Annotated in this window: 52 protein-coding genes, 2 tRNA genes and 1 other RNA gene (2 of these 55 only partly in view); 34 read left to right on the top strand and 21 right to left on the bottom strand. The window is 69.1% G+C overall.

Translation table 11 applies throughout. From position 1 onward, the window contains the following. Window positions 1-270 carry the 3' portion of a universal stress protein gene (locus LT971_RS11215; RefSeq protein ID WP_237007010.1) on the top strand. 174 nt of this gene lie to the left of the window's left edge, so the window shows 270 of its 444 coding nt (coding positions 175-444); its start codon lies off the left edge, out of view; it ends in the stop codon at window positions 268-270. On the opposite strand, the gene LT971_RS11210 is transcribed toward LT971_RS11215, so the two are convergent. After that, window positions 267-812, bottom strand: a complete 546-nt coding sequence (locus tag LT971_RS11210; protein WP_237007009.1) for a GNAT family N-acetyltransferase — start codon at window positions 810-812, stop codon at window positions 267-269. The genes LT971_RS11215 and LT971_RS11210 overlap by 4 nt on opposite strands. After that, window positions 802-1,182, bottom strand: coding sequence for a universal stress protein (locus LT971_RS11205; RefSeq protein WP_237007008.1), 381 nt, complete (start codon window positions 1,180-1,182; stop codon window positions 802-804). Before LT971_RS11205 ends, LT971_RS11210 begins: the two co-directional genes overlap by 11 nt. Before the next feature lie 273 nt (window positions 1,183-1,455). Between LT971_RS11205 and LT971_RS11200 the strand changes: the two genes are divergently transcribed. Further along, on the top strand, window positions 1,456-2,091 hold the full coding sequence (locus tag LT971_RS11200) for a DUF5806 family protein (protein WP_237007007.1): 636 nt from the start codon (window positions 1,456-1,458) through the stop codon (window positions 2,089-2,091). Here LT971_RS11200 and LT971_RS11195 read toward each other — a convergent pair. After that, entirely contained in the window at window positions 2,088-2,612 is a 525-nt protein-coding gene (locus LT971_RS11195; RefSeq protein WP_237007006.1) for a DUF7529 family protein, read from the bottom strand. The two genes, LT971_RS11200 and LT971_RS11195, sit on opposite strands and share 4 nt — an antisense overlap. An 89-nt stretch (window positions 2,613-2,701) precedes the next feature. On the opposite strand from LT971_RS11195, the gene LT971_RS11190 reads away from it, so the two are divergent. From LT971_RS11190 to LT971_RS11170, 5 genes are all read left to right on the top strand, one after another. Then, entirely contained in the window at window positions 2,702-5,578 is a 2,877-nt protein-coding gene (locus LT971_RS11190; RefSeq protein WP_237007005.1) for an ABC transporter ATP-binding protein, read from the top strand. A 167-nt stretch (window positions 5,579-5,745) separates the two neighbouring features. After that, on the top strand, window positions 5,746-7,416 hold the full coding sequence (locus LT971_RS11185) for an ABC transporter substrate-binding protein (protein ID WP_237007004.1): 1,671 nt from the start codon (window positions 5,746-5,748) through the stop codon (window positions 7,414-7,416). Window positions 7,417-7,480: 64 nt separating this feature from the next. After that, window positions 7,481-8,524, top strand: coding sequence for an ABC transporter permease (locus tag LT971_RS11180; RefSeq protein WP_237007003.1), 1,044 nt, complete (start codon window positions 7,481-7,483; stop codon window positions 8,522-8,524). Window positions 8,525-8,530: 6 nt separating this feature from the next. Continuing rightward, window positions 8,531-9,475: an ABC transporter permease gene (locus tag LT971_RS11175; protein ID WP_237007002.1), complete on the top strand. Its 945-nt coding sequence runs from the start codon at window positions 8,531-8,533 to the stop codon at window positions 9,473-9,475. A 1-nt stretch (window position 9,476) separates the two neighbouring features. Then, window positions 9,477-9,836 carry a DUF7268 family protein gene (locus tag LT971_RS11170; protein WP_237007001.1) on the top strand — a complete coding sequence of 120 codons (360 nt, stop codon included), beginning with the start codon at window positions 9,477-9,479 and terminating at the stop codon, window positions 9,834-9,836. A 4-nt stretch (window positions 9,837-9,840) separates the two neighbouring features. On the opposite strand, the gene LT971_RS11165 is transcribed toward LT971_RS11170, so the two are convergent. Both LT971_RS11165 and LT971_RS11160 read right to left on the bottom strand, forming a co-directional pair. Then, on the bottom strand, window positions 9,841-11,106 hold the full coding sequence (locus LT971_RS11165; protein ID WP_237007000.1) for a dihydroorotase: 1,266 nt from the start codon (window positions 11,104-11,106) through the stop codon (window positions 9,841-9,843). Between the two features lie 24 nt (window positions 11,107-11,130). Further along, window positions 11,131-11,814 carry a lipoate--protein ligase family protein gene (locus tag LT971_RS11160; protein ID WP_237006999.1) on the bottom strand — a complete coding sequence of 228 codons (684 nt, stop codon included), beginning with the start codon at window positions 11,812-11,814 and terminating at the stop codon, window positions 11,131-11,133. A gap of 52 nt (window positions 11,815-11,866) precedes the next feature. Between LT971_RS11160 and LT971_RS11155 the strand changes: the two genes are divergently transcribed. Then, window positions 11,867-12,715, top strand: a complete 849-nt coding sequence (locus LT971_RS11155; RefSeq protein ID WP_237006998.1) for a DUF8155 domain-containing protein — start codon at window positions 11,867-11,869, stop codon at window positions 12,713-12,715. A gap of 5 nt (window positions 12,716-12,720) precedes the next feature. On the opposite strand, the gene LT971_RS11150 is transcribed toward LT971_RS11155, so the two are convergent. Then, window positions 12,721-12,957, bottom strand: coding sequence for a hypothetical protein (locus LT971_RS11150; protein ID WP_237006997.1), 237 nt, complete (start codon window positions 12,955-12,957; stop codon window positions 12,721-12,723). A 105-nt stretch (window positions 12,958-13,062) separates the two neighbouring features. Between LT971_RS11150 and LT971_RS11145 the strand changes: the two genes are divergently transcribed. Continuing rightward, the gene (locus LT971_RS11145) at window positions 13,063-13,500 is read left to right on the top strand and encodes a phosphate-starvation-inducible PsiE family protein (protein WP_237006996.1); all 438 of its coding nucleotides are present in this window, start codon (window positions 13,063-13,065) and stop codon (window positions 13,498-13,500) included. Between the two features lie 9 nt (window positions 13,501-13,509). Here LT971_RS11145 and LT971_RS11140 read toward each other — a convergent pair whose 3' ends face one another. Further along, on the bottom strand, window positions 13,510-14,082 hold the full coding sequence (locus LT971_RS11140; protein ID WP_237006995.1) for a cysteine hydrolase family protein: 573 nt from the start codon (window positions 14,080-14,082) through the stop codon (window positions 13,510-13,512). Between the two features lie 112 nt (window positions 14,083-14,194). Here LT971_RS11140 and LT971_RS11135 point away from each other — a divergent pair, with 112 nt between their 5' ends. The 3 genes from LT971_RS11135 (at window position 14,195) to LT971_RS11125 (ending at window position 18,484) form a co-directional block, all read left to right on the top strand. Beyond that, window positions 14,195-15,682, top strand: a complete 1,488-nt coding sequence (locus LT971_RS11135; RefSeq protein ID WP_237006994.1) for an Hvo_1808 family surface protein — start codon at window positions 14,195-14,197, stop codon at window positions 15,680-15,682. Between the two features lie 81 nt (window positions 15,683-15,763). Beyond that, on the top strand, window positions 15,764-17,242 hold the full coding sequence (locus LT971_RS11130) for an Hvo_1808 family surface protein (protein ID WP_237006993.1): 1,479 nt from the start codon (window positions 15,764-15,766) through the stop codon (window positions 17,240-17,242). A gap of 87 nt (window positions 17,243-17,329) precedes the next feature. Next, window positions 17,330-18,484 (top strand): nicotinate phosphoribosyltransferase, encoded by a 1,155-nt coding sequence (locus tag LT971_RS11125; protein ID WP_237006992.1) that lies wholly within the window; start codon window positions 17,330-17,332, stop codon window positions 18,482-18,484. A 27-nt stretch (window positions 18,485-18,511) separates the two neighbouring features. Here the strand turns inward: LT971_RS11125 and LT971_RS11120 are convergent, their stop codons facing one another. After that, window positions 18,512-19,144, bottom strand: coding sequence for a TIGR00296 family protein (locus tag LT971_RS11120; protein WP_237006991.1), 633 nt, complete (start codon window positions 19,142-19,144; stop codon window positions 18,512-18,514). 261 nt (window positions 19,145-19,405) lie between these two features. Here LT971_RS11120 and rnpB point away from each other — a divergent pair. Further along, an RNA gene (gene rnpB, locus LT971_RS11115) (RNase P RNA component) lies at window positions 19,406-19,815 on the top strand. A gap of 76 nt (window positions 19,816-19,891) precedes the next feature. Here rnpB and LT971_RS11110 read toward each other — a convergent pair. Further along, complete coding sequence (locus LT971_RS11110) at window positions 19,892-20,125, bottom strand: hypothetical protein (protein ID WP_237006990.1); 234 nt, start codon at window positions 20,123-20,125, stop codon at window positions 19,892-19,894. A 199-nt stretch (window positions 20,126-20,324) separates the two neighbouring features. Between LT971_RS11110 and LT971_RS11105 the strand changes: the two genes are divergently transcribed. Next, a complete protein-coding gene (locus tag LT971_RS11105) occupies window positions 20,325-21,545 on the top strand; it encodes an outer membrane protein assembly factor BamB family protein (RefSeq protein WP_237006989.1) in 1,221 nt (406 codons plus the stop codon). Window positions 21,546-21,709: 164 nt separating this feature from the next. Here LT971_RS11105 and LT971_RS11100 read toward each other — a convergent pair whose 3' ends face one another. Both LT971_RS11100 and LT971_RS11095 read right to left on the bottom strand, forming a co-directional pair. Continuing rightward, window positions 21,710-22,816 carry an aminopeptidase gene (locus LT971_RS11100; protein ID WP_237006988.1) on the bottom strand — a complete coding sequence of 369 codons (1,107 nt, stop codon included), beginning with the start codon at window positions 22,814-22,816 and terminating at the stop codon, window positions 21,710-21,712. A gap of 56 nt (window positions 22,817-22,872) precedes the next feature. Continuing rightward, entirely contained in the window at window positions 22,873-25,608 is a 2,736-nt protein-coding gene (locus LT971_RS11095; RefSeq protein WP_237006987.1) for a valine--tRNA ligase, read from the bottom strand. Between the two features lie 255 nt (window positions 25,609-25,863). Here LT971_RS11095 and LT971_RS11090 point away from each other — a divergent pair, with 255 nt between their 5' ends. Genes LT971_RS11090 through LT971_RS11080 form a run of 3 tightly spaced genes read left to right on the top strand, consistent with a single transcriptional unit; the run spans window position 25,864 to window position 29,042 of the window. After that, window positions 25,864-27,036 (top strand): ABC transporter substrate-binding protein, encoded by a 1,173-nt coding sequence (locus tag LT971_RS11090; RefSeq protein ID WP_237006986.1) that lies wholly within the window; start codon window positions 25,864-25,866, stop codon window positions 27,034-27,036. A gap of 9 nt (window positions 27,037-27,045) precedes the next feature. Next, window positions 27,046-28,167, top strand: coding sequence for a FecCD family ABC transporter permease (locus LT971_RS11085; RefSeq protein ID WP_237006985.1), 1,122 nt, complete (start codon window positions 27,046-27,048; stop codon window positions 28,165-28,167). 2 nt (window positions 28,168-28,169) lie between these two features. Beyond that, window positions 28,170-29,042 carry an ABC transporter ATP-binding protein gene (locus LT971_RS11080; protein WP_237006984.1) on the top strand — a complete coding sequence of 291 codons (873 nt, stop codon included), beginning with the start codon at window positions 28,170-28,172 and terminating at the stop codon, window positions 29,040-29,042. Here LT971_RS11080 and LT971_RS11075 read toward each other — a convergent pair. Further along, complete coding sequence (locus tag LT971_RS11075) at window positions 29,039-29,287, bottom strand: hypothetical protein (protein WP_237006983.1); 249 nt, start codon at window positions 29,285-29,287, stop codon at window positions 29,039-29,041. The two genes, LT971_RS11080 and LT971_RS11075, sit on opposite strands and share 4 nt — an antisense overlap. A gap of 102 nt (window positions 29,288-29,389) precedes the next feature. Between LT971_RS11075 and LT971_RS11070 the strand changes: the two genes are divergently transcribed. Both LT971_RS11070 and LT971_RS11065 read left to right on the top strand, forming a co-directional pair. Next, complete coding sequence (locus tag LT971_RS11070; RefSeq protein WP_237006982.1) at window positions 29,390-31,285, top strand: ABC transporter ATP-binding protein; 1,896 nt, start codon at window positions 29,390-29,392, stop codon at window positions 31,283-31,285. Window positions 31,286-31,330: 45 nt separating this feature from the next. Then, on the top strand, window positions 31,331-32,248 hold the full coding sequence (locus tag LT971_RS11065) for a decarboxylating 6-phosphogluconate dehydrogenase (protein ID WP_237006981.1): 918 nt from the start codon (window positions 31,331-31,333) through the stop codon (window positions 32,246-32,248). A gap of 368 nt (window positions 32,249-32,616) precedes the next feature. Here LT971_RS11065 and LT971_RS11060 read toward each other — a convergent pair whose 3' ends face one another. Further along, on the bottom strand, window positions 32,617-33,204 hold the full coding sequence (locus tag LT971_RS11060) for a DJ-1/PfpI family protein (RefSeq protein ID WP_237006980.1): 588 nt from the start codon (window positions 33,202-33,204) through the stop codon (window positions 32,617-32,619). Between the two features lie 93 nt (window positions 33,205-33,297). Here LT971_RS11060 and LT971_RS11055 point away from each other — a divergent pair, with 93 nt between their 5' ends. The 3 genes from LT971_RS11055 to LT971_RS11045 all read left to right on the top strand — a co-directional run bounded on the left by LT971_RS11055 (window position 33,298) and on the right by LT971_RS11045 (window position 35,589). Then, complete coding sequence (locus LT971_RS11055) at window positions 33,298-33,879, top strand: 2Fe-2S iron-sulfur cluster-binding protein (RefSeq protein ID WP_237006979.1); 582 nt, start codon at window positions 33,298-33,300, stop codon at window positions 33,877-33,879. A gap of 192 nt (window positions 33,880-34,071) precedes the next feature. Continuing rightward, window positions 34,072-35,469 carry an MATE family efflux transporter gene (locus LT971_RS11050; RefSeq protein WP_237007044.1) on the top strand — a complete coding sequence of 466 codons (1,398 nt, stop codon included), beginning with the start codon at window positions 34,072-34,074 and terminating at the stop codon, window positions 35,467-35,469. A gap of 47 nt (window positions 35,470-35,516) precedes the next feature. Further along, a tRNA-Arg gene (locus LT971_RS11045) sits at window positions 35,517-35,589 on the top strand. 208 nt (window positions 35,590-35,797) lie between these two features. On the opposite strand, the gene LT971_RS11040 is transcribed toward LT971_RS11045, so the two are convergent. Then, window positions 35,798-37,123: a hypothetical protein gene (locus LT971_RS11040; RefSeq protein WP_237006978.1), complete on the bottom strand. Its 1,326-nt coding sequence runs from the start codon at window positions 37,121-37,123 to the stop codon at window positions 35,798-35,800. Window positions 37,124-37,476: 353 nt separating this feature from the next. Here LT971_RS11040 and LT971_RS11035 point away from each other — a divergent pair, with 353 nt between their 5' ends. Both LT971_RS11035 and LT971_RS11030 read left to right on the top strand, forming a co-directional pair. Next, a complete protein-coding gene (locus LT971_RS11035; RefSeq protein ID WP_237006977.1) occupies window positions 37,477-37,965 on the top strand; it encodes a type II toxin-antitoxin system death-on-curing family toxin in 489 nt (162 codons plus the stop codon). A gap of 25 nt (window positions 37,966-37,990) precedes the next feature. Beyond that, window positions 37,991-38,131: a hypothetical protein gene (locus LT971_RS11030; RefSeq protein ID WP_237006976.1), complete on the top strand. Its 141-nt coding sequence runs from the start codon at window positions 37,991-37,993 to the stop codon at window positions 38,129-38,131. A gap of 261 nt (window positions 38,132-38,392) precedes the next feature. On the opposite strand, the gene LT971_RS11025 is transcribed toward LT971_RS11030, so the two are convergent. Then, window positions 38,393-38,710: an RPA12/RPB9/RPC11 RNA polymerase family protein gene (locus LT971_RS11025; protein ID WP_237006975.1), complete on the bottom strand. Its 318-nt coding sequence runs from the start codon at window positions 38,708-38,710 to the stop codon at window positions 38,393-38,395. Window positions 38,711-38,835: 125 nt separating this feature from the next. Continuing rightward, complete coding sequence (locus tag LT971_RS11020; protein WP_237006974.1) at window positions 38,836-39,579, bottom strand: Lrp/AsnC family transcriptional regulator; 744 nt, start codon at window positions 39,577-39,579, stop codon at window positions 38,836-38,838. Between the two features lie 289 nt (window positions 39,580-39,868). On the opposite strand from LT971_RS11020, the gene LT971_RS11015 reads away from it, so the two are divergent. The 4 genes from LT971_RS11015 (at window position 39,869) to LT971_RS11000 (ending at window position 45,075) form a co-directional block, all read left to right on the top strand. After that, a complete protein-coding gene (locus LT971_RS11015) occupies window positions 39,869-40,219 on the top strand; it encodes a hypothetical protein (protein ID WP_237006973.1) in 351 nt (116 codons plus the stop codon). 137 nt (window positions 40,220-40,356) lie between these two features. Next, complete coding sequence (locus LT971_RS11010) at window positions 40,357-41,043, top strand: potassium channel family protein (protein ID WP_237006972.1); 687 nt, start codon at window positions 40,357-40,359, stop codon at window positions 41,041-41,043. Between the two features lie 146 nt (window positions 41,044-41,189). Continuing rightward, on the top strand, window positions 41,190-42,743 hold the full coding sequence (locus tag LT971_RS11005; protein WP_237006971.1) for a TrkH family potassium uptake protein: 1,554 nt from the start codon (window positions 41,190-41,192) through the stop codon (window positions 42,741-42,743). 205 nt (window positions 42,744-42,948) lie between these two features. Then, the gene (locus tag LT971_RS11000; RefSeq protein WP_237006970.1) at window positions 42,949-45,075 is read left to right on the top strand and encodes a hypothetical protein; all 2,127 of its coding nucleotides are present in this window, start codon (window positions 42,949-42,951) and stop codon (window positions 45,073-45,075) included. A 178-nt stretch (window positions 45,076-45,253) separates the two neighbouring features. Here LT971_RS11000 and LT971_RS10995 read toward each other — a convergent pair whose 3' ends face one another. Together LT971_RS10995 and LT971_RS10990 are read right to left on the bottom strand one after the other, a co-directional pair. Beyond that, entirely contained in the window at window positions 45,254-45,640 is a 387-nt protein-coding gene (locus LT971_RS10995; RefSeq protein ID WP_237006969.1) for a HalOD1 output domain-containing protein, read from the bottom strand. Window positions 45,641-45,726: 86 nt separating this feature from the next. Beyond that, window positions 45,727-46,368: a helix-turn-helix domain-containing protein gene (locus LT971_RS10990; RefSeq protein WP_237006968.1), complete on the bottom strand. Its 642-nt coding sequence runs from the start codon at window positions 46,366-46,368 to the stop codon at window positions 45,727-45,729. 134 nt (window positions 46,369-46,502) lie between these two features. Here LT971_RS10990 and LT971_RS10985 point away from each other — a divergent pair, with 134 nt between their 5' ends. The 3 genes from LT971_RS10985 (at window position 46,503) to LT971_RS10975 (ending at window position 51,259) form a co-directional block, all read left to right on the top strand. Continuing rightward, window positions 46,503-48,140, top strand: coding sequence for a sensor histidine kinase (locus LT971_RS10985; protein WP_237006967.1), 1,638 nt, complete (start codon window positions 46,503-46,505; stop codon window positions 48,138-48,140). 290 nt (window positions 48,141-48,430) lie between these two features. Continuing rightward, window positions 48,431-49,531 carry a sensor histidine kinase gene (locus LT971_RS10980; RefSeq protein WP_237006966.1) on the top strand — a complete coding sequence of 367 codons (1,101 nt, stop codon included), beginning with the start codon at window positions 48,431-48,433 and terminating at the stop codon, window positions 49,529-49,531. Window positions 49,532-49,624: 93 nt separating this feature from the next. Continuing rightward, window positions 49,625-51,259, top strand: a complete 1,635-nt coding sequence (locus LT971_RS10975) for a bacterio-opsin activator domain-containing protein (RefSeq protein WP_237006965.1) — start codon at window positions 49,625-49,627, stop codon at window positions 51,257-51,259. 21 nt (window positions 51,260-51,280) lie between these two features. Here LT971_RS10975 and LT971_RS10970 read toward each other — a convergent pair whose 3' ends face one another. Next, window positions 51,281-51,859, bottom strand: a complete 579-nt coding sequence (locus LT971_RS10970) for a response regulator (RefSeq protein WP_237007043.1) — start codon at window positions 51,857-51,859, stop codon at window positions 51,281-51,283. A gap of 153 nt (window positions 51,860-52,012) precedes the next feature. On the opposite strand from LT971_RS10970, the gene LT971_RS10965 reads away from it, so the two are divergent. From LT971_RS10965 to LT971_RS10955, 3 genes are all read left to right on the top strand, one after another. Continuing rightward, a complete protein-coding gene (locus LT971_RS10965; protein ID WP_237006964.1) occupies window positions 52,013-52,366 on the top strand; it encodes an ArsR/SmtB family transcription factor in 354 nt (117 codons plus the stop codon). 78 nt (window positions 52,367-52,444) lie between these two features. Then, a tRNA-Ala gene (locus tag LT971_RS10960) sits at window positions 52,445-52,516 on the top strand. 529 nt (window positions 52,517-53,045) lie between these two features. Next, the gene (locus tag LT971_RS10955; protein ID WP_237006963.1) at window positions 53,046-54,095 is read left to right on the top strand and encodes a zinc-dependent metalloprotease; all 1,050 of its coding nucleotides are present in this window, start codon (window positions 53,046-53,048) and stop codon (window positions 54,093-54,095) included. A gap of 39 nt (window positions 54,096-54,134) precedes the next feature. Here LT971_RS10955 and LT971_RS10950 read toward each other — a convergent pair whose 3' ends face one another. Together LT971_RS10950 and LT971_RS10945 are read right to left on the bottom strand one after the other, a co-directional pair. Further along, window positions 54,135-55,427: an RNB domain-containing ribonuclease gene (locus LT971_RS10950; RefSeq protein WP_237006962.1), complete on the bottom strand. Its 1,293-nt coding sequence runs from the start codon at window positions 55,425-55,427 to the stop codon at window positions 54,135-54,137. Window positions 55,428-55,469: 42 nt separating this feature from the next. Further along, on the bottom strand, window positions 55,470-55,566 hold the 3' end of the coding sequence (locus tag LT971_RS10945) for a DUF7562 family protein (RefSeq protein ID WP_237006961.1). It continues 182 nt past the right edge of the window; the window shows 97 of its 279 coding nt (coding positions 183-279); the start codon falls outside the window, past its right edge — the gene reads right to left on this strand; it ends in the stop codon at window positions 55,470-55,472.

The following is a 55,566-nucleotide window of genomic DNA, read 5'->3' as shown; positions in this document are numbered from 1 at the left end:
GAGGTCGTCGAAGAGACCAACACCTTCCTCGGCGAGGTCGCCGACCTCGCGCCCGACGGCGTCACCGTCGAATCCTCGATCGCGTACGGCTTCTCGACGTCCCGAAAACTCCAGCACCCCGGCAGCGTCATCCTCGACGCCGCCGAGGACGTCGACGCCGACTTCCTCGTCGTCCCCCGCGAGGGGATGCGCGGCGACACCGGCGACGTCCTCGAGAAGGCCGCCGAGTACGTGCTCCTGTACGCCAGCCAGCCCGTCCTATCCGTCTAGTTCAGCCGGATCGCCATCTCCATCTCGAAGCTCTCGGCGGACGCCGTCTCGAAGCCGACCTTCTCGTAGAGCGCGACCGCCGGCCGGTTCCAGCGCTCCACGCTCAACCACACGAACTCCGCGCCCTCGGTCTGCGCGTGCCCGAGCAACGCCTCGATGACCTTCGTCCCGATGCCCGCGCCCTGGTAGGACTGGTGGACGAAGATGGCGAGCTCGTACGTCGACTCGTCGTCCGGCACGAGCGTCGCGTGGCCCGCCACCTCGTCGCCGTGCCACGCCACCACGTCGAAGCCGTCCTGTTCGAGGAGCGTGTCCAGCCAGTCCCGCACGCGGTCCTCGCCGACCGGCGGCACGCCCTGCGCGCGGTCCGCCGGGTCGAAGTCGTCGTACATCTCGACCAGCGCGTCGAACTCCGCACCACCGGCGCTCTCGCCGTCGAAGTCCCTGACCTCGATGTCGCGGCCCTCGCCGTCCGTGAACGACACCGGCGGCGCCGGGAACGCCGCCGCGACCTCGTCGGGGTAGACGCGCTCACCCGGCATCGTCACGCACCAGCTTCACCGACGTTCGCGCGTTCAACAGCACGAACTCGGCGATGTGACCGAGCTTGATCTTCCCCATCGGGCTGCGGTGGCCGCCGCCGAGCACGATCTGGTCGAAGCCCTCGGACTCCGCCAGCTCCACCAGCGCGCTGCCCGGGTCGCCCGACAGCTCCCGGACGTTCGCCGGCAGCCCCGCGTCCGTCAGCGCCGCCTCCGCCTCCGCGACCAGTCCGCCGGGGTCGCGGTCGCTCTCCGGGTTCTCCACCACCGCCACGGTCAACTCGTCCCCTGTCTCGACGGCCCGCTGGACGCTCTCCTCCAGGGCGTCCAGCGAGTCGTCTGCACCGCCGATACCCACCAGCACCTTCATGCCCGGACTGTCACCGTCGCCGGGCAAAAGCGTTCGCCCCGCGCCCGACCACCGGGCGGCCCCGACGTCGCCGGTCGCTGATTCCGTGACTCCTCCCGCTGGTGGAGTCTCCCTGCTCGCGGGTCGTTTCGCTCGCGGCTTCGCCGCTCGCTCAGGCCGTGCTCTCCCTGCGGTCGAGCACGCGGTCCCCGCTCGCTGATTCCGTGACTCCTCACTTCGTTCGGAGTCACGCCCGACACGCTTTTGCGCCAACCACAGCAAACGACGAGCAACATGCCAGACCAGCGGTCGTCCCCAGCCGACTGGGACGCCGAGCCAGCCGTCGAGCCGGTCGCTGAACGCGACGACACCAGCGGCGAAGCCGGGGGCGACGACGACGACGTGCCCGCGGACGTCCGCAAGTACGAGCGGTTCTCGAAGATGAACGGCGCGCAGTACGAGCGCGTCAACGAGTTCCTCCGCGAGCGCACGTACATCACCGCCCGCGAGTGGGCAATCGCGCGGCTGTGTGCGGACTTCCGCACGGAGACCGGCGTCGAGATGACGAAGATCGGCGAGAACCTCCCGGAGCTCGTGCCGTTCATGACGGACACGTACAGCCCGCAGGCGGTCAATCAGGCGCGAGCGTCCTTCGAGGAGAAGGTGGAGCTGGCGGGCGCGACCTTCCTCTACGGCGCGATGTGTGACTTCTTCACCGCCGACGAGCTCGACGACCTGATGTACGAGGTGACGGAGGTCGCGAAGTTCCTGCTGGAAGTCGAGGGCGTCGACCTCGCCGTCGAGGACGAACTCGAGGCCGAGGAACGAATCTCGTCGGTGATGCGGGACGTCCGGGCGGCCAGCGACGAACTCCGCCACGACGGCACGGAGTGCCCGAACTGCGGGCACACCATCGAGGGCGACGACTAGGCGCCGTCCCCGCGCTCGCTGTGGTCGGGGAGGAACAGGGACGGGTCCTCGTGGGTGAACGTCAGGACGCGGCGTTCGTTCAGCGGGCGGACGTGGATGCGCACCTCGTCCTCCTCGTAGATCATGTCCATGAACTCCTCGTTCTCGGGCGGACTGTAGTGCGCGGGCAGCAGCACCGCCGTCTCCGTCGCCGCGGACTCGAGGGCGACGACGAAGTAGACGGAGCCGTTGGTGTCGGCGCGGAACACCTGCGCGTCCTCGAAGCCGCCGGCGGCGTCGAACGCCTCCGCGACGGGGTCGAACTCGTTGTCGGGCGCGAGCAGGTCGATGCCGGTCCGGCCCTCGGCGTCCCGGTCAGCGAACAGGCCGACGTCCCCGGGGTGGACCTCGTGGGCGTCCCAGCCGCGCTCGCGGTACTCCTCGGCCGTCGCGGCCATGTCGGTCATCACTTGCTCCCAGTGGGAGGGGACCTCGTCGGCGCGCTCCTCCGGGTCGCCGACGGAATCGCCGTCGTTGGACATGGGTGTGCGAGGACAGCGCACGCGCAAAAGGCTTCCCTCTCGCTGGTTGGCGGAAGCTATTTGTCTCCGCTTCCCACAGTTGACGGCGAATGAGTGACCTCCTCTCCCTCTCGAATCTCCGCACGCAGTTCGACACCGACCGCGGTGCCGTGAAGGCCGTCGACGGCGTCGACCTCGACATCGAGGAGGGCGAGACCGTCGGACTGGTCGGCGAGAGCGGGTCCGGGAAGAGCGTCACCGCGCTGTCCGCGATGCAGCTCGTCGACGACCCCGGCGACGTGGTGGGCGGCGGCGTCACCGTCAACGACGCCGGGCTCGCCGCGAAACTCCTCGCGAACTACGACGGTGCGGCCGCCTCCTACCCCTTCGACCTCGTGGCCGCGTGCCGAGAGCTCGCGGGCGACCTCCGGGGGGACGCCGGCGTCGGGTCGACGCCGAGCGAACTCCGCGGCATCGCCGACGACCTCGACGCGACGGCCGACCCCGGCGGCCTCGCGGGCGACCTCCGCGAGTTCGCCGACCGCGTCGACGCCATCGCCGACGACACCACTGCGGAAGCGGACGGGGACGACGACGTGCTCCGGGCCGTCGGCCAGGACCTCGACGACGCCGTCCTCGACGCGCTGGACGGGTTCGTCTTCTTCTCCGGCATCTCGCTCGACCCCGAACCGGGCGCCGACGTCGACCCGTCGGCCGACCCCCTCGACGTGCTCCGGAGTCGCGAGGACGGCGCCGACCATGTCCGCGTCGCGGACGCACGCGTCGACCTCACCGCCGCCCCCGAGAACGCGATGCGGGACGTCCGCGGCGGCGAGATGAGCATGATCTTCCAGGACCCGATGACGTCGCTGAACCCCGCACTCACCATCGGCGAGCAGGTCGCCGAGAGCCTCCGCCTCCACCGCTACGGGAAGAAGCGTTCGGACTCCTGGCTGAACGGCGTCCGGGAGGCGCTCTCCCGGGGGGACACCGACGAGCGCGTCGTCGAGGACACCGTCGAGATTCTGGACGCGGTCGGCATCCCGGAGCCGGAGGCCCGCCTCGACGAGTACCCCCACGAGTTCTCCGGCGGGATGCGCCAGCGCGTGCTCATCGCCATCGCGCTGGCCTGCCGGCCCCAGTTGCTCATCGCCGACGAGCCGACGACGGCACTCGACGTCACCATCCAGGCCCAGATTCTGGACCTCATCAACGACCTCCAGGACGAGTTCGGGATGTCGGTGCTGTTCATCACCCACGACCTCGGCGTGGTCGCGGAGACCTGCGACCGCGTCGCCGTGATGTACGCCGGCGAGATCGTCGAGGAGGGGCCGGTCGACGACATCTTCCACAACCCCAGCCACCCGTACACGTACGCGCTGCTGGAGTCCATCCCGCGGGAGGACACCGAGCGCCTCCACCCCATCGGGGGGAACGTCCCGGACCTCATCGACCTGCCCGACGGCTGCCACTTCGCCGACCGGTGTCCGTGGGCGGTCGACGAGTGCGTCGAGGGCGAGATCCCCTACCTCGACCACGGCCCAGAGGACGTCGACCACCGCTCGAAGTGCATCATGGAGGACTTCGACACCACGGAGTACGCCGCCGAGGCCGAGGGAGTCAGGGCGGAGTCCGAGACGTTCACGGGCGACCCCATCGTGGAGGTCGACGGCCTCCGGAAGTACTTCTCGCGGGCCGACGGCTGGCTGGACAAGTGGCTCGCCGACGAGCCCCAGACCGTGAAGGCCGTCGACGGCGTCGACCTCGAGATCTACGAGGGTGAGACGCTCGGGCTGGTCGGGGAGTCCGGCTGCGGGAAGTCGACGACGGGGCGGTCGATTCTCCGGCTGCTGGAGCCGACCGACGGCAAGGTGGTGTTCGCCGGTGACGACATCTCGGCACTCGGTGACGACGCGCTGCGCGCGAAGCGCACGGACATGCAGATGATCTTCCAGGACCCGCTGTCGTCGCTGGACCCCCGCCAGACCGTCGGGAAGACGATTCTGGAGCCGCTCCAGATCCACGACCTCCCGGAGGACACCGGCGAGAAGTCCACCCGGCAGGCGCGCCGGGACCGGGTCGTCGAGCTGATGGAGGCCGTCGGCCTCGAACCCGGCCAGTTCGACCGCTATCCCCACGAGCTCTCCGGTGGGCAGCGCCAGCGCGTCGGCATCGCCCGCGCGCTCGCCGTCGACCCGGACTTCATCGTCGCCGACGAGCCCGTGAGCGCGCTGGACGTGTCGGTGCAGGCCCAGATTCTGAACCTCCTCGAGGACCTCCAGGACGAGTTCGACCTCACCTACCTGTTCATCGCCCACGACCTCTCGGTCGTCCGCCACATCTGCGACCGGGTGGCCGTGATGTACCTCGGGAAGGTCGTCGAGACCGCGCCGACGAACCAGCTGTTCGCCGACCCGAAACACCCCTACACGGAGGCGTTGCTGTCCTCGATTCCGGAGCCCGACCCGCGGGTCGGCGACGAGGGCCGCATCATCCTCGAGGGCGACGTCCCCAGCCCCATCGACCCGCCGTCGGGCTGCCGGTTCCGCACGCGGTGCCCGTCGGTCATCCCGCCCGAGGACGTGGACATCGACCAGGAGGCATTCCGGGCGGTCATGGACTTCCGGGAGGCCGTGGAGAACCGCGAGATTCCCCTCGACGCCGTCTGGACGGACGCCGCCGAGGCGACGGCGGCATCCGGCGAGCCCGCGGACGTGCCGGCTGACGGCGGCCGGGACGCCGACCGGGCGGCGTTCGTCGACGCGCTCTGGGAGCGCGAGTTCGACACCGAGCCGACCGGCGACGCCCGGTCCGTCGTGGAGCAGTCGTTCGACGCGCTGGCCACCGAGGACTGGGACGAGGCCGCGGCGGTGCTCCGCGACACCTTCGACAGCCCCTGCGAGCGCGAGGAGCCGCCGCTGGCGGGCGACGAGCAGCCGGTGGCCTGTCACCTCTACGACGCGGACGGCGACGACCGCGCAGCCTGACTGCGGGCCGCTCGCTTCCGGCGATTCTTGCCGGCCCGGTGTGGTTGTTCGGCCCCCCGTCTCGCCGGCCTGTCAGGAACCCGCCCCGGCTCCGTCCAGCGGTAGTTCCGCTGTACTCCGGTTCTCCTACCGGTACGTTTAAGTTAACATTCGTGCCATACGGTGGTATGGCAGACGATAGCGTGAGCCGCCGCAGCTTCCTGAAAGCTGCTGGTGCCGCGACAGTCGCAGCGACATCGACAGCCGGTTGTACCGGACTCACCGGCGGCGGTGGCGGCGGGGGGACGCTCGTGTACTCCCGCGGCGACCACCCGCAGAACTACGACCCACAGCAGACCACCAGCGGGGAGGTCGCGAAGGTCACCAACCAGGTCTTCGACACCCTCATCGACTTCAAGCCCGGGAGCGGGGGCGAACTCACGGACGGCCTCGCCGACAACTGGGACCTCAACGGGACCACAGCGACCCTCACGCTCAAGGAGGGCATCGAGTTCCACAACGGCGAGGAAGTCACTGCACCCGACGTCAAGGCGACCGTCAACCGCTTCATCGACGACGGCTACGAGTACTTCCTCGGCAAGAACCGCTCGGGGTACTCCTCGGTCACGTTCGGTGACTGGGTCGACAGCATCGACGCCAGCAGCGACTACGAGGTCACCTTCGAACTCACCCAGCAGTACGCGCCGTTCCTCCGGAACCTCGCGATGTTCGCGGCCGCCATCCTCTCGAAGGCCCAGATCGAGGACAGCGGCTCGAACCCGGACGACCAGGCCGACCTCGGCACGGACCCGGTCGGCACCGGCCCGTTCCAGTTCGAGGAACTCGACAACGAGAACCAGCGCGTCCGGCTCTCCGCCTACGACGGCTTCTGGGGTGACGGCCCGAACGTCGACGAAGTCATCTTCAAGACCATCGGGTCGAACCAGACCCGCGCCCAGGACCTCATCAACGGCGACTCCAACATCACGGACAACCTCGACGCGCAGTCCATCCAGCAGGTCGACGACTCCGACACCGCGTCCGTCGTCCAGAAGAACGGCATCAACGTCGGGTACATGGCGTTCAACCACGCCCGCAAAGAGGAGTTCCGCGACCCACGGGTGAAGCGCGCCGTCACCCTCGCGGTCAACCGGTCGGCCATCGTCGACGACATCTATCAGGGCTTCGCTACGGAGGCCGACCAGCCGCTCCCGCCGGACGTGCTCGGGCACAACGAAGACCTCGAACCGTACCCCCACGACCCCGAGCAGGCCGAGTCGCTGCTCGAGGAGGCCGGCGCGACCGACCTCAGCTTCGAACTCGCGACGTTCTCCAACCCCCGCGGGTACAACCCGAGCCCCATCCAGACGGCGAACCAGATCGCGTCCGACCTCGACGCAATCGGCGTCGACGTCGAGATCAACCAGTTCTCGACGTTCGGCTCCTACATCGACTACACGTACGGCGGCCGCCACGACGCCTGCCTCCTCGGCTGGTACACCGACAACGCGGACCCGGACAACTTCATGTACGTGCTCCTCCACCCCGGCGTGGAGGCCTCGGAGCTCTCCGACGACCAGCGCCACATCTCCTTCGACGAGAAGGGCAACGCGTCGAACGTCTCGGCGTGGGTGAACAAGGACTACGTCGAGCTCGTCGACGAGGGCCAGACCACGTACGACGACGAGTCTCGGCGCGAAATCTACCTCGAGGCGTCCCAGATCGCCCACGACAACGCTCCGTGGATGTTCATCGACTACGCCGAGCTCATCCGTGGCGTCCACGAGTCGGTCAGCGAGGACTCCTACACGGTCAGCTCGGTCGGCGGTCCGTACCTCGAACTCGTCGAGATGAACTGACGGCGCAACGAAGAAAAGTTGAAACGCTCGGACCGTTCAGGTCCGAACACGACGCTCCACATTCATGGCCTCCAAGCGGTTCATCCTGAAACGGCTGTTGTTGCTCGTGCCGGTCCTGCTCGGCGTGGCGACGTTCGTCTTCGTCATTCTGCACCTCGCGTCCGGTGACCCGGCGCGCGTCATCCTCGGGCAGCGTGCGCCCCAGGAGCAGGTGATTCAGCTCCGGCAGGAGCTCGGCTTGAACGACCCGCTGTACATCCAGTACGGGCGGTTCCTCGTCGACGCCGCGCAGTTCGACTTCGGGGAGTCGTACGTCATCGCGCAGGGCAACAGCGTCCGCAGCGTGCTCGCCGACAAGATTCCGGTCACGCTCGAACTCGCGCTGTACGGCCAGGTCGTCGGCATCCTCCTGGGCATCCCGCTGGGCGTCATATCGGCGGTGAAACAGGACACGCTCACCGACCACCTCGGTCGGGTCGGCGCACTCTCGGGCATCTCCGTCCCCATCTACTGGTCGGGGCCGATGCTCATCCTCGCGTTCTCGACGTACCTCTCCATCTTCCCCGCGTCGGGCCGAATCGGGTCGACCATCTTCCTCGACAACCACTGGACGCTGCTCGGGATGCAGCTGCCGCTGACCGGCATGGTCACCGTCGACACCCTGCTGCTGGGCGAGTTCGGCGCGTGGACGTCCGCAGTCACGCACCTGTTCCTGCCGGCGATGACCATCGGCATCTACTCGATGGCGCTCATCTCCCGGATGATGCGGTCGTCGATGCTCGAAGTCGTGCGCCAGGACTACATGCGGACGGCGCGCGCGAAGGGCCAGGGCTCGAAGATCACCATCATGAAACACGGCTTCCGGAACGCCCTCATCCCGGTCATCACGGTCATCGGCATCCAGTTCGGGAGCCTGCTCGGCGGCGCCGTCCTCACGGAGACCGTCTTCGGCATCGGCGGCATCGGGACGATGCTGGTCAGCGCCATCCAGTCCAACGACTTCCCGCTCGTCCAGGGGACGGTGCTGACGTTCGCGTTGCTGTTCACGCTCGTGAACCTCCTGGTAGACATCACGTACAGCTACCTCGACCCCCGCATCCAGCAATAACACACAATGAGCACGGACACCGCAACCACCGACGCGACCGCACTGGAGGACCGCACGTTCCTCGACCGGCTGCGGTCCTCGCAGTTCCTCTCGGACCTGCTGTCGAACCGCCTCGCGCTCGTCGGACTGACCATCATCATCGGGATGGTGCTGATCGCGATCTTCGCCCGGTTCTCCTACGACCTCGGCGCGCTCCGCTCCTCGCAGCTCGGGACCGTCTCGGACCGTCTGGCACCCGGGTGGACGGGAACCGGCGCCGTCGACCAGCACATCTTCGGCACGGACGCGTCGGGTCGCGACATCTACAAGCGCACGCTGTACGGCGCGTGGATCGCCATCAAGTACGGCACCGTCACCGTCGCGGCGTCGACGTTCCTCGGCGTGGCGCTAGGCATCATCGCGGCGTACTACAGCGACCTGACGGACAACGTCATCATGCGGACGATGGACGTCCTGCTGGCGTTCCCGTCGCTGCTGCTGGCGCTGGCGCTGGTCGCCATCTTCGGCGCCGGCCTCTGGAAGGTCGTCATCGCACTGACGCTCGTGTACACGCCGCGGTTCGCGCGCGTCGTCAGGGGGGCGGCGCTGAAAGTGCTGGAGGACGAGTACATCGAGGCGACGGAAGCCCTGGGTGCGAAAGACCCCCGAGTGCTCGCGAGGCACGTCTTCCCGAACACGCTGGCGCCCGTGACCGTCCAGTCGACGCTGAACTACGGGCTGGCCATCATCGACTTCGCGGCGCTGTCGTTCCTCGGGTTCGGTGCGGCGCCCGGGATGCCGTCGTGGGGCCTGATGCTGTCCAACGGCGTGGCGAACGGCCTCCTGACGGGGAAGTGGTGGATGTCCCTGTTCCCGGGGCTGTTCCTCGCCGTGCTCGTGCTCGGGTTCAACCTCCTCGGGGACGGCATGCGTGACGCGCTCGACCCGCGGATGCGGGAGACGGTCGACTGAGATGTCGCAGGCGGGCGTCGAGGCGGCTGGCCGCGACTGGGGGCTCTTGGCGCGGACCGCCGGTTTCGGCGCCGCAGCGGCGTTCGCGCTGTTCTACGTGCTCCTTCTGGGGTTCGGCGCGCCGCCCAGGGCGGCCAGCGAGGTGGCGTTCCCGCTGGCCGCGCTCCCGTTCTCGGTGGGGCTGCTCGGGTGGTCGGGCGTGCTCCTCTCCGGCGACGCCGTCGAGGACTTCTCCGGGGAGATCGGCCTCTCGAAGGGGTGGACTGCGGAGAGCGGCCGGCAGGCGATGGCGCTGCTGATCGCGTTCGGGCTCGGCGGCATGGTCGGTGCCGCAGTCGCCGGCGCGCCCTACGGCGTCTGAACCGTTACTGGCGGACGTTCTGGCCGTCGAACTCGGTGATTGCGTCGCCGTCCCAGACGACCGTCCCCCGGACCATCGTCCACTCGGGGAACACCCCCTGTCTCCCCTCGAACGGCGTCCACTCGCAGTTCGAGTGCAGGTCGGCACCCCGAATCTCGCGAGCGTTCTCGGTGTCGACGAGCACGAGGTCGGCGTCCCGGCCGGCCTCGACGCGCCCCTTCTGCGGCAGCCCGAAGATGTCGGCGGGGTTCGCGGCCGTGACGTCCCGCACGCGTTCGTAGCTCAGGTCGCCCCGGCGCGCCGCGTCGAGCAACAGCGGGAGCGCGGTCTCGACGCCCGGGACACCCGAGGGCGCGTCCCAGATGCTGGCGTCTTTCTCCTCGCGGGTGTGGGGCGCGTGGTCGGTCGCGACCACGTCGATGTGGCCGTCGGCCAGCCGCTCGAACAGCGCTTCGCGGCGGTCCTCGCTGCGCAGCGGCGGATTCATGCGACCGAACGTCCCGAGGTCGTCGAGGTCCTCGCGCGAGAGGAAGAGGTGGTGGGGGGTCGCCTCGAAGGTGGCGTTACCAGCCCGCGCCGCGTCCACGCCTTCCGGCGTGGAGGTGTGGGCGACGTGGATGCTCGCGCCCGCCTCGCCCCCCACGTCGACGGCGCGTTCGACGGCCGCCTCCTCGGCCTCGGCCGTCCGGTACGCGCTCCACGCGTCGGCGTCGTCGCGGTCCTTCGCCGCGGAATCGAACAGGTCGGCGTCCTCGGCGTGGACGGTGACGACGACGTTCTCGTCGGCCGCCCGCCGGCAGGCGTCCCGGAACAGGTCGGCGTCGATGCCCATGTCGCCCGTGGAGTCCGCGAGGAACACCTCGCCGAGCGCGAACAGCGGCCGGTCGAACAGCGACGCGGGGTCCCAGTCGGCGGTCACGCCGCCGTTGACGCCCCAGTCCACGACGCTGTCGGCGGCGGCGTACGCTGCTTTCTCGTCGGCGGCGTCGCCGGTCACCGTCGGCGGGTCGGTGTTGGGCTGGTCGACGACGGTCGTCACGCCGCCGGCCGCCGCGCTCCGCGACCCGCTGGCCCACGTTTCCTTGTGCTCGAAGCCCGGCTGCCGGAAGTGCACGTGTGCGTCGACCATCCCCGGTAACAGTAGGCGCTCGTCGGCGTCCACGAACGTCTCGCCGTCGAGGGAGTCGCCGACTGCGTCGATGCGTTCGCCGTCCAGCCGGACGTCCCTGACGCGGCCGTCGGCCAGTGTCGCGTCCCGGATGACTCGCATACTACCGAGTCGCTGTGGGTCGGCCTAAGTGCTGTGGACCTGCTCCACGTCGGCGTCCGCGGCGCCGACCAGTGCGGCCTCCAGTTCGTCACGGACGGCGCTGGGGTCGCCGCCCGCCGCTGCAACGCTCCCCACCGACTCGGGGTCGAACGGCGCACCGAGCTCGGGGTAGACGTCGTCGAGGACGCCGGCTATCGCGTCGCGGTCGTCGACGACGAGCACGCCAGAGGTGAGCGCTGCGCCCTTCGTGACGCGCTGGGCGACACCCGCGAGCTTCCCGCAGTCCGCCCGCACCGAGTGGTCGCCCGGACAGAACGAATCGGGGGGCTCGCCCTCGCGGGCGTCCGCCACGCCGACGGCCCGGAGGGCGTCGACGACGTCCGCGACCATCGCGTCGTAGCGCGCCTCGAGGCCCGTCCGGATGTCCTCGGTGGGCGTGAGTCGCGCGAACGCCAGCGTCGTGTCCGTGTACGCGACCGCGCGGCCGCCGACGCGGCGCTCGACGGTCGGGAACCCGTGGTGGCGGGCCGCCCGGACGGCGTCGTCGTAGCCGTCCTCGTTCGTGTCCCGGCGGCCGAACGCGACCACGCGGCCCGGCGCCCAGACGCGGACGGCCGGCTCTTCGTGGTCGCTGACCCAGTCCAGCAGGTCGCGGATGACGGCGCGGTCGGCGTCCCGGTCGTCGGCTCGGCCCCGTACGACTCGCATACTACGCCCCTGGAACCGAACCGAGTAATTCCTCCCGGTTCCAAGCCCGGGTATGGTCACGCTCGACGGCGACGTCGTCGCCCGCCACTACCCCCGGGTGTCGCGGTACAACTCCCCGTACCCGGCGCACGACGCCGGCTGTGCCGTCGACCTCTACCCGGACGGCGACGACGGCCCGAACGGCTGGGCGGTCGCCGCCCCGAGTCCGGTCGCCGGCGAAGTCGTCCAGACCCGGACCGTGCAGTGCCCGGACCGCCCGTACGCCGCCGACCACGACCACCTCGTCGTGGTCGACACCGGCACACACCTCGCGCGCATCCTCCACGTCGACCCCGGCGTCGACGCCGGCGACGTCGTCGAGGTCGGCGACCCGCTCGGTCGGCTGGTCCGGTCGGGGTTCTTCGCGCCGTGGGTCGACAACCACATCCACCTCGGCTTCCGCGAGCACGGCCAGAACGCCGTGCGCGCGTCCGGGTCGCTGCCCCTGGACCTCGACGTCCCCGTCGAACCGGTGGCGTGGGACGGCACCGCGACGGTCGTCGAGACCGGCGAGACGTGGCTGCGCCTCGACGAACCGACCCACCCCGCGCCGAGCGGCGACGCCTACGCCGGCCTCGCCAGCGACGACGCCACGACCGTGGACGGCGGCCTCCCCCACTACGAAGCCGGGTACGCCGACGGGACCGGCGACACCGTCTCCGTGCTCGGCACCGTCGTCGGCGACCGCACCGGCGACCGCACCGTCACGTGGCGCGACGACGTCACCGTCGCCGTCGACGGCCGGCCCGCGAAGGGGCTGTCGCTGTGGCTCGGCCGCGACGCCCTCGGCTGCAAGGTCGTCGCGCCCGGCCACGGCTTCGCCGTCGGTGACGAGGTCGCCGTCGCAGTCTGGCACGGGTAGCGCCGCTACCGGGGCCGAGTCACCCACCCGACCAGCGCCCCGATACCGGCCACGGCAGCGCCACCGAGCGCGGTGAACAGTCCAGCGCCGGCCACTGCCTCCCAGACGCTTGCCCCGTCACAGCCGGTTCCCGAACACATCAGCGTCCCGTCGAGAAGGACGCCGAGGCTTCCCACCACGAGCGCGAACACCCCGATGAGCGTCGCTCGGCGTGCGGCCCGCGTGACAGTTGCTGTGTCCACGAGGGGGGTATTCCGATGGCGTGTGTAAATCTCTGCTGCCGGTGCTACCACACCCAAACTCACCGGGTCCGACGCTTATACCGCCTCACCCCGTTGGGAAGGTGTATGGACGCCGTCGACCACGTCGAGATCACGGAGCGACTCATGGGTGGCGTCGAGATCGTCGCCGCGTACGTCCTCGTGTTCCTGTTCGCCGTCGGCGTCTTCGACCTCGGGCTCACCATCGGCGAGCTCATCCTCTCCGGCGCCATCACCGACACGACCGAGGTCGTCGACCTCGTCGACACCGTGCTGTTGCTGTTCATCCTCGTCGAAGTCTACCGGACCGTCGTCGCCTACACCCGCGAGGAGAGCGTGCTCCGCATCGTCATCGTCACCGCCGTCATCGCCGTGGCTCGCCGCGTCATCGTGTTCAAGCCCTCGGACTACGCCTCGCCGGATGCCGCGCTGTTCACGGCCGTCGGACTCGCCGTGCTGGTCGCTGCGCTCGTCGGGTCGCTGTACGTGCTCCGGTCCGGCGAGGGCGACGCCGACCCGTTCTGACCCCGGCCCTCAGACGAACGTCACGGCCTCGCGGTCGAGCACTTCGCCGAACAGCCAGTCGGCGTGCTCGACGGTGTACTCCCTGTGGTCCTCCTCGATGTAGCCGAGTGCGTCCTCGACGAGCACGGGGCGGTAGTCCCGGAGCCCGGCCGACCCGGCGGTGTGCAGCACGCAGACGTTCGCGAGTGTCCCGCACAGCAGGAGGTCGTCGACGCCGTGGCTCTCCAGGTACCCCTCGAGGTCCGTCTGGTAGAACGCGTCGTAGGTGTGTTTCTCGACGACGTGGTCCGCCTCGCGGACGTCGAGGGCGTCGTGCAACTCGGCGTCCCACGACCCCTCGACGACGTGTTCGCCCCAGCGCTCGAACTCGTCGTAGTAGTGGTTCCCGTCGAACTGCTCGGGCGGGTGGACGTCCCGCGTGTAGACGACGCTCGCGCCCGCCTCCCGGGCCCGCGACACCAGACCCGTCACGGGCTCGAGGGCGGCCTCGCTGGCCGGCGCGTGCAGGCTCCCCTCCGGGTGGCAGAACCCGTTCTGCATGTCGACGACGACGACTGCGGTGCTGGCTGGCTCGAACTCCATACCTGAACGTTCTTCCGGGCCGACAAAAGCAGTTGGCCCGCGGGGCCGCCGGGTTCGCGGCGGCTGCGAGCGTGCACAGGACCTTTTGAACTGGCGTCCCGAGTGATGCGTGATGGCACGGCGACTGCTCGCCGTCGCAGTGGTGTGTCTCGTTGTCCTGGCCGGCTGCCAGGGCGGCATCACCGGCGACGCGACGACCGAACCCGAACCCACGACGGCCGAACCCACCGAGACGGACACCTTCGACTACGCGGACCCCGCAGAGGACCGCCTCGGGTGGGAGGGCGGCTACTGGTACAACGAGTCCATCGACGTCGACCGCTCCGATGGCCTGAACGACTCCGAACTCGCCGCCGTGGTGAACCGCTCGATGGCGCGCGTCGAGCACGTCCGCGGCCTCGAGTTCGAGGAATCCGTCCCCGTCGAGGTCATCTCCCGCGAGGAGTTCGCCAACGAGACGGCAGCCTCCTTCGAGAACGTCACCCGGAACGGCAGCCTCCACCAGAACGTCAAGTGGGAGGCGATGTTCATGCTCGGCGAGAACGAGAGCGCCACCGAACAGCTGGAGTCCAACCGCGCCGGCTCCGTGCTCGGCTACTACTCGCCTGCCGAGGACCGCATCGTCATCGTCTCCGAGAACACGGAGTCCCCGGAGATGGACGAGATCACGCTCTCCCAGGAGCTGTTCCACGCGCTCCAGCAGCAGCACTTCAACATCTCCGAGATGAACCAGTCGACGCGCGAACTGCACAACGCCCGCGACGGCATCATCGAGGGCGACGGCAACTACGTCGACCACCTCTACCAGCAGCGCTGTGAGAGCGACTGGGACTGCCTGCTCCCGCAGACGCAGGGTGGCGGCGGTGGCGGCGACCGCCACATCGGCATCGCGCTGACGAAGCTCCAGCCGTACAGCGACGGCCCCGTGTTCGTGCAGGAGCTCCGCGACGAAGGCGGCTGGGCGGCCGTCAACGACGCCTACGAGCACCCGCCGGCGAGCACCGAGCAGACGATTCACACCGAGAAGTACCGCGAGGACGAACCGACCGACGTCTCGGTGCCGGACACCTCCAGCGACGAGTGGACGGTTCCGGACATGGGCAACGGCAGCGTCGACTACGCCTCGTTCGGCGAGGCGGGCATGTACACGATGCTGTGGTACCCGAGCTACGCCGAGAGTCAGGCGACCGGCGCGCCCGCCAGCGTCGTGATTCCGGTCAACCACCTGCTGTCGCCCGCCCAGAACGAGGAGACGCTGGATCTCTACAACTACAGTCACCCGTACACGGCCGGCTGGGACGGCGACCGGCTCGTGCCCTACGTGACCGACGACTCGATGGAGACCAGCGAGACGGCCTACGTCTGGAAGTCGGCGTGGGACTCCACCGAGGACGCCGAGGAGTTCGCCGAGGCCTACCGCCAGCTGCTGGAGTACCACGGCGCCGAGCGCGTCGACGCCCAGACCGCCCGCTACCGCATCCCCGAGGGCGAGAGCGCGTACGCCGACGCGTTCCGCGTGCTGACCGAGGGCGACCGGGTCATCATCGTGAACGCGCCGACCGTCGACCAGCTCGACGACGTCCACGACCCGTCGAACTGACCGCCCCGGCTCGCAGAACAACTCCCGCTGCGTTCGGGAACACCTAGCAAACCCTTTCATCGCCGACTCCGTAGCCGACGTATGCGCGCGCTCACGCCCGCCGCCGCCGTCGCCGTCGCCGCGCTCGTCGTGCTCGCGGGGTGTTCGGCTCTGCCGGCAGCCGAGAGCCAGCCGGGACAGCAGCCGACGGTCGGCGAGCCCGAATCAGCGCCGAGTGACCTCGCCGACCCCGACGAGGACGTGCTCGGCTGGGAGGGCGGCTACTGGTACAACGAGAGCCTGCCCGTCACCACCGGTGACGGCCTGAACGGGACCGAACGAGAGATGGTCGTGAACCGCTCGATGGCCCGGGTGGAGCGCCTCCGCGGCGTCGAGTTCCAGTCGCCGGTCGACGTCGACGTTGTGTCCCGGGAGACGTACCGCGAGGAGTACGCGAACGCCGGGAACACCAGCGAGACGCTGCGGACGTTCGACGACGCGAAGTTCGAGGCGCTGTTGCTCGTCGGCGAGGACAGCGACGCCATCGACGTCCAGCGGTCGAACCGCGGGTCGAACGTCCTCGGGTTCTACTCGTCTGCCGCGGACCGCATCGTCGTCGTCTCTCCGACGGAGACGCCCCAGATCCGGGAGACGACGCTCGGCCACGAGCTCGTGCACGCCCTGCAGTTCCGGCAGCTCGGCGCCGGCTACGACACCCCGACCCGCGACCGGGCGAACGCCAACAGCGGCCTGATCGAGGGTGACGCGCGGTTCGTCGACCAGCAGTACGGCGACCGCTGTGGCGCCGCGTGGGACTGCGTCACCGACGAGGGCGGCGGCGGTGGTGGCGGCGACCTCCACCTCGGCGTCTACGTCATGAAGTACTTCCCGTACAGCGACGGCCCCGGGTTCGTCGAGCACGTCTACGACGGCGACGGCGACGCCGAAGACGGTGGGTGGGAGGCAGTCGGTGACCTCTACGACGCGCCGCCGGCGTCCAGCGAGCAGGTCGCCCAGCCCGAGAAGTACGGCGAGGGCGAACCCAGCGACCCGACGCTCCGGGACCGCTCGACGGCCGACTGGCAGCGCGTGTCCGTCGACGGCCGCGCGCCCTACGGCGAGGTCGGGGTCGGCGGGCTCACGGCGATGTTCGCGTACCCCGCCTACGACGACAGCCGCGACGGCGTCGTGCTGTCCCCCCGGGAGTTCCTGAACTACGAGGACGGCGAGGTGAACGCCGAGGACCCCTTCGAGTACACGACGACGCCCGTCGAGGGCTGGGACGGCGAACGCCTGTGGGTGTACGAGCACGAGGCCGACGGCGACCTCGGGTACGCGTGGCGCATCGCGTGGGACTCCCCCGGCGACGCCGAGGAGTTCGCCGCGAGCTACCGCGACCTCCTCCGGTACTGGGGCGGCGAACGGGTCCGAGACGCGGACGGCAGCGGCGAGGTCTGGCGCATCCCGGAGGGCGAGAGCCAGTTCGCGGACGCCTTCCGCGTGACCGTCGACGACGACCGCGTCACCATCGTGAATGCGCCGACCGTCGACGACCTCGACGCCGTCCACGAGCCTCGCTGACTGCTGGCGCCGCCAGCCCGGGAGCCGAGGGTTTTTCGCTCGGGCGGGAGAACCGGGGAGTATGCTGACTTCGCGGAGGGTCGCGTCGTGACCTTCGACATCGTCGACGCCGACGCCATCGAGAGCGGGCGCGCGACGGACGCCTACTTCGAACGCACGGAGGCCGCCCTCGACCACGCCGGCCGGAACCCCGACGTGGTCGCGGAGGTCACCGCCGACCAGTTCCCGACCAGCGAGTTCGAACTGCTCGCCGGCGTGAAAGACGCCGCCCACCTCCTCGAGGGCCTCCCCGTGGACGTGGACGCGCTCCCCGAGGGGACGCTGTTCGACGGCGGTCCCGTGATGCGCATCGAGGGGGGCTACCGGGACTTCGCGCGCTACGAGACCTCACTGCTGGGCTTCCTCTCGCACGCTTCGGGCATCGCGACCGCCGCACTCGAAGCCCGACGGGCCGCCCCGGACTCGCAGGTGTTGAGCTTCGGCGCGCGCCACGTCCACCCGTCGCTGGCGGCGGTCGTCGAGCGGTCGGCGCTCGTCGGCGGCCTCGACGGCTTCTCGCACGTCGCCGCGGGCGACGTCATCGGCCGCGAGGCCGGCGGCACGATGCCCCACGCGCTGGTCATCTGCTTCGGCCGTGGCGAACAGGAGGCCGCCTGGCGGGCGTCCAACGAGGGCGTCGGCGACGACGTCCCCCGGGTCGCGCTCTGTGACACGTACAGCGACGAGAAAGACGAGGTGCTGCGGGCCGTCGACGAACTCGGCGACGACCTCGACAGCGTCCGACTGGACACCACGTCCTCGCGGCGCGGCGACTTCCGGCACATCGTCCGCGAGATCCAGTGGGAGCTGGACGCCGTCGGCCGCAGCGACGTCGACGTCTTCGTCTCCGGGGGCCTCGGGCCGACCGACCTCCGGGAGCTGCGGGACGTCGCCGACGGCTTCGGCGTCGGCGGCCACGTCTCGAACGCCGACCCCGTCGACTTCGCGCTGGACATCGTCGAAGTCGAGGGCGAACCGGCGGCCAAGCGCGGCAAGCTCTCCGGGAAGAAAGACGTCTACCGGACCCGGGACGGCGGCCACCACGTCGGGCTCGCCACCCGACCCGGCCCGACTGGGGCGTCGTCGCTGCTGGAGCCGCTGCTGCGGGACGGCGACCTCGTCAGGACGTTCGACGTCGACGACGCCGCGGCGCGCGCACTCGACGACGCCGACGCTGTGTCGTTCAGGCGGGACACCGAGTAGGAATCGCGGTCGCGGCCGCCGCTTCGGCTACGCCGTGAGTTCTTCGACTGGCTCCTCTTCGTCGCCCGTCTCCCGGAACACCTGGCCCTCGAACAGCGTCACCATCACGTCGTCGTCCTCCCAGGCGCCGTCCGGCAGGCCGGCCTTCCGGCAGGTACGGTCGAGGTACTCGAAGACGCTCCAGTCGTTCTCGACGGGGAGTGTCGGGTACATCCAGCCGTGCTGGCCGTCGCCGTCGATGGCGACGCCGTGGACGCCGAGCTCGATGTCCTCGACGGGGTCGTCGGTGAGCACCAGATTCGACACCGTGCACACCGACACCTCGATGTTCTCGAGTTCGGCTGGCTCGACTTCCGAGCCACACGACGCGTCGGAGGCGGCCTCGATGGCGGCCTCGACGATGGCGTGCCCGAGTTGCTGGTCGCGGTTCCCGAGTTCGCGGACGGACTCGTGGGCGCCGGCACACCCACGCAGTCGGCCGCGGCCCCGGGTCGACTCGAGGCGCACGAACGCGCTGGTTCGGTTGTAGAACGCATCCCGCATGCTCCCCGGCTGCTCCCGCTGGCCGTTCTGGACGAACGCTTCCACGGACTCCCGAGCGAGCTCTACCGTGCGAGCGCCGTCCTCGAAGGAAAGGTCTACTGTCTGGCCCTGGCCCATACGAAGCGTATTACGCCGGCGACAGACTTCAAGCCTTCCCTTGTGCGCGAAAACCGTGAAGGATTCCTATCTGTGAACGGACCACTCGAAACCACGGCAGGAACTACCGGCTAGCCCGTAAGTACTTGATTAGCTACACGTTAGCGGTTCGTTTCGCAAACGTACGGCCGAATACATTCGTGGTTCGTCGGTCGGTGCTTCGACGCGCCGCGTACTCCGGGAACCGAACCCCTTAACGACGCGCCCCGCCTACGTCGAGTGGGCAGAGGGAGCCCGGCTCCCGTGCCGCGAGGCATGAGGAAAGTCCCCCCACCCGTTCGGGCAGGCGGCCGGACGCAAGTCCGGGGCGGGAGACCGCCGGCACTGGAACAGAGACGACACGTCCCTCTCACACCGATGAGGCGCGCGACCCGACCCGGAAGGGAAGGAAGCTAACCCGCCGAGGGAAGCGTGACCGGGGCACCCGGTCACGGATAGGCGAACGGCGCAAGCTGTTAGCCACCCGGCGACGCCGCGTCTGCGGCGTCGCCCGTGGGAGGGGAGCGATGGAACGGCCAACCCCCGCCGGTGCAAGTCCACGCGTGCGAGGTAGCTCGAACCACCCGAGAGGGGCCGCGTGGACGCTCAGCCGAATGCCGGGCCGAACAGAAGGGGGCTTACTCCCCTCAGCTCTACTCGGCGCCGACGAGCCGACGGCTCGTCGAGCGACACGCTCCTCGAAATCAACCGAGTAGTCGAGAGTCTCTGTTACTGCGCCCCGGCGATGGCGGTCAGCGGCGTCGCGCCGCCGACGATGGCGCCCGCCGTGAGCAACGCCGCAGCGAGGGTCACGAAGTCGTCGCCGGGGTTGAGCCCCGCCAGACTCGCGCCTGCGTCCACGATGAAGATCGTCACGAAGAAGCTCACTACTGCCAGCACGAGCAGTAGCGCCACTGCGATGACGCTCCCGACGAGTTCGCCGACCGAGCTGAGAAGTCCCATGAGTCAGTTACCTCTAAACACTGAGAGGTCCGCCCGACGCATAACGTGCGGGGGTCGTGTCCGCTGTAGTAGGGCCTTCCTACTGTCGTTCCGTTCGCGGTACGCACGACCTACTGGCCAGTATTCCCGCGGTTCGCGGCGGCTCGGCGCGGCTGTCGGCCGCAGTGGCTTTTTCCGTTCGACGCGCGACCACCGGCGCATGCGCTCTCGCCGCTCGGTCCTCGCCGCCCTCGGCTCCGGTCTCGCCGCCCTCGCCGGGTGTAACGCCGCCGACGACACAGCCACCACGGACTCCAGCACGCCGACAGCTACTACGACCTCGACGCCTCCCGCTACCAGCACGACGACCACTTCCACGGAGACGACGGCGACAGACGACGTCGTGGACTGCGAGACCTCGTGGGGCCCGGAGCCGTCGTGGACAGTCGAGGGGCCGGCCGTCGGTGGCCCCCACGTCGCTTCCGGTCGCGTGCACGCGGTCGTCGCCGACGAACTCCGCGCGTTCGCGTCCAGTGACGGCGCCGTCCAGTGGCGGCAGCCGGTCCCCGACGGCTCTGTCTACGCGGTCAGCGGCGGCGTCTTGTTCGCCGGTGACGGCGGTGTGACGGCGTTCGACGCCGCGTCGGGCGAGCGCCTGTGGTCGTTCACACTCCCGGGCGAAACCCGCGCGAAGTGGGCCGCCGTCGCCGTCCACGACGACACCGCGTACGTCGCCGCGGCACAGGCCCCGACTGCGTCCACAGACCCCGATACCGTCTACGGGCGGCTGTACCGGTTCGCGCTCCGGTCCGGCGACCAGCGCGGCGTCGACGACCTCACCCCCGACGGGGACGAGGCGGTGGACTGGCTCAAGCCGCTATCCGTGCTCGCCGACGACACCGGCGTCTACGTGACCAGAGAGACCGGCGGCGTCCTCGGTGCGACACACGACGGCTCAGTCCGGTGGCGCCGGGAGGGCGACGACTGGTACTACGAGGCGGTTCGCGCCGGCGGCGTGCTCGTCCAGCCACAGAGCCGGCAGGTCACCGCGCTCGACGTCGAGACCGGCGAGACCGCCTGGACCGACGACCGCCTCGACATGCAGGTCGCCGCCGCCGACGACGTCGTCTACGGCACGAGCGGCGGCAGCCCGCAGACGTACGCGACGGTCACTGCCGTCGACGCCATCACCGGGGACGCCCGGTGGACGTCGAAACTGGACGGCTGTGGCGGTTCCATCGTCGCCGGCGGCGGCGTCGTCGCCACCGGCGTCGGCTGTCGGAAATCCCGCGTCGACCTCTACGACGCGACCACCGGCTGTCGCTACGACGACGTCGACGGCAGCCCCGACGCACAGCCCGGCCTCGCCGTCGGCGACGGCACGCTGTACGCCACCCGCCACGCCGACACCGACGAACTCGTCGCGCTCCCGCTGCCGTAGTACCGTCTCGGCGCTCGCTCTGGCTCGCGGTTCTCGTTCCGTTCGTCGTTTCCGAGAGTCTCACTCGCTCACTTCGTTCGCTCGCTCCGACTCTCGCGCTGCTCGCGGGTCGCGATGCTCCCCGCTCGCAGCTCCCGCGGTTCTCGCTCTCCTCCCGGGCCACGCTATCCTTCGAAGCCGTCCTCCCATCGGAACGTCCCGTTGCGCTGCACGACCTCGCCGTCGACCGTCATGAACGAGTCCTCGCTCACGTCGGTGATCATGTCGACGTGGACGGCGGAGTCGTTGGCCTCGTCCTCGCTGCCCTCTGGGAAGTTCGACTTGTACGCGCGGCCCAGCGCCAGGTGGACGGTGTCGCCCATCTTCTCGTCGAAGAGGATGGAGTCCGTGAACTGGTCGATGCCGCGGTTCATACCGATGCCGAGCTCGCCGAGGCGCTTCGCGCCCGCGTCGGTCTCCAGAATCTCGCCGACGACGTCCTCGTTCTGGCCGGCCGCGTAGTCGACGACCTCGCCGTCCTCGAACGTGAGGTGGACGTCCGTGACGCGCTCGCCGCGGATGGTCATCGGGACGTCGAAGACCACCTCGCCCTCGGTCGCCTCGGGGGCAGTGAACACCTCGCCCGACGGGAGGTTGTGGGAGTCGTAGGCGACGGAGGCCGCGGAGTTCACGGCCGTCCGCCCCTCGATAGACATCGTGAGGTCGGTGTCCTCGCCTTTCACGAGTCGGACCTCGCTGCCGTCGTCGAGGATGTCCTTCATGTTCGCCATCTGGTCGGCGAGGTCCTCCCAGTCCCGGAGGATGGCGTCGTACGCGAAGTCCCGGTACGCCTCGAAGGACATGTTCGCCTGCTGGGCGAGCGACCGCGTCGGGTGGACCGTACTCACCCAGTCGGTGTCCATCCGGGCCTCCCGGAGCTCCTCCCGGGACTTGCCGTAGGCCTCGCGGACGTCGGCGGGGACGTCCGACCCCTCGCTGGGGTTCCGGCCGCCGCCGATAGAGAGGTACACGTCGGCGTTCTCGAGGAGCGCGAGCTCGTGGGCGGGGTCGTCGTCGAAGTCCTCGCCGTGACCGAGTTTGTACGCACGGCTGAGCTCGCCGGACGAGTACGTCGTGACGAGGTTCGCGCCGCGCTCCCCGACCGTCTCGGCGACGGCGACGGCGAGCTCGTGGGCGTCCGGACCGACGTTCAACACGACGTTGTCGCCGTCTTCGATTCGCGCGCTCCAGTCGACGAGCACCTCGGCGTGTTCCGCGACGCGTGAGTCCATACCCTGAGTCCGGGCGGCACGCGAAAAAGCGGCCGGGTTCCGGGCGGCGCCGGGGGTTACTCGTAGACGAGGACGGTGCCGAACGACGCCTCGATGACGTTCACTTCCTCGCCGGACGCGGCCCGGTACTCCTCGGTGACCTCGAGCCAGTCGGCGTCCAGCTCGAAGGACTGGCCGTCCGCTTCGACGGTGACGGTGTCACCGGAGTGCATCTGCGCCTGGATGGCGGCCGGGTCCGCCGCCTGGATGGCCTGCATGACGGTGCCGGCGTCGCTGCGGAACTCCGGCCCGATCTCGGAGTCGTCGCCCTCGACCTCGACGGGGACGAGCTCGACGTCCGGCCGGCCGTCGACGAGCTTGATGGGGGCGTTGACGGTCTCGCTGAGGTCGTAGGTGTCCAGCCGGGCGCTGTCGCCGTCGCTGCCGTCGAAGTACAGCTCGACGCGGTCGAGGTCGGCGTTCAGCGGCATGCCCTGGTCGGACTTCCACGCGCGGACGTCGCTGGCGACCTCGGCGATGCGCTCGCCCGCCAGTTCGGCCTCCTCGTCGCGGTAGTCGACGCTCGGGAAGTCGGCGGTGTGGACGCTGCCCTCGGTGCCGGGCAGCGACTGCCAGATCTCCTCGGTGGCGTGCGGGCTGAACGGCCCGAGCAGCCGCGCGACTGCGGTGACGGCCGTGTAGAGGGTGTGTTCGGCGGCGGCTCGCTCGCCGGGGCGGCCGTTGTACAGCCGGCCCTTGACGAGTTCGACGTAGTCGTCGGCGAGGTCCTCCCACGCGAACTCCCGCAGCGTGCGGAGCGCGCGGTCGAAGCGGTACTCGCTCATCGCCTCGTCGACCTCCTCGCAGACCGTCGACAGCTCCGAGAGCAGCCAGCGGTCGGCGTCCCGGTAGGCGGGGTCCTGGATGTCGGGCGTGTCCTCGTCGAAGTGCCCGGCGGAGAACTTCGCGATGTTCCAGAGCTTCGTCAGGAAGCGGGAGGCGGACTTGACCTCCTTCCACTGGAACTGGACGTCGCTGCCGGGGCGGCCGCCGAGCGCGAGCGCCTGCCGGACGGCGTCGGCGGAGTGCTCTTCGATGGCCTCGTCGGGTTCGACGACGTTCCCGCGGCTCTTGGACATCTTGTTGCCGTCCGGGCCGAACACCATGCCGTTGACGAGCACGTCGTCCCAGGGCTTCTCGTCGGTGAGTGCGCCCGTCCGCAGCAGCGTGTAGAACGCCCACGTGCGGATGATGTCGTGGCCCTGCGGCCGGAGGTCGACCGGCTCGAAGTCCGCCAGGTCGATGTCTTCGGGCCACCCGGAGAGGTGGAGGGGCGTAATCGAGGAGTCCATCCACGTGTCCATCACGTCGGTCTCGCCCGTCCAGTCCTCGGCACCACAGTCGGGACAGGCGCCGACGGCGGGGTCGTCCTCGGTGGGGTCGACGGGCGCTTCCTCGCGGCTGGCGATGTGCCAGTGCCCACACTCGTTGCACTCCCAGGCGGGGATGGGGGTGGCGAAGACGCGCTGGCGGGAGACGACCCAGTCCCAGTCCATGCCCTCCGTCCAGTCCACGAGGCGGTCGTGCATGTGGTCCGGAATCCAGTCGGCCTCTTCGCCCTTCTCGAGGATGAGGTCCTGGTCGACCTCGACGAACCACTGCTCCTTGGAGAGAATCTCGATGGGGGTGTCGCAGCGCCAGCAGGCGCCGACGCTCTGCTCGGTCGGCTCCGTGTCGTTCAGGTAGCCCTCGTCGTCGAGGGCGGCGGCGATCTCCGCTTTCGCCTCGTCGATGGCGAGCCCGGCGAAGTCACCGGCCTGCTCGCCGAGGTGGCCGTCCTCGGTGAAGACCGCGCGCAGGTCGAGGTCGTACTCGGCCCACCAGTCGACGTCCTGTTTGTCGCCGAACGTACAGATCATGACCGCGCCGGAGCCGAAGTCGGCGTCGACCTCGTCGTCGGCCAGCAGTTCGACCTCGTGGCCGAACAGCGGCACCTCGAACGTGTCGCCGATGCGGTCCTCGTAGCGCTCGTCGTCGGGGTCGACGGCCATCCCGACGCAGGCCGCCAGCAGCTCGGGGCGCGTGGTCGCGATCTCGATGTTCTGCGGCTCCGCCGCAGAGCCAGAGGGACTTCGTCCCTCCCTGTCGTCGTTGTCGACGTCGTCAGACTCCGCCTGACGGCCTGACGAGCTCTGCTCGTCAACGCCGTCGAACGTGACGTAGTACAGCGTGCCGTCGCGGTCGACGTTCTCGACCTCCGCGTCGGCGATGGCGGTCTCGCAGCGCGGACACCAGTTCACGGGGTGCTCGTCGCGGTGGATCATGTCGTCCTCGGCCATCGCGGAGAACGACTCCTGGGTCTTCCCCCAGTACTCGGGGTCCATCGTGCGGTACTCGGCGTCCCAGTCCTGGGAGAAGCCGAGTTCCTGCATCGTGGCCTTCATCTCGTCGATGCGGTCGTCCGTCCAGTCGATGCACATCTCCCGGAACTCGTCGCTGGAGACGTCCGTGCGGTGGATGTCGTTGACTTCCTCGACTTTGACCTCGGTCGGGAGGCCGTGACAGTCCCAGCCCTGCGGGAAGAGGACGGCGTCGCCCTTGAGGCGTCGGTAGCGCGCGACGAAGTCGATGTACGACCAGCCGAGCGCGTGCCCGAGGTGGAGGTTCCCGGAGGGGTACGGCGGCGGCGTGTCGACGACGTACTGGGTGTCCGACTCGCCGGGGTCGAAGCTGTAGACGTCGCTCGCCTGCCACTCGTCTTGCCACTTGGGTTCGATGCTGTCGGGGTCGTAGCTGTCCGGGAGCTCTGTCATGGGTGGTGTCTCGGTCGTCGGTCCCGCTGCTGACCGGCCGGGTCGCGTGGCTCGGCCAGAGAAATGGATTCACACACGTACTACGGCGGAACCGACGCGCATACGTCCGAAGTGCGGTGGCGCGGTGATAAACCTTCCCGTCCTCGTGGCGAGGTTCCGTGGCGCCGTTGGGCGGTGTGTCTCTGACACACACTCTCGTTTAGGCTCACCGAAAAACCGACGGGCTTTTCTACTTTAGGGGGACCAAAACCGAGTATGCGACGACGCACGTTCCTCAGAGCGGGTAGTACCGCCACGCTCGCCGGCCTCCTCGCGGGCTGCGCCAGCCCCGGCGAGAGCGGCAGCGACGGCACCGAGACGCCGACGAGCGACGACGCGACGACCACTGCGGCCGACACCACCGAGGCCGCGAACGAGGAGACGACAGCCGAATCCTCGGAGTCGTACTCCGTCTCGATGACGCCTGTCGGCGAGGTCGAGTTCGACGGCGTCCCGGAGGAAGCCGCCGTCTACATGCCCGGCTACGCCGACATGCTCGTCGCGCTCGGCCACGGCGACGCCATCACGTCCGTCGGTCAGCTCTCTCGCTTCCACACCGGTCAGTACGACGAACTCGACGGCGTCAGCATCGAGGAGGAGAAGATCACCGACCTCGTGAACGCCGGCGTCACCCGGGAGACGCTGCTCCAGCTCGAACCCGACGTCTACCTGATAGACCCGAACTGGCTCACGAACGTCTTCGAGATGAACGCCGAGGACATCCAGTTCATCGAGGAGCGCTCGGCGCCGTTCTTCGGCAACACCATCTTCCGCCGCACGGACGGCTGGCACGACTACGACTACTACACGCTGTACGGCGCCTTCGAGACGGTCGCCGAGGCGTTCAAAGAGACCGAGCGCTTCGAGGCGTTCCGGTCGTTCCACGACGACTTCGTCGACCGCCTCGCCGAAGACGTGCCCAGCGAGGGCCCACGCGCCGCGCTCGTCTGGGGCGGCAGCAACCAGCCGGAGGAGTTCTCCCCGTACCACCTCAGCGGCGAGGGCGCCAACAAGAAGGCGTTCCACGACCTGAACGTCCGCGACGCGATCGCCAACTCCGACGTCGAAGCGCTCTCGCAGAGCCAGCGCTCGAAGATCGACTACGAGACGCTGCTCGACCTCGACCCCGAGGTGCTGTTCGTGCGCGGCCACGAGGACAAGACCCCCGAGCAGTTCCAGAACACCGTCGTCTCCTTCATGCAGGACCACGAGACGGCCAGCCGCATCACGGCCGTCGAGAACGGCGACGTCTACCGCGGCGGCCCCATCTTCATGGGTCCCATCCAGCACCTGTTCCTCACCGAGCGGTTCGCCACGCAGCTCTACCCCGAGACGGTCTCCGGCGAACTGTTCGACCGCGACGACCTCGCGTCCATCGTCACCGGATAGCCCCCAACCATGTCCCGCCAGTCCCGCACACGAGACGTCCTCGTTCCCGACCTCGACGGGAAGCTCGTCGGCATCGCCGTCGCCAGCACCCTCGCCGTCCTGCTGGCCGCGCTCGTCCAGATCCGGTACGGCGCCTACCAGATGCCCGTCGAGACGGTCTGGCGGGCGCTGTTCGACCGCGCCGTCTGGACGAACCCCGACGTGCTCGCGACCATCCTGCTCGGCGAGGGCCACGCGAAATTTCTGGGCGTCTACCGCGACCTCTCGGTGCTCTCGGACGCCAGCGCGGTCGTGTGGACGATGCGGCTCCCCCGGGTCGCCGTCGGCGTCTTCGTCGGCGCGAACCTCGCCGTCGCCGGCGCCATCTTCCAGGCGATCACGCGCAACGAACTCGCCAGCCCCTACGTCCTCGGCGTCTCCTCCGGCGCCGGCTTCGCGGTCGTCCTCACCATCGTCTTCTCCCTGGGCACGTACCTCCTGCCGCTCGCGGCGGCCGTCGGCGGCACGGGCGCGTTCCTGCTCGTGTACGCCGTCGCGTGGCGCGGCGGCACGACGCCGGTCCGACTCGTGCTCGCGGGCGTCGTCGTCGGCACCATCTTCAACAGCCTCCAGACGGGCGTGTTCTACTTCATCGACTCCAACGGCGCGATGCGCACCGCCATCTCGTGGCTCGCCGGCTCCCTGACCGGCGTCGGCTGGACCGAGGTCCGGCTGGTCGTCGCCCCGACGCTGCTCGTGGTGCCGGCGGCGCTCGTCGCCGCCCGCCAGCTGGACGTGCTCCTGCTCGGTGAACGCCGCGCCCGCGCGCTCGGCATGCGCGTCGAGACGTTCCGGTTCGGGCTGTCGGCGCTGGCCATCCTCGCGACGGCCGCCGCTGTCGCCGTCGCCGGCCTCGTCGGGTTCGTCGGGCTCGTCGTCCCGCACGCCGTCCGCACCGTCGTCGGCAGCGACTACCGGCGCTTGCTCGTCGGCTGTCTGTTCGTCGGCCCCGCCCTCGTGGTGGTCGCGGACGTCGTCGCCCGGCTCGGCCTCGGCGGCGTCCAGGTGCCCGTCGGCGTCGTCACCGGCCTCGTCGGCGGCCCGTACTTCCTCGTCCTGCTGCGCCGCACGGAGTCCTTCAACGAGTTCTGAGCATGCCACCGACACACCACCCAGACACCGACGCCGACGAATCGACGCCCGCCGACGCGACCGGCGCGGACGCCGTCACCGACGAGGACCCCGTGGAGTCGGCGGCGCTGCTCGGCAGCGACCTCGAACTCGGCTACGGCGACACCACCGTCGTCGACTGCGAGGACATCGTCGTCCCCGAGGGCGAGGTGACGGCGCTCGTCGGCCCGAACGGTTCCGGGAAGTCTACGCTCCTCAAGGGGTTCTCGGCGGAGCTGGAGCCGGACGCCGGCACCGTCCTGCTCGACGGCAGCGCGGTCCACGACCGCGCGCCGAAACAGCTCGCCCGCGAACTCGGCCTGCTCGCCCAGGAGAACGACGCCCCCGGCGGTCTCACCGTCGGCGACCTCGTCGCGCACGGCCGCTACCCCCACCGGGGGTTCCTCGACCCGATGGGTTCCGAGGACCACGCCGCCATCGACCGCGCCATCGACCTCGCGGGCGTCGACCACCTCCGGGACACGCCCGTCTCCGAGCTGTCCGGCGGCCAGAAGCAACTCGCGTTCGTCGCGATGGCGCTCGCCCAGGACACCGACGTCCTCCTGCTGGACGAACCGACGACGTACCTCGATCTCCACCACCAGTTGCGCGTGATGGAGGTCGTCCGCACGCTCAACGAGGACCGCGACGTCACCGTCTGTGTGGTCCTCCACGACCTCCAGCAGGCCGCCCGGTTCGCCGACTACCTCGTCGCGCTCGACGACGGCGAGGTCTACGACTGGGGGCCACCGGAGGACGTCGTCACCGAGTCGCTGCTCGCTGACGTGTTCGGTGTCGATGCCGCCGTTACCTACGACGACGAGCCCCGAATCGTTCCCCGGCGCCCGCTAGATTAGGCGTCCTCGCCCTCCAGCCGGTCGACGCGCTCGCGCAGCGCCTCGACGTCCTCCTGTAGTTCCCGCCGCGACGGCGGCGACGTTTCGCTGTCGCCGGTCACCGACACGGCGGCGACCACCGCCGCCGTCGACACGAGCGTTCCACCGAGGACGACCGTCATCCCGGGCGGCGTGGCGTCCAGCAACACGAGGAGGGCGGCGTCGTTCAACAGTACCACGGCGAGGACCGTCGGGAGGGTTCGCATGGTCGATGGCTCCGCGCGAGGCGTCTGAAGTGTTCTGGTTCCCGCTCGCTGGACTCACCGCTACCGTAATCCACTTCGGCCCGCCCGGTGTTTCGATTCGCAATGGCCGAGCCCGAGGAAAGCGTCTTCGACCGGTACCGCGACCGGGTCGACCGCCCCATCCGGCGGCTGTTCCGCGTGTACGGCGTCCCCGAGTGGCCGTACTTCGCGGCCGGCATGGTGGCGAACGTCGTCGCCCGGGTCGCCAGCCTGCTGCCGCCGGTCGTCCTGGGGGCCGCCATCGACAGCGTGTTCACCGGGGACGCGCCCTTCGACCTCCCGCTGCTGCCGGCGTCGCTGTTCCCGAACACCGAGGTCGCGCAGTTCGAACTCTCCGTCGCGCTCATCGCCGGGTCGTTCGTCGTCACCGCCGTCTTCACGTACCTCTACGGGGTCGCCGCGAACCTCTTCGCGCACCGCGTGATGCACGACGTGCGCACGGACTCCTTCGCGAAGATGCAGGGACTGGACATGTCCTTCTTCGACGACAAGCAGACCGGCGAGGTGATGTCCGTGCTGAACAACGACGCCTCCAATCTGGAGGTGTTCCTCGACGACGCGCTCCAGAACTCCGCCCGGCTGGTCGTGATGGTCGCCGGCATCACGGTCGTGCTGGTCTCCGAGAACTGGCAGCTCGCGGTCGTCACGCTGTCGGCAATTCCGCTGATGTTCCTGCTCACGCGGTGGTTCATGGTGCGCGCAGCGCCCCGCTACGAGCGCCAGCGCGCCGCCGTCGGCAACCTCAACACGCGCCTGGAGAACAGCCTCGCGGGCGTCGAGCTCGTCAAGTCCAGCGCCGCCGAGGACCACGAGACGGGTCGCGTCACGGACGCTTCCTACCGCTTCTTCCAGGACACGATGGACGTGCTCCGCCTGAGCTACGTCTACCGGCCGGGGATGGAGCTGCTCGCCGGGCTCTCCTTTGCCGTGACGTTCGCCGTCGGCGGCTACTGGCTGCTGTACGGCGCGCCGCTGTTCCTCACGGGGACGCTCTCCCCGGGTGCGTTCGTGACGTTCATCTTCCTCACGCAGCGCTTCGTCACGCCGCTGGCGGAGGTGTCGAACATCGTCGACCAGTACGAGAACGCGAAGGCCTCTTCCGCCCGCGTGTTCGGCCTGATGGACATCCCCGCCGGTGTCGAGGACGCCGACGGCGCCACCGAACTCACCGGCGTCGATGGGCGCGTCGAGTACGACGACGTCACGTTCAGCTACGACGACGAGGAGACGGTCATCGACGGCGTCTCGTTCGAGGCCAACCCCGGCGACACCGTCGCGCTCGTCGGCCCCACCGGCGCCGGGAAGTCCACGCTCTGCAAGCTCCTGCTCCGTCTCTACGACGTTGACGGGTCACACCCGTCAGCCCGTCAGACGGAGTCTGACGACGTGAACGACGGCGCCGTGCGCGTCGACGGCCACGACGTCCGGGACGTCACGCTGGACAGCCTCCGCGAGCACGTCGGCTACGTCAGCCAGGACACCTACCTCTTCGACGGCACCATCGCCGAGAACGTCGCCTACGGGGAGTTCGACGCCACCCGCGAGGCGGTAATCGAGGCCGCGAAGGCCGCCGACGCCCACGAGTTCGTCGCCGCCCTCCCCGACGGCTACGACACCGAGGTCGGCGAGCGCGGCGTCAAACTCTCGGGCGGCCAGCGCCAGCGCATCGCCATCGCGCGAGCCATCCTCGCCGACCCCGAGATTCTGGTCTTCGACGAGGCGACCAGCGACGTCGACACCGAGACCGAGCGCCGCATCCAGGAGAGCCTCGACGACCTCGCCGACGACCGCACCGCCGTCGTCATCGCCCACCGGCTGTCGACGGTCCGGACCGCCGACCAGATTCTCGTCGTCGAGGACGGCCGCATCGTCGAACGCGGCACCCACGACGCCCTGCTGGCGCGCGAGGGCCGGTACGCCGACCTCTGGAGCGTCCAGACCTCGACGCTGGACGGGTAGCGCCCGCATCGCAATTACTACCTTCCGTCGCGGGAAGACTCCGGTATGGAACTCGGAGTTGTCGGCCTCGGCCGCATGGGGCGCATCGTCGTCGACCGGTGTCTGGACGCCGGGCACGACGTCGTGGCGTTCGACATCGACGCGGACGCCCGCTCGGACGCGACCGACGCCGGCGCGACCGCCGCCGACTCGCTGCCCGGCCTCGCCGCCGAACTCGGCGACGCTCCCAGAATCTGGCTGATGGTGCCCGCCGGCGACCCCGTCGACGCCGCGCTCGACGAGCTCGATCCACATCTCGACGACGACGCGGTCGTCGTGGACGGCGGGAACAGCCACTTCGAGGCGTCGACCCGGCGCGCCGACGAGTACGACGTCGCCTACCTGGACTGCGGCACCTCGGGCGGCCCCGCCGGCGCCGAACTCGGCTTCTCGCTCATGATTGGCGGCCCCGAGTGGGCGTACGAGGAACTGACCCCCGTCTTCGACGCCGTCGCGACGGGACCCGACGGTCACGACCGCATGGGGCCGGCCGGCTCCGGGCACTACGTGAAGATGGTGCACAACGGCGTGGAGTACGCGCTCATGCAGGCGTACGGCGAGGGCTTCGAACTCCTCCACGAGGGGCGCTACGACCTCGACCTGGAGGCCGTCGCCCGCACGTGGAACAACGGCGCCGTCATCCGGTCGTGGCTGCTGGAGCTCTGCGAGGAGGCGTTCCGCGAGGAGGGCAGCGACCTCGGCGACGTCGCCGACCACGTCGCCGGCGGCTCCACGGGCACCTGGACCGTCCAGGAGAGCCTCGAACAGGAGGTCCCGCTGCCGCTCATCTATCAGGCGCTCTCGGAACGGTTCGGCTCCCGCGCGTCGGGCGACGGCGAGGGGCGGTTCTCGCGGCGGCTGGCGAACCGGCTGCGGTACGGGTTCGGGCGACACGAGGTGGCTCGGAACGAGCGGAGCGAGTGAGAGCCACGGAACCTGCGAGCGGGGAGCGCAGCGACCCGCGAGCAACGGTCGCTCGGAAGGAGTGAGCGGAGCGAACGACTGAGAGCGACGAAGACGCGAGCGGTGAATGCGTGCTCGCCCAGCGGGCGAGCACGAGGTGGAGCGGTGAGCACCGCGAACCGCGGAACGGAGTGAGCCGCGAGGAGAGGTCGCTCGGAAGGAGTAGCGCGGTTCGGAGGGAGCAGCGCGGTTCGGAGGGAGCGAGCGAAGCGAGCGACTGAGAACCGCGGAACGGGCAAACGGGGAGCGATGCGACCCGTGAGTAGCGCGAAGCGAACGACTGAGAGCGACGAAGACGCGAGAACTGGCGCCGACCAGACGTGTCGCGCTCAGTACTGGGCGTCGTACTCGATTTCGTCGGCGACCTGTTCGGCGAGGCCGGGCGAGCACTCGCGTTCGACGACGTGCAGCGCGAGGTCGATGCCGGCCGTGACGCCGCCCGCCGTGAGGACGGTGCCGTCGTCGACGTAGCGGTCGTCGCGGACGTCGATGTCCGGGTAGTCCTCGCGGAGGTCGCTCTTGGCGGACTCGTGTGTGGTCGCGGGGCGGCCGTCGAGGAGTCCGGCTTCCGCCAGCAGCATCGCGCCCGTGCAGACCGAGGCGACGGTCGCGCCGCCGTCGTGGAGCGTGGCGAGGCGCTCGGGGAGCGTGCCGCCGTCGAGCTCCGACCAGACGCCGGGGGACTCGCGGTCGTTCCAGCCGCCGCCCGGCACCACGACGAGGTCGGGCACGCCGAACAGCACGTCGTCGGGCTCGACCGTCAGGCCGTGGCGGGCGGTCACGCCCTCGTCCGGCACGAGCGTGCGCATCGACACGTCGAGGTCGCCGCCCATGCTCGCGGCCGTCTGGAACACCTCGTAGGGCGCGACGGCGTCCAGTTCGTCGAACCCCTCGAACAGTAGCACAGCGACGTCCATACCTCACCCTCGGTCTGCACCGTGAAAATTCGCCCGGAGCGGCGCCGTCGCGCAATCACAATACTGTTAAACGCCGCGTCCGAACCGGCTCGCATGGTGACCACACTGGGTGTCGCGCTCGGCCTGGGGGCGGCGCTGACGTTCGTCGTCCTCAACTTCGTGAAGGGCGCGTCCAAGCCCACGCCGGAGGACATCGCGCAGGACGTCCTCGAGCAGCGCGCCTCCACGGTGCCGGAGACCGACTTCCCCGAGCCGTACAACCGCTCCATCGGCGGCGGTGGCGGCGCGGGCGCCGTCGCGGCCGGCGGCGCGGAGGGCGAACTCGAGGACTCCGAGGAGGAAGACGAGGGATTCGACCCCGACGCGATCGCCGACGACGAGGTCGAGTACTACGAGATCGAGTTCGTCAACGAGGGCGAGACCATCGAGGTCGCGAACAACGAGACGCTGCTGGACGCCGGCGAGGACGAGGGCTGGGACCTTCCCTACGCGTGCCGGCAGGGCCAGTGCGTGTCCTGTGGCGGCCGCGTCGCCGACGGCGAGGACGCCTCCGAGTACATCCGGCACTCGGCCAACGAATCGCTCGGCGAGTCCGAAATCGAGGAGGGCTACATGCTGACGTGTACGGCCCACCCGACGGCGTCGTTCTCCCTCGAGACCAACGAGACGCCCTGATTGCCGACGCCGCCGCCGCTCCGCCTGCGTCGACCGAACGCACGCCCGTGGCGACCCGGTAGGGCGCTTGGATTGCCGGTTTTCTCCGTTCCGGAGTTTTGAACTACCCCCGCGTACTGGCTGTTTGTAGTGACCGAGTCCTCCGCTTCCTCCTCTCCGTCCTCCATCACCGAGGGTGACCTGCTCGGCCCGATGGTCGAGCTGGCCTGGCCCATCGTGGTCATCCAGCTCCTGCAGGTCGCGTACAACCTCGCCGACACCTTCTGGCTCGGCCAGCTGTCCGGGAACGCCGTCGCCGCCATCTCGCTGGCGTTCCCGCTCGTGTTCTTCCTCATCTCCGTCGGCGGCGGCTTCACGACCGCCGGCTCCATCCTCGTCGCACAGTTCACGGGCGCCGACAGCGAGGGGTCGGCGGGGAAAGTCGCCGCCCAGACGCTCGGCTTCGTGGTCAGCCTCTCGACGGTGCTGGGTGTCGTCGGCCACTTCGTCACCGGCGACATGCTCGCGCTCCTCCCCGCCGACGCCGAGACGGCCGCGGTCGTCGTGCCGATGGCCGCCGAGTACATGGAGGTCTTCTTCCTCGGGATGCCCGCGCTCTTCGGGTTCTTCGTCTTCTCCTCGCTGATGCGGGGCTACGGCAACACGCGCGCGCCGATGATCGTGATGTTCGTCAGCGTCGCCATCAACGTCGTCCTCGACCCCCTCCTCATCTTCGGCTGGTGGTTGTTCCCCGAGATGGGCATCGCCGGCGCCGCCGTCGCCACCATCTTCGCGCGCGCCGTCGCCGCCGTCGTCGGCGTCTACGTGCTGTTCTTCACGAACGCCGGCCCCGACATCGAGCTCTCGCAGTTCTACCCCGACCTCTCGATGGTCTCCCGTATCGTCCGCGTCGGCACGCCGAGCGCCGCCGAACAGTCCACCACCGCGCTCGCGATGATCACGCTCACGGCGATGGTCGCGAGCTTCCCGCCCGCCGTCGTCGGCGCGTTCGGGCTCGGGAACCGCCTCATCTCGCTGGTCTTCCTGCCCGCGATGGGACTCGGCCGCGCGACGAACACGATGGTCGGGCAGAACCTCGGCGCCGCCAACGAGGACCGCGCCGAACGCGCCGTCTGGCTCGCCGCGAAGTTCGCCGCCGCCGTCCTCTTTGGCGTCGCCGTCGTCGCCGCCGTCTTCCCCGCGCCCATCGTCTCGGTGTTCCTCGCACCCGGCAGCGAGAACGCCGCCGAAATCGTCGACTTCGGCACGACGTACCTCCGTATCCGCTCCGTCGAGTTCATCTTCGTCGGCATCCTCCAGGTGATGCTCGGTGCGTTCCGCGGCGCCGGCAACACCAAGACCGCGATGGTGATGTCGATGGTCGCGCTCTGGATCGGCCGCGTCCCCACCGTCTACCTGTTCGCGTTCACGCTCGGCTGGGGCGCCACCGGTATCTGGGTCGGCATGGCGCTCGGGAACATCCTCGGCGCCATCGCCGCCGCGCTCTGGTTCACCCGCGGCACCTGGAAGGAGACCATCGTCGACGCCGACGACGCGGAAGACGACACCGGCGCCACACCGGACGAGGACGACCAGCCCGAGCCGACCTGACGCCGACTCACAACCGTTATACCCCCGACCCCACTACAGGAACGCGAGGGCGCGTAGCTCAGCGGACAGAGCACTTGGTTCCGGACCAAGATGTCAGGGGTTCAAATCCCTTCGCGCCCGTCCTCTCTGCGGTGGATTTTCGCAAGACAGCTCCGGGGTAAAGTGGCGAACGATGGGGTGTCGTCCTTTCGTTCGTAGTGCACTACCGATGCCCCGGCGGAATCGTCTGCAGCGATTCACTGTGGCGTTGCTGTCCTTTCTCCCTTCGCCTTTTAGTAGGCCACCGCAATCGCTTAGATCCTTGCTATCGGTGCGTGGCCGGTCGGTGTCAGTACTGCTCGTCTCGCTCCAATACCGATGAGAGATAGTCGTAGGAGGGTGCCCGAGTTCCATCTGGCCGAATCAAATAGAACCCTCGTACGTCGTTGTTCTCCTCCACGGTTCCCTCGACTGTCTTCTCGTTGCAGTAGAGCTGCCAGAAAATCGCCCACCGAACTCCCCAATCGAGGCTGTTCTCAAGTACGGGCCGAATGATTTGCATCGCCCGCTCGTCTCCCCTTTGCTGGAAAGGAGACCCGAACTCGCCCAGGTAGACGTTCGATTGCCGCTCGGTGAGCGAACCAGCAACGTATCCGTCGGCTTCAGGGGCATTTGAATCGATGTACTCCAACGTCTCCGTCACGATCGTCTCGGCTTCATCGAACTGCTCCTCGCCGTTGTGGCCGGGAGCCCAACCGTGCCCGGCCAGTTGATCACCAAGCTCCCACGCCGAGTAAGAGACCAAATCAACGTCGGTCTCGGGCACAACCTCGTTGATTACCCGCGGTGTCCCGGAATTCTTCGCGTCGAGGACGTAGTTCACCTCGGCCGCGTGTAACACGGTCACGTCGCTGTCGATCTGGTTCCGCGCGCGCTCGACGCCAGTCTGGCGTGCGGTCAACCACCGCCGGAATCTGTCCGCCGCGTCGGACGAAAGCGGTTGGTCTCGGTCCTTTTGAACGAGATTGTCTCCTTCCCAGTTCTGGAGGACGAACGTCTTCTCGGTGCCGTCGTACGTTTCTAAGAGGTGGCGGGTCAGGGCTTCGAACCGGTTTTCGAGTTCCGTCAGATCTGCCTCAGTCAATCCGTCTCGGAACGAAACCCATGGCCCATCGTGGTAGGAGTGCGCGAGCAGGACGTACGTGGAGAAGTCCCGTTCGAAGACCTCTCGGACGTAGGGTGTCTTCGCCACCTCGACCATCGACTGGTATTCGGATTGCCAGTCGCTGTTATACGGATACTTCGCGCCCATCCGCTTGAACCAGATTTTGATGACGTCTGTACCGACTTCTTTGAGACGCTTCGCACCCGCATTGAGATAGTCGTCCTCGGAGAAGTGGTACTGCCCGTTTACGTGGGTAACACCAACTACGTCAGCAGGCGGGAGTGTGTCCGGTGGGGTGCGTGGTTCCCACGCTGGTCCGGACTCGGTTGTCGTGGTTGTCTCAGTATCCGTTGTCTCTGTCGTCCTCGTTGTCGTCGTACGTTCCGTGCTCGAAGAGGTGGCTTCCGGGCTTGAACTGTCGGATGATGTATTGCAGCCAGCGACACCCGCAGTGAGTCCCGTCGTCAAGAGGGTGGTGAGGTAGGTTCGGCGTGGAACCTCGTCGTCCATTGGCTACCGTGTCACCACGCAGGTGTCAAGAAAGTATGGCTCCGAGCGTGGGCGGAGTCTGCTGTGGTGTCTCTCAGCGGCGGGTTCTGAACCCGATTCTGAGACGCCTGAAATCCGCCATTTCACGCCTGAAAGGACGATTCGTTCGATGGTCGAATGAACGCCCTTCGCGCCCGTAGCCAATTTTTGGTGGTCTAATCGCCTTACGGAGGCGGGGTTGATGTTGGAGTAAACGCAGTGTACGTCCTTTCGTTCGGTATCGTGGTTGTGGCGTCTGGGTACCTCGGTCATCACTACGCTCCCGCCGTCCTGAACGAAACGACTACCTCGGTGGCCCTTCGACCTCGGAGCGAATGGGTGATTCGCTGTGGTACCCGTCGGTCGAGGACGTCCTCGCCATCCACGAGGACATCGTGGCGGAGTACCCCGACACGCCGTCCGGCGTCAGGGACCGGGGTGACGTAGAGTTCGCACTGGCGTACATCGAGGGGGGCCACTTCGGTGCCGCGCCGGAATCGATTCACAAGAAGGCGTATCACTTGCTGCGGCTGCTCGTCGTCAACCATCCGTTCGTGGACGCGAACAAACGGTCTGCACTGAACACGGTCGCCGTATTCTACTTCCTGAACGGCTACCGGTTCGCGTACGACGAAGAGATTCGGACGATTCTGAAACAGTTCGGCACCGACGAACGAGCAGTCGATGAATCAGACGTTGTCGAGTACCTCCGTACGCACACCGAGGAGCTGGACTTGGCAGGTGAAATCGAGCGGTGGCGCGAGGACCTCCTCCAGTACGGAATCGAGCAGTTGACGGGCGACTCGGGCGACCAGAAGGATTAACGATATTCAGTCTGCTAGTGGTGGTATGGCGACCGAAGAGGGAGTCGAGTCCGACTCGCCGCTCGACGCGGTGATGGAAGACCTCCGCCACGAACTGGTACGGCGTGTAGCCGCTGCCGACCGGGAGGCGAACCGCGATGTCTACGACGCACTCGAAGACGAGTAGTCCGCGGACCTGGTCGTCGTTTCTCGCCGTCTCCTCTCCAGGACGTACTGACCGGTACATCCCTTCTCAGATGCTGGTCTGAACTGTCCGACATCGGCCGTCTCACGCCCGAAAGAACGATTCGCTCGCTGCTCGAACGAACGCCTTTCGCGCCCGCTTTCTCACTTCGCGACTTCCGGCTGCGGGCAGTCGCTGTACAGTGACGTCTCCGGTGGTGGGCGGCTGTGGGAGTGTACCCGCCGGGGGGCAGAGGATGCGCCGTCAGGAGTCGCGCCACTTGTGGCCGCACTCGACGCAGGTGAACAGCCGGACCTCGTAGGAGCCGCCCGGCTTCGGCAGCATCTCGTAGTCGGCCCGGTCGCTGTCGCAGTCCTCGGCCGGACAGGGCTCCTGCATCGTCTCGGTGGCGTCCTGGGTCGCGTCGGCGACGGCGGGTGCCCCGTCGTCCTGCTGTCCGTCCTGGGTCGTCATCGCCGCTTCTGCCTGCGAGTCCCGTGGTTCCTCGTTCTCACAGGAGCGACACACCCACGTGTCGCCCTCCGTGTGCATCGTCGAACCACACCCGTCACAGAACTTCATGTACCGTGGGGATACGCGGCCGCCGGAGGTACGTATTAATTTCGACCCGTCGTGGATTTCGGGCGACTGCTCAGCGGTGCGCGCTTCCGGGTTGACGGGGGTCGACTGCTCGCTTTCGACGAGGCCTACTGGGAGCCGAAGACGTCGAGGGCGTCCTTCTCGAGGCCGGACTTCGAGAACAGGGAGACGACGTCGCCGGTCTGGATGAGCGTCTCGCCTTTCGGCGTCAACACGTCGCCCTCCCGCTCGATGCCGACCACGAGCATCTCGTCGGCGAGCAGGCCGCCCTCGACGGCGTCCTCGATGGTCAGCCCGGCAACGTCGGCCCCCTCGGAGACGGTGAACTCGACGACTTCCGCGCCGCCGGCCAGACTCATGAAGTCGGTGAGGGACGGGCCGACGGGGGCGTCTTCCGGCCCGAAGGGGCTGTACGGCTGGTGGTACTCGTCCTCGACGACGCTCTCGTCCTCGATGTCGAGGCCGATGTCGGACAGTTCACCGGCGATGCGGCTGATGTCGTCCGTGTTCGACCCGACTGCCGTCACCGCCAGGTTGGTCTTGCCCGTCATCAGTTCGCGGACGGAGACGACGCCCGAGACCTCGAGGGCGGACTGCGCGAGCCGGTCCCGTTCGGGGATCGGCGCGGTGCAGCTGAACTGGTAGGTGACGTGGCCCTCGATGGATTTGTAGTTGATGTCCGCGAGGTAGCCGCGCAGGACGCCCTCGGCTTCGAGCTGGTGGATGCGGTTCCGGATCGTCGCCGCCGTCACGTCCATCTCCTCGGCGACGTCCGCGGCGGTCGTGTTCCGGGCGTCTCGCGCCAGGTGGTAGAGGACGCGCTTGTCGATCTCGTCGACCCGGTGGTCCATACTGGCGGTACGGTCAGGGCGCATATTTACCCCCCGATTGGCGAGTGGGCGAACCGGTGGTCGGTCGCGTGGTCGAACGTCTCGTCACACCCGCCAGTTATTCTGGGGCGCAAAAATACGACTGGTTCTACTTCGCCAGCGAAAATATGGTGCCAACATTTATTTTGCAGCGATAATATAGCAGCGTCGTAGCCAGCAGCCGGCTCACGAGAACGGCAGTCGCCGCCCAGCCTCGCCGGTCGACGCGACCGGTGGCGGCTGGCGCAGGGGGCGCCGCGACCACCCAGCCATGACAGGACCCGACACCGACCCAGCCGACGACGTGCCCGCACAGGTCCGTGCTGCGCTCGAGGACTGCAGCGACCGGGAGCTCCGGGCCGTCGTCGGGTACGTCCGGCACCGCCTCGAAGCGAAGCCGTCCCTGACGGACGCCATCGAGGCGCGGGAGGGCGAGGAACTCGTCCGCACCGAGGACCACGACGGGTACACCATCGTGGTCGTCGAGCGCCCGGACGAGACCGGCGCCGAGCGCGGGCCGTTCGCGTACCGGGTGCAGTGGGAGCCCGACGTGGCCGGCGAATCGGCGGGCAAGTACCGGTGGCACTACCTCGGAACGGTCCAGGGCGGTGGCGGTGACTGAACGGCCGAGTGGACCCCGCCCTCCGGAGCCTCCTCCTCTGAGCGAGGAATCGTGAGCCCCCATCTCGACCGAACAGCCCAGTAGACACCGAACTGCGACGCGACGCTACCACATCGAACGACCACTCCAGACGACACATGTACATCATCATTGTCGGCGCGGGCGACATCGGGACGCCGCTGATCGAGATCGCGACCAGATCCGGGAACGAGGTCGTGGTCGTCGAGCGGGACGCACAGAAGGCCGACGAGATCGCCAGCGAACACGACTGTCTGGTGCTCAACGCCGACGCGACGACCAAGGAGACGCTGCGGGACGCCGGCGCCGAGCGCGCCGACGCCATCATCTCGACGACCGACCAGGACGCGACGAACGTGATGGTCTGCCTGCTCGCCAAGGAGTTCGAGATTCCGGCAATCACGTCGGTCGTCCACAGCGCAGAGCACATGAACCTCTTCCGGCAGATCGGCGTGAACACCATCGAGAACCCCCAGCAGCTCATCGCTGGCTACCTCTACCGGGCGGTCGCCCGGCCGGCCATCGTCGACTACATGCGCATCGGCGACGAGGCTGAGGTGTTCGAAATCACCGTCACGGAGGGCGCACCCATCGCCGGGAAGACGCTCACCGAAGCCGGCGAGGCGGACATCCTCTCCGACGACGTTCTGATCGTCGCCATCGAGCGCGACAGCGAGGAGAAGCCGCTGACGCCACGCGGCGACACGCGAATCCAGGTCGGCGACCTCCTGACTGTCTACTCGGCGAACGGCGCCGACCCCGAACTCACGGACATCTTCGGTCACTACGAGGACCGCTCCGCGTAATCGACGACGCACCACTCTCACTACGCTATGTCTCACGCACTCCCCGGTCGCTCCGACACCGTGACCGCCGCCGGTTGCCATCGAGCACGGACAGGTAGCCCGAACACCCGGGACGCTCCGTCCCCGCTTTCGAACGACGACGCATGATGCGAGTAGACACACGGACTGTCGGACGCGACGTCGGTCGCATCGTGCAGGCCGTCTCGCTGATGATGGCCGTCTCCGTCGTCGTGGCGGCTGCGAACGGGGAGTTCTACGCTATCCCGGCGTTCCTCGCCTCGGCGGCGGTGGTGGCGGGCGTCGGCACCGCGCTGGCGCGGCGGTACCGGGACGCCGACCCACCGGCCAAACGCGACGCGATGGTGACGGCGGCGACCGCGTGGATGCTGGTCGGCGTGCTCGGCGGACTGCCGTTCCTGCTGATCGCGTGGACGATTCAGGTCGACCCGTTTCCGGTGTGGGCGAACACGCCCCCGATGGACTCGACGACGGTGATCTTCCTCCACCCCCTCGATGCAGTCTTCGAGAGCATGAGCGGGTTCACGGGGACCGGGCTGACGATGGCCGCCGTCGAGGAGCAACTGCCGCGGTCGCTGCACTGGTGGCGGTCGCTCATCGAGTGGGTGGGCGGCGTCGGCGTCATCGTGCTCACGGTCGCGATTCTCCGGCGGGGCGGCGGGAGCAGCGGCTCGTACACGCTCTACGAGAGCGAGGCGCGCTCGGAGAAGATCCACCCGAGCATCGTGACGACCGTCCGGGAGATCTGGAAGATCTTCGTCGGACTCACCGTCGGCTCCATCCTCCTCTACCTGCTTGCGGGGATGCCGCTGTGGGACGCCATCAACCACGCGATGACGGGCATCGCGACCGGCGGGTTCTCCGTGCATTCGGAGTCCATCGGGTACTACGACAGCCCGCTCATCGAGTACGCCACCGTCCCCATCATGGTCGCTGGCAGCATCGCGTTCCCCGTCCACTACCTCATCTTCCGGGGGGAGCTGCGGAACTTCTACGCCGACCTCCAGACGCGGTGGGTGTTCATCTGGTTCGGCGCCGGCTCGCTGGCGCTGACGGGCATCCTGTACGCGAACGGCCAGTACGCGACCTTCGAGGAGACGTTCCGGCTGAGCCTCTTCCAGTTCGTCTCCGCGACCTCGAACACGGGGTTCGGGACGGCGACCATCGGCGGCGGCACCGAGCAAGTGTGGAGCGCCGGCGCGACCCTGCTGACGTGTCTGGGGATGCTCACCGGCGGCGCCGCCGGGTCGACGACCAGCGGGCTGAAGCTGATCCGGGTCGCCACGCTCGTCCGCGGGACGGTCTGGCAGATCCGGGACGTCTTCCGGCCGGACACGGCTATCCGGTACATGCAACTCGGCGAGCGGAAGCTCGACGAGGAGCAGGCCCAGCGCGAGTACACCGAGGCGACGGTCGTGTTCGTTCTCTGGGTGGCGTTTCTCGCCATCGGCGTCGCAGTGCTGTTGCGCGTTCTCTCGCCCGGCTACCCGCTGGAGTACGTCATCTTCGACGTGATGAGCGCGCAGAGCAACGTCGGGCTGGACTCCGGCATCACCGGCCCGGGGATGCCCGACACCGCGAAGGCGATGCTCATCGTCAACATGTGGGTCGGGCGCCTGGAGATCATCCCCGTCGCGGTGCTGCTCGGGGCTGCCTTCCGGCGACTGGACCTCTACCGGTAGCGGCCGCGACCCGGGACGGTCGCGCCGTGGCCCCGCCGCCCCTCAGTTCGTGGCGGAGACGCTTCATCGACCGAGGTACCACGTGACCAGTTGACAAGATTTATCCTCGGACCGTGCGCACATTACCCAAGACGATGGCGGGAACGTCGCCGCGCGACCGGAGCCAGCCCGGTGCCGTCCCCGACAACTGGAGGGGTGGCTGACCGTGGCGACCACCGGCCGCTTCGAGATGATCGTCGGGCTGTCCGGCGACCGGTCGGGGCTGGCGCTCCGTGACAACATCCACAACCGCCGGGTGGTCGTGCACACGCCCCGGCCCGTGACCCCGGAGCGCGTCGACGACGCGCCGTTCCTGTTCCCCGTGGAGGAGGCCGCCAGCGTCCGGACGTCGGCGCTGACGGTCGCGGGGCTGGCGGCGGCGTTCGTCCGCGACCCGCTGTCCGGCGACATCGAGACGGCGCTGACGGGCACCGGCGAGACCACGGTGACGCACGAGGACCCCCGGCTGCTGGAGTTGCAGACGTCCGTGCGCACGTACCTCCGGATTCCCGCTCACACGACGACGTCCATCGAAGCGACGCCCAGCGACGTCACCATCTCGTTCGACGACAGGCCCCGCGAGGTCACCGTCGGCGTCCGCAGCCAGCACTCGCGGCCCATCGGGGAGGTGACGACGACGACCGACCCCGAGGACGTGATGGCGGCGGTGGCAGCGTTCGGCGCGGCGCTCCAGACGCGGTCGCCCGAGCGGTCGTGGCCGACGCTCCGCGGCCACCCGCCCCGGCTCACGGTCGGCGACGACCTGTCGATTCCCGACCGGCTGGCGCGCCCCGACGTGGACGTCACGGTCGGCGTCCCCCGGGAGCTGGGCGCCGTCTACGCCGTGGCACCGCTGGCGTTCTACCTCGGCGCGCGCGTCGAGCCGGCGTCGACGCCGCACGTCGCGGCGGGCGGCAGCCGGGTCGCGTCGTTCTCCCGGGAGCACCTCGGTCGGGAGGCTGGCGAGTTCCTCAGGCACGCGTTCACGCTGGACTGCGTCGTCCGGTCGGCGGGGCTCTACGACGTCGAGGTGGCGGCCTGCCGGCGGCTCGGGGAGGCACTCGACCGGGTGCCGGCGGACTGGCGGCGGCTCTACGAGGCCTCGCCGGTCGAGCGGCTGCGCGCGTACGCCGACCTCCCCCGGGAGCCCGTGCTCGACGCGGCGCCGCGGTGGCGCCACGAGGTGTTCGTCGAGGACAGCCCCCAGCCCATCGAGCACCTGTCGTTCCTCGCGGACGACCTCGCCGTGGTTCGGGAGCTGCCGGACGACCAGCCGGACCCGGCGCCCGTGCTCTCGCAGTCCGTCGACCAGTTCCTCCGGGACGTCGCCGACGACCGCGAGCGCGAGCGCGGCGGCGGGCTGGCCGTCGACGAGTTCGTCGGCGTTCCGGAGACCGACGCCGGCGAGACGTCGTACGCGGGCAGTGGCGTGCCGGTCGGCGGCGCGAAACTGCTCCGGGAGGCGTACGGGGCGCGGTTCGACCAGTCGCCGGCCGAGGACATCTCGGTGCAGGTGGTCTGCAACGAGGACGACATGTGGGCGGAGTACAGCGAGTTCCCCCTCTACGGGAACCGGGACGCCCTCGAGTTCGACGTCTCCGTCACGCGCAACGCCACCCGCGAGGAACTGGCGGCCGTGCTGGCGTCCGCGGGGTCGGCGGACTTCTTCCACTACATCGGGCACGTCCGGGACGGCACGCGGTTCGTGTGTGCGGACGGCGAACTCGCGTTCGACGAGGTGGCGTCGACGGTGACGCCGCCGCGGGTGTTCCTCCTGAACGGCTGTTCGTCCTACGAGCTCGGGCGGGCGTTCGTGGAGGCGGGCTCGCAGGCCGGCATCATCACCCTGCGCCCCATCGGGAACGACTCGGCGATGCTCATCGGGCAGAGCGTCGCCCGCCTCGTCAACCAGGGGTTCTCGCCGCGGTCGGCCCTGGAGGTCGTCCAGCAGTACGGCCGCGCCGACGACAAGTACCTCGTGCTCGGGGACGGCGGCCACGAGGTCGCGCAGAGCGAGAGCGGCGTCCCGGTCGTCGCGCACCTGGCGTCGCTGCCGGCTGGCGCGGACGACGCCGCCTACGAGTTCGCACTGGAGACGTTCCCGCCGGCCAACGACGGACTCGGCGTCGTCTACACGCCGAACATCGAGACGGTGCCGTCCGTACTCGGCGGCGGATTCACTGTGACAGAACGCGTGACTGCGGACGAAGCCGCGTCGTTCGTCGACCTGGACTACCGGATGCCGGTCGTCCTCGACGAGTCGCTCACGTGGTCGACGCTGACTGACCTGTGACCCGGACTACGGTCCGGTGATGACCGTACCGTTGCCGGCGACGTTGCGACTGGACTGGGGCTGTGTCGACTGCGTCTGGGAGTAGGTACCGTGCGACATTACAGCTTCACCCACGCCCCCCGGTTCCTTCTATTTTTCTAAAGGTTATTGGCAGAACTATCGGTAGAACGTTCGTATATTACTGCTCTGGGCTCTGGGGCGCCCGTCGCTGCACCGTCTCCGCACTGTCTCGCATCGCGCGCTCGCTGGAGGCTGGCTGCGGGTCTACCGGAGCGACTGTCACGACGCCGGGGCCGTCGACGGTGACCACGTGCCCCTCGTGCGTCCAGGTGACTCGCACACTCTCGTCGCCCTGCTTGCCGACGAGCGCGTTGAGCGCGTCGGGCTCGACAGTCGTGTGTATCGGTTCCAGGTCGACGGCGTCGACGCCCAGCACCGACGCAAGCGACGACACGACCGCCATACACGGCGACGTATCGCCGGAATCGTACTCGAAACGGTGAGTGCCGGTGTCGGGGTCGACGCCCGCCGCCTCGACCTCGTACCCGGCTGTGGTGGAGACCATCAGTACCTGGGGTAGTGTCCTCGCGCGATTGAGTGCGCGCACTGACTATACAGGAGGTTCAAGTACCGTCCCGTAGCTGGCGCCGGCTACCCGTGGACGAGTGTCGCCGCAATCAGCTGTCGGTGGCCGCGCCGCAGCCGCGAGGACAGCGACTGCTGTGTGATGCCCAGTTCGTCGGCGACTTCCGAGAGCGACGTGGTGCGCGGCGAATCGAAGAACCCGTGCTCGTAGGCCGCGAGCAGCGCCTCCCGCTGCGGTTCCGTGAGCTCGTAACTCTCGTCCTGTACCGGCAGCAGCGCGTGGACGGCGGTGATCTCGATGGGGACGTCGTTCGTCTGGCAGTACGTGCGGAACTCGCCGACGTCCTCGCGGCTGTCGCCACGCACCTCGAACGCCCAGCCGTCGCTGGTCCCGACGCCGGAGAGCACCACGAGGCCCGTCTCGGCGAGCGCGCTCAGGACGCCGGCGTACTCGCGGTCCCACTCCGCGCGCAGCAGGTACTCGTCGTCGACGCTGTCGACGAGCCGGACGCCCGTCAGGCCCGCGTGGGACTGGAAGGCCGCCTCGACGTCGTCGACGTCCACGTCCCGCGCCCAGAAGTAGGGGATGACGCGGTTCTCCTGGGGGACGAGGCGCTCCAGTTCGACGGTGACGTCGGGGAGCGTCTCGAAGACAGTCCCCAGCGGGAACTCGGCCGCCGGGGTCCTGAACTCCACGACAGTCGCCATACCGACCGTTCGGTTCCGGCGCCGATAACGGTGCGGGGTGGTGTGTGAGGCCGCCCGCGGCCTCGAGCACCGTTTCGCCGTCCGCGACCGAGTACTAGCTATTTTACGGAGCACTCCCGAACCCGAACACGAGTATGGCCCTCCCGCTCTCCGAGCTGTTCTTCGCGGTCGGGGCCGCCTGCGGCGTGGCGCTGTGCGGGCTCGGCGCGTACGCCTACCGCCACTGGAGCGTCCCGGGGACCGCGGCGTTCTCGGCGGTCGCCATCCTCCTCGGCGCCGCAGCCCTCGCGGGGAGCGCCCTGGCGGCGGTGCAGGGCGGCACCGTCCCCGCCGACTCGATTCCGCCGTGGTCGGACTTCGCGCTGCTCGTGTGGGGCGCCGCAATGGTGCCGTGGTTCGTGTTTGCCCTCCAGTACACGGGCCGCCGCATCGACGTCGGCCGGTGGACGGTCGTCGCGCTCGCCGCCCCGCTTGCCGGCGTCTACGCCATCATCTGGATGCGAGCCAGCGGCGTGCTGACCCGGAGCGCCCTGACGCAGGTCGTCGGCACCGTCTCGATTCTGTACCTGTTCGCGCTCGTCATCGTCGGCTGCTACCTCGTCCTGCGCACGACGGCCGACTACGGCCACCTGTCCCTGTTACAGGGCGTCACGCTCTCCGTCGGCGCCGTCGGCCCGCTGGTCGCGCTGAACTCCCTGAGCACGCTCGGCGGCGCCGTCGACGACGTCGTCGTCCACGGCATCTTCGCGCTCGCGTTCTCGATGCCGGCTGTCGGCTTCTCGCTGGCCGTCTTCCGGTACCGGCTGTTCGACTCGCCGCCCGCCAGCGGCGCCCTCGGCGAGCGCGCCATCCCCAGAGAGACCGACGACCTCGTGTTCGTCGTCGACCGCGACGACCGCATCGTCAAGCTCAACGAGACGGCCGTCGACACCTTCGGCGTGTCCGCGACCGCACCGCTCGGCCGGCCGTTCGCGGCGCTCACCGACTTCGACGTGGCAGAGCTCGCGGACGCCGACACCGTCGACCTGGAGACGGTCGCGGGCCGCCGCCAGTTCGACCCGCAGGTGACCGCGTTCACGGACCAGCACGGCCGCCGGCTCGGCTCGCTGCTCAGCCTGCGGGACGTCACCGAGCGCGAACTCCGCAAGCAGCGCCTCGAAGTCCTGAACCGCGTGCTCCGGCACAACCTCCGGAACCGCGTGGACGTCATCAAGAGCAACGCCGCGGCGCTCGCGGACGGCGCCGACCGCTCGCGCGCCGAACCGATTCAGGCGTCCGCGGACCAGCTCGCGGCGCTCAGCTCCAAGGCGCGGGCGACCGACCAGTTGCTCGCGCGCGACGCCCAGCCCTCGCAGGGCGACCTCGCTGCGACGCTCCGCGAACTCGTGCCGCGCGACCCGGCCGGCGTCGACGTGACGGTCGACGCTCCGGAGTCGGCGCCGCTGTCCACCGACTGGGCGGCGCTCCGGAGCGCGCTCGGCAGCGCCATCGAGAACGCCGTCGAGCACGCCGCGTCCGCCGTGGTGGTCACGGTCGTCGAACAGCCGTCGAGCTACGAGGTCCGGGTCGCCGACGACGGCCCCGGCATCCCCGACGTCGACCTCGCGGCCCTCGAGGCGGAGACCGAGACGCCGCTGACGCACGGCGTCGGCCTCGGCCTCTGGCAGCTGAAGTGGGGGGTCAAGCAGCTCAACGGCGACCTCTCGTTCGACACCGGCGACGACCACGACGGCACGACCGTCCGCATCACCGTCCCGCGCCAGTCTACGTGACGCTCGGGAGTCAGCACGGCTGCACGCACCGGCCCGGGGCGCTGTTTCACGCTCGGCAGCGACGAGCAACACTAAACGTGGCGGGGGGCGACGGCTCACCTGATGGTCGCGCGACCGACGCCGCACGCACGCCCGCGAGCCCACCGGTCGACGGCGACCAGAGTTATTTCACTCCAGTTGCAACCCCCGGACGGAGCGACGAGTGACGCCCGACCCACGGGGCGACCGGCCGCGCCGCGAGCGGCCGACAGAGGCGACGAGACCGACGATTCAGACCACAGCGCAAGTCGATGACAGGTGACTCCACCGCGGCGATTCCGCTCGCAGCCCACCCGGACCCCGTCCTCGCGTACGAGGTCCGGGACGGCGACCCAGTCGTCACTGCCACGAACCCGGCGTTCGACGACGCCGTGGCCGTCGACGCCGAGGGCCGGCCGGTCGGCGCGGTCTTCGACGCGTTCGACACCGTCGAGACGACGGGCTGCGAGCCGCCAGCGGTCCACGTCGCGCGCATCGACAGCGACGCCGGCATCTACCTCGACGGCGGCGCCGGCGCGCGCAGCTACTTCGTCCGAATCGTCGACGCCGACGGCGGTGACGGCACAGCGGCGGGTGGCTTCCTCGTGTTCGGCGACGTCACCGGCCTGCTCGCGATGGTCGACACCGTCGGCGTCGGCGAGGTCGCCAGCGTCCTCAGCCACGACCTCCGGAACCCTCTGGACGTCGCGAAAGCCCACCTCCGGGCCGCCGAGGAGACCGGCGCCGACGAGCACTTCGCCGCGGTCGCGGACGCCCACGACCGCATGAATCAGATCATCCGGGACGTTCTCACGCTCGCGCGCGGCGAGGCCGTCGTCGACCCGACCGACGGCGTCGCCATTCAGACCGCCGTCGAGGACGCCTGGCAGTCCGTCGAGACCGCCGACGCCGAGCTCCGCGTCGCCGACGACCTCCCCACGACGACCGCCGACCCCGACCGCCTCCGCCGCCTGCTGGAGAACCTCTTCCGGAACGCTGTCGAACATGGTTCGACGGACAATCGGACTGCTCCGCAGTCCGATGACGCCGTGGAACACGGCTCCACGAGCCCTGACTCGCAGGCTCGTCAGGACGCCGTCGAACACGGTTCGACGGACGCGGATGGCGCTGGAGTCACAGTGACCGTCGGCGCGCTCGGTGACGGCGACGACGGCTTCTACGTCGCCGACGACGGCCCAGGCATCCCGCCGGGCGAGCGCGACGCCGTCTTCGACCCCGGCTACACGGTCGAGGGCGGCGGCACCGGCCTCGGACTCTCGATCGTGCAGCGCGTCGCGTCCGCCCACGACTGGTCGCTGGCGCTCACCGACAGCGACGACGGCGGCGCCAGATTCGAGATTCGCCTCCAGTAGGCGGCCGGCAGTGGCGGCCGTGGCGGTGCTGGCGGTAGCTGCTGTGACAGGGGACCGACAGAGCAATGTCGCTGGCCGTTGCGTGGTCGCCACATGGACGACCGCCTCCGGGACGCCCCGTTCGGCGTGCTCGAGGTGACCCGGGACGGCGTGGTCGCGGCCGTCGACGACACTGCAACCGACCTGGTCGACGGACTCGCGGACGCGGCCGGAGCGCCAGTTGGCGACGTGTTCCCGCGGTCGGTCGAGGACTCGGTGCCCAGCGCGTTCGCCGGCGAGACGGTCGACGCGGGCTCGTTCGAGGAGTACTACCCCGACCTCGACCAGTGGCTCGCAGTCACGGTAACGACCCGGGACGCCGACAGCGACGACACAGACCCCGGTACCGAATCGTGTGAAGCGCCGCCCGCCGCGACCGTGTTCCTCGAGGACGTGACGGAGCGACGGCGGTACGAACAGACTGTCGAGCGCTTCCGCACCGAGCGCGCGCGCACCGCCGTCATCGACGCACTGCTCTCGGACGTGCTCGCCGAGCTCGTCGGCGCCGACTCCCGAGACGAGATCGCCGAGACCATCTGCTCGCGGCTCGGCGAGACGGAGCTCTACGAGTTCGCGTGGGTCGGCGAGAGAGCCGTCGACGGCGACGGCGTCGCCGTTCGGGCTGCCGCCGGCGGGACCGGGGAGACCTTCGACGCCGTCAGGGAGACGCTAGAGAGTAGCCGGCCGACCGCCGAGGAACGCGCCGTGCAGACGGGCGACCTCCAGGTGGTGGCGCCGCTGGCCGAAGATCCCGCCGCGCCCGAACCGGTTCGCCGTGCGGGGTTCGCCGACGGCGTGCAGTCGCTGCTCGCGATACCGCTCGCCCACGGGTCGACGGTCCACGGCGTCGTCGGCGTGTACGCGGCCGGCAGCGACGCGTTCGGCGAACGGGAGCGCGCCAGCTTCCGCACGCTCGGCGAGGTCGCCGGGTTCGCGGTCACCGCGGTGCGGAACCGGAGTCTCCTGCGCTCGGACGCCGTCACCGAGGTCACGTTCGAAGTCGACCGGCCCGCCGCACTGGCCGACCTCAGCGCCGCGCTGGACGCCCGCGTCGCCCTCGAGGGCACCGTCCCGCAGGGCGACGACGCCCTCCTCTGCTACGTCTCGGTGGACGACGGCGACGTCGACCGGCTCGCCGCCGCCACTGCTGACGGTGGTGAAACCGACGCGAGCAGCAGCGCCACCCTCGACGTGCCGGGCGTCGACGCCGCTCGCGTCGTCCACGCCGGCGAGTCCGGCGGCACGCTGGAACTCGAAGTCCGCAGCGACAGCCCGCTGCTGGCCGCCGAGAACGCCGGCGGGACCGTGCAGCGCGCCGAGTTCGCGTCCGGCAGCGGCCGGGTCGTCGTCGACCTCCCGCCGGACGGCGACGTGCGGCGGATGGTTGCAGCGGTCTGCCGCGAGTTCGCGGCCGACGTGCAGGCCAAACGCGACCGGGAGCGCTCGCCGTCCCGGGGCCGCGAGTTCCGGGACGAACTCGGCGACGAACTCACCGACCGCCAGCAGACGGTGCTGCGGACCGCCTACCTCGCCGGCTACTTCGAATCGCCCCGCGACAGCACCGCAGAGGAAGTCGCGTCGTCGCTGGACATCACGGGGTCGACGCTGCTGCACCACCTCCGCGCCAGCCAGCGGAAGCTCCTCGACGCGTTCTTCGACGGCGACGTCCGCCCCGGGAACGCCGAGTGACGCCGCCCGGGTGCGGCCCGATTAGAGTTCCTCGCGGCAGATGTCGTCGAAGGAGTCGACGACGGTCGGGTCGTCGAGTAGACGCTTCGCGCGCGCCTCGAGGGTGGCGGCGCGCTCGCTGAGCGCCTCGTAGCCGTCGTGGCTGGCCCGCGCTGACTCGGCGGTCCCGGACTCGAGGACGGCGCGCTTCGATTCGGCGCTGAAGTACTCGCCGAGCATCTCGTAGGCGAGCACCCGGCGCTGCTGGTCGACGGCCGCTCGGACGTCCTCGCGGTCGACGGGCTTGCAGAGGTAGTCGTCGAACGGCATCTCGATGACGTCGAACTGTGGGTCGACGGCCGTCACCATGACGACCCGCCCGGGGAAGTCGCGGTCGTCGAGCTCCCGGAGCACCTCGTCGCCGGAGAGTCCCGGCATGTGGCGGTCGAGCAACACGACGTCGAACGTCTCGTCCTCGACGGCCGCGAGCGCCGCCTCCCCACCGTAGGCTGTCTCGGTCTCACAGAACCCCCGGAGGCGGAGCGCGTACGCGTCCGCCACCTCCTTCTCGTCGTCGACGACGAGCACCCTGAGGCCCGTGCTCGATTCGTCGGCAGCCATGCTGTCCACGTACAGTCCAGAATTCGGGCGTCGACCCACATAACTGGTACCGTTCGCCGCGAACCGGCAGTCTGCATAGCTAGACCCGCGTCGCGATGCGGGTCTGCATAGCTAGCTGGAAGGTCCACGGCGGCGGAGCCACTCTCCAGTAGTATGTCGACGCACGCCGACCCTGTCCGCGACTACCCACCCCACGCCGAATCGGCCGACCCCGACCCCAGCCCCGAGGAGCTCCTCGAGCTGTTCGGCGACCAGTACACCCGCCGCGTGTTCGAGGCCGTCTCCGAGGCGCCCCGCGGCGGCCGCGAGATTGCCGACGTCACCGGCATCTCCCGGGCCACCGTCTACCGCCGGCTGAACGACCTCGAGGACGCCGGGCTCGTCGCCACCGAACTCGTCATCGCCGACGACGGCAACCACCACGAGCGCTACGAGGCCGCCGCCCAGTCCCTCTCCGTCGGCCTCGACGGCGGCAGCATCGACGTCGCCGTCCAGTTCGCCGACTGACGCACCTGCCCCCGCTGTTCGGCCCTCCACCGCCCGAAACAGAAGCCTGAAGTGCAGCCGTCGACTGCATTCGGGTGCGGGCTCGTAGATCAGGGGTAGATCGCTTCCTTCGCAAGGAAGAGGCCCTGGGTTCAAATCCCAGCGAGTCCATACTTCTCGAGAACCGACGCGACGAGCGACCAGCGTGTCGCTCGTCCGTCGTTGCGAGTGCGGCGCGGCGAGTCGGGATTTGAAGCCCTGGAAGTCGCAACCGCAAGCGAAGCGAGCGGTCCGTCTTCCTCCGGGTTCAAATCCCAGCGAGTCCACTCTACTACTCGACCGCGAAGCGACGCGTGTGTCGCTTCGCGTCGATTCTCGTGGTGGCGAGTCGGGATTTGAAGCCCCGCGAGACGAGCGCAGCGAGTCTCGGAACGGGTTCAAATCCCGCCAGACCGGAGGTCTGGCGACCCTCGCGAACGCACAGCGTTCGCTCAGTCATTCCCTCGCAGGCTCCCCGTTCGCTGTGCTCACGGCTGCGCCGTTCGCACATTTCGAGGCGCGCGGCGCCTCGCAGCGCTCACGGTGATCCCAGCGAGTCCACTCTACTACTCGACCGCGAAGCGACGCGTGTGTCACTCGGCAGGGGTGCTCGAGCGGTCAGCCGACACGTTGATACGGAATACTGTCTAGCTGTGTCACAATGGCACGCGCTGCGGCGGTGCTCGCAGTGCTCGCGCTGGTGGTGACAGCGGGCTGTCTGACGACGCAGCCGGCGGCGCCGGAGCCCGTGGAGAACCCCTCCGTGGACTTGCCGTACGACGACCGGACGGTCGGTGAGCCGCCGTCGGAGGTGTACGACAACCCGTGGCGGACCGAGGAGATCGTGGTGACCGTCGACCACCGAGGGGGTGGCGACCGGAACGTGGTGTCGGAGGTGATGCGGACGGTGCAGTACTGGGAGAGCGAGACCGAGAGCGACGCCGACGCGGCCTACGAGCCCGACTACCGGGTGGTGAGCGAGCACGAGGAGCCGGACCTCCGGGTGGCGGTGGTGCGCACCGTCGAGGGGTGTGGCGTGCACGAGGACGACGTGGCGCTGGGGTGTGCGCCGGTGCTGACCGAGGAGTCCCGCGTTGACGGGACGGTGACGGTGCAGATCCGGGGTGGACACGCGCCGAACACGACCGAGGCCGTGCTGAAACACGAGTTCGGGCACACGCTCGGGTACCGGCACGGCGACGAGCCGGCGGCGGTGATGTCGACGAATCTGTCGGCGCGAGCGCCGGCGGACGTCGTGGACGCGCGCAACCGGACGTACCCGTGGGCGTCGGAGACGCTGTCGGTGGCACCCAGCAGCGACGCCGCGCTCCGTGACGGCCAGCGGGACCGGCTGGCTGCCGCCGTGTCGTTCCTGGCGGACGGCGCCGACGGCACGATACAGCGGCCGCCGTCAGTGACGGTCACCGAGGACGCCGCAGCCGCCGACGTGGTGGTGTCGTTCCGGAAGGACGCGGCCTGTGAGGGTGTCGACACCGGCGAGCCGTCGTCGTCCTGCGTCGACTGGCAGGGCCCCGACGTCGACGACGACGGGGCGCCGGAGTACTACACGGACGCCCACGTGGTCCTCGGGGAGGCCGCCCACGAGCGGCCGGGCTGGCACGTGGGCTACTGGCTCGGGCAGACGCTGTGGACCGACCGCGTGCCGGCGCCGTTCTACGGCTGGGATCACCCGCCTGCGACGGAGTGGTAGCGGGCGGCAGTCACCCGAGAAGAATGTACAGCGGGCCGTTCAGACCTCGGCGTCTTCGACGATTTCGACGCCGCGGTTGTTGACGGCGTCCGGGTCGAGGCCGACCTCCTCGAGGAAGTTCCGGTACTCGCGTTCGGCGGTCTCGCCGGCCTGCTGTTTGTCGCTGGCGCGGTCGCAGAGCGCGACGAGGTTCTCGGGGACGTCGTTCTGGTAGACGATCCAGTGGTTGACGAGGTCGCTCATCCGCCGGATGGGGCTGGTGAAGTGGCCGTAGATCTCGAAGTTGAGCGCGTGGTGGCCGCCGAAGGGGTCGTTCATGTACCGGGCGCGCGGCATCACCTTCATCACAGCCCACTGGATCTTCCCGAGCTGGCGCTCGGGCGCCTGTTCGAGGGTGGCGTTGACGGCCTTCCGGGGGTCGTCCCAGGCGTCGCCGGGGATGGAGACGCCGTTGAGCTCCTGGATCTCCTGGAGGGCGTCGTCCCACTCCTCGGGCGACGGCTGCGGGTGGACGCGGTAGACGGCTTCGACGCCCCGGCTCCACATGAGTTCGTGCGTGACAGCCTTGTTGGCCTTCAGCATCGACTCCTCGATGATGGTGTGGGCGCGGTCCCGGCGGGGGTTGAGGACGAGGCTGCCCTCCTCCTTGCGCTGTTCGTGCATCTGGTCGGCGAGCTCGAACACCATCGAGAGTTCGTCGTGGAGTTCGGCCGTCTCGTCGTCCAGCCGCTGTTCGGCCTCCTTGTACGTGAGGCGTTCGTCGCTGTGGATGACGGACTTGTAGATCTCGATGTTCTGGTAGGAGAGGTCGTCCTTGTCGAGGTGCATCTCGACGGTGTGTGCGAGCCGGTCCTCGCCGGGCACCAGCGAGCACACCGTCTCCGCGAGCACGGGCGGCAGCATGTGCATCGTGTACCCGGGGAGGTAGACGGTGTTCGCGCGCTGGATCGCCTCCTCCCACATCTTCGAGTCGGGGTGGACGTAGTGCGTGACGTCGGCGATGTGGACCCAGAGGACGTACTCGTCGTCGCGTTCCAGCACCGAGATGGCGTCGTCGAAGTCCTGGGCGTCGACGGGGTCGACGGTCCACGTCGGCAGCGGCCGCATGTCCGCCCGGTCGTCGACCTCCTCGGCGATCTCTTTCTGGACGTCCTCCGTCCGCGCCTCGGCCTCCTCGACGACCTCCGGCGGGAACTCGTCGTGGAGGTCGAACTTCTCGAAGAGGTCGTCGCGTTTGTTCTCGAGCTGGCGGGCGAGCTCCGGCGGAATCTCGACGGGACCCTGGTCCTCGATGGAGCCCTGGGCCGGCTCGGCGTCGTCGGCTTCAGTCATACCACCCAGTAGCCGGGTGGCGTAGTTAGTGGTGTCGGCGTCCTACTCGCGTTCGGCCGGTTCTTCCCGTGTGGCATCGAGAAACCGCCCGATGAACTCCTCGTCGTCGACGCGGCCCGCGCCGGCGTCGTCGAGGGCG

This window comes from Halobacterium rubrum, from assembly GCF_021729015.1.
Lineage (GTDB): Archaea > Halobacteriota > Halobacteria > Halobacteriales > Halobacteriaceae > Halobacterium > Halobacterium rubrum.
This window is presented reverse-complemented; position numbering and strand designations above follow the sequence as displayed.

Bases quoted from the DNA above. Each gene is read 5' to 3' on its own strand.
- LT971_RS11210 (WP_237007009.1), bottom strand. From the start codon at position 812: ATGCCGGGTGAGCGCGTCTACCCCGACGAGGTCGCGGCGGCGTTCCCG.
- LT971_RS11205 (WP_237007008.1), bottom strand. From the start codon at position 1,182: ATGAAGGTGCTGGTGGGTATCGGCGGTGCAGACGACTCGCTGGACGCC.
- LT971_RS11200 (WP_237007007.1), top strand. From the start codon at position 1,456: ATGCCAGACCAGCGGTCGTCCCCAGCCGACTGGGACGCCGAGCCAGCC.
- LT971_RS11195 (WP_237007006.1), bottom strand. From the start codon at position 2,612: ATGTCCAACGACGGCGATTCCGTCGGCGACCCGGAGGAGCGCGCCGAC.
- LT971_RS11190 (WP_237007005.1), top strand. From the start codon at position 2,702: ATGAGTGACCTCCTCTCCCTCTCGAATCTCCGCACGCAGTTCGACACC.
- LT971_RS11185 (WP_237007004.1), top strand. From the start codon at position 5,746: ATGGCAGACGATAGCGTGAGCCGCCGCAGCTTCCTGAAAGCTGCTGGT.
- LT971_RS11180 (WP_237007003.1), top strand. From the start codon at position 7,481: ATGGCCTCCAAGCGGTTCATCCTGAAACGGCTGTTGTTGCTCGTGCCG.
- LT971_RS11175 (WP_237007002.1), top strand. From the start codon at position 8,531: ATGAGCACGGACACCGCAACCACCGACGCGACCGCACTGGAGGACCGC.
- LT971_RS11170 (WP_237007001.1), top strand. From the start codon at position 9,477: ATGTCGCAGGCGGGCGTCGAGGCGGCTGGCCGCGACTGGGGGCTCTTG.
- LT971_RS11165 (WP_237007000.1), bottom strand. From the start codon at position 11,106: ATGCGAGTCATCCGGGACGCGACACTGGCCGACGGCCGCGTCAGGGAC.
- LT971_RS11160 (WP_237006999.1), bottom strand. From the start codon at position 11,814: ATGCGAGTCGTACGGGGCCGAGCCGACGACCGGGACGCCGACCGCGCC.
- LT971_RS11155 (WP_237006998.1), top strand. From the start codon at position 11,867: ATGGTCACGCTCGACGGCGACGTCGTCGCCCGCCACTACCCCCGGGTG.
- LT971_RS11145 (WP_237006996.1), top strand. From the start codon at position 13,063: ATGGACGCCGTCGACCACGTCGAGATCACGGAGCGACTCATGGGTGGC.
- LT971_RS11140 (WP_237006995.1), bottom strand. From the start codon at position 14,082: ATGGAGTTCGAGCCAGCCAGCACCGCAGTCGTCGTCGTCGACATGCAG.
- LT971_RS11135 (WP_237006994.1), top strand. From the start codon at position 14,195: ATGGCACGGCGACTGCTCGCCGTCGCAGTGGTGTGTCTCGTTGTCCTG.
- LT971_RS11130 (WP_237006993.1), top strand. From the start codon at position 15,764: ATGCGCGCGCTCACGCCCGCCGCCGCCGTCGCCGTCGCCGCGCTCGTC.
- LT971_RS11120 (WP_237006991.1), bottom strand. From the start codon at position 19,144: ATGGGCCAGGGCCAGACAGTAGACCTTTCCTTCGAGGACGGCGCTCGC.
- LT971_RS11110 (WP_237006990.1), bottom strand. From the start codon at position 20,125: ATGGGACTTCTCAGCTCGGTCGGCGAACTCGTCGGGAGCGTCATCGCA.
- LT971_RS11105 (WP_237006989.1), top strand. From the start codon at position 20,325: ATGCGCTCTCGCCGCTCGGTCCTCGCCGCCCTCGGCTCCGGTCTCGCC.
- LT971_RS11100 (WP_237006988.1), bottom strand. From the start codon at position 22,816: ATGGACTCACGCGTCGCGGAACACGCCGAGGTGCTCGTCGACTGGAGC.
- LT971_RS11095 (WP_237006987.1), bottom strand. From the start codon at position 25,608: ATGACAGAGCTCCCGGACAGCTACGACCCCGACAGCATCGAACCCAAG.
- LT971_RS11090 (WP_237006986.1), top strand. From the start codon at position 25,864: ATGCGACGACGCACGTTCCTCAGAGCGGGTAGTACCGCCACGCTCGCC.
- LT971_RS11085 (WP_237006985.1), top strand. From the start codon at position 27,046: ATGTCCCGCCAGTCCCGCACACGAGACGTCCTCGTTCCCGACCTCGAC.
- LT971_RS11080 (WP_237006984.1), top strand. From the start codon at position 28,170: ATGCCACCGACACACCACCCAGACACCGACGCCGACGAATCGACGCCC.
- LT971_RS11075 (WP_237006983.1), bottom strand. From the start codon at position 29,287: ATGCGAACCCTCCCGACGGTCCTCGCCGTGGTACTGTTGAACGACGCC.
- LT971_RS11070 (WP_237006982.1), top strand. From the start codon at position 29,390: ATGGCCGAGCCCGAGGAAAGCGTCTTCGACCGGTACCGCGACCGGGTC.
- LT971_RS11065 (WP_237006981.1), top strand. From the start codon at position 31,331: ATGGAACTCGGAGTTGTCGGCCTCGGCCGCATGGGGCGCATCGTCGTC.
- LT971_RS11060 (WP_237006980.1), bottom strand. From the start codon at position 33,204: ATGGACGTCGCTGTGCTACTGTTCGAGGGGTTCGACGAACTGGACGCC.
- LT971_RS11055 (WP_237006979.1), top strand. From the start codon at position 33,298: ATGGTGACCACACTGGGTGTCGCGCTCGGCCTGGGGGCGGCGCTGACG.
- LT971_RS11050 (WP_237007044.1), top strand. From the start codon at position 34,072: ATGGTCGAGCTGGCCTGGCCCATCGTGGTCATCCAGCTCCTGCAGGTC.
- LT971_RS11040 (WP_237006978.1), bottom strand. From the start codon at position 37,123: ATGGACGACGAGGTTCCACGCCGAACCTACCTCACCACCCTCTTGACG.
- LT971_RS11035 (WP_237006977.1), top strand. From the start codon at position 37,477: ATGGGTGATTCGCTGTGGTACCCGTCGGTCGAGGACGTCCTCGCCATC.
- LT971_RS11030 (WP_237006976.1), top strand. From the start codon at position 37,991: ATGGCGACCGAAGAGGGAGTCGAGTCCGACTCGCCGCTCGACGCGGTG.
- LT971_RS11025 (WP_237006975.1), bottom strand. From the start codon at position 38,710: ATGAAGTTCTGTGACGGGTGTGGTTCGACGATGCACACGGAGGGCGAC.
- LT971_RS11020 (WP_237006974.1), bottom strand. From the start codon at position 39,579: ATGGACCACCGGGTCGACGAGATCGACAAGCGCGTCCTCTACCACCTG.
- LT971_RS11015 (WP_237006973.1), top strand. From the start codon at position 39,869: ATGACAGGACCCGACACCGACCCAGCCGACGACGTGCCCGCACAGGTC.
- LT971_RS11010 (WP_237006972.1), top strand. From the start codon at position 40,357: ATGTACATCATCATTGTCGGCGCGGGCGACATCGGGACGCCGCTGATC.
- LT971_RS11005 (WP_237006971.1), top strand. From the start codon at position 41,190: ATGCGAGTAGACACACGGACTGTCGGACGCGACGTCGGTCGCATCGTG.
- LT971_RS10995 (WP_237006969.1), bottom strand. From the start codon at position 45,640: ATGGTCTCCACCACAGCCGGGTACGAGGTCGAGGCGGCGGGCGTCGAC.
- LT971_RS10990 (WP_237006968.1), bottom strand. From the start codon at position 46,368: ATGGCGACTGTCGTGGAGTTCAGGACCCCGGCGGCCGAGTTCCCGCTG.
- LT971_RS10985 (WP_237006967.1), top strand. From the start codon at position 46,503: ATGGCCCTCCCGCTCTCCGAGCTGTTCTTCGCGGTCGGGGCCGCCTGC.
- LT971_RS10980 (WP_237006966.1), top strand. From the start codon at position 48,431: ATGACAGGTGACTCCACCGCGGCGATTCCGCTCGCAGCCCACCCGGAC.
- LT971_RS10975 (WP_237006965.1), top strand. From the start codon at position 49,625: ATGGACGACCGCCTCCGGGACGCCCCGTTCGGCGTGCTCGAGGTGACC.
- LT971_RS10970 (WP_237007043.1), bottom strand. From the start codon at position 51,859: ATGGCTGCCGACGAATCGAGCACGGGCCTCAGGGTGCTCGTCGTCGAC.
- LT971_RS10965 (WP_237006964.1), top strand. From the start codon at position 52,013: ATGTCGACGCACGCCGACCCTGTCCGCGACTACCCACCCCACGCCGAA.
- LT971_RS10955 (WP_237006963.1), top strand. From the start codon at position 53,046: ATGGCACGCGCTGCGGCGGTGCTCGCAGTGCTCGCGCTGGTGGTGACA.
- LT971_RS10950 (WP_237006962.1), bottom strand. From the start codon at position 55,427: ATGACTGAAGCCGACGACGCCGAGCCGGCCCAGGGCTCCATCGAGGAC.